The 56,254-nt window shown below is 50.9% G+C and carries 61 protein-coding genes (1 of these 61 cut by a window edge); 42 read left to right on the forward strand and 19 right to left on the reverse strand.

The annotated features are described in order from the left end of the window. Positions 1-349 precede the first annotated feature (349 nt). Together EOE65_RS16365 and EOE65_RS16370 are read right to left on the reverse strand one after the other, a co-directional pair. Entirely contained in the window at positions 350-745 is a 396-nt protein-coding gene (locus tag EOE65_RS16365) for a VOC family protein (protein ID WP_127695723.1), read from the reverse strand. A 13-nt stretch (positions 746-758) separates the two neighbouring features. Further along, positions 759-1,118: a DUF1801 domain-containing protein gene (locus EOE65_RS16370; RefSeq protein ID WP_164847144.1), complete on the reverse strand. Its 360-nt coding sequence runs from the start codon at positions 1,116-1,118 to the stop codon at positions 759-761. A 557-nt stretch (positions 1,119-1,675) separates the two neighbouring features. Between EOE65_RS16370 and EOE65_RS16375 the strand changes: the two genes are divergently transcribed. Genes EOE65_RS16375 through EOE65_RS16405 form a run of 7 tightly spaced genes read left to right on the forward strand, consistent with a single transcriptional unit; the run spans position 1,676 to position 8,120 of the window. Then, on the forward strand, positions 1,676-2,449 hold the full coding sequence (locus EOE65_RS16375) for a DeoR/GlpR family DNA-binding transcription regulator (protein WP_127695727.1): 774 nt from the start codon (positions 1,676-1,678) through the stop codon (positions 2,447-2,449). After that, positions 2,446-3,486 (forward strand): ABC transporter ATP-binding protein, encoded by a 1,041-nt coding sequence (locus EOE65_RS16380; protein ID WP_127695729.1) that lies wholly within the window; start codon positions 2,446-2,448, stop codon positions 3,484-3,486. Before EOE65_RS16375 ends, EOE65_RS16380 begins: the two co-directional genes overlap by 4 nt. Then, positions 3,476-4,762, forward strand: coding sequence for an ABC transporter substrate-binding protein (locus EOE65_RS16385; RefSeq protein WP_127695731.1), 1,287 nt, complete (start codon positions 3,476-3,478; stop codon positions 4,760-4,762). Before EOE65_RS16380 ends, EOE65_RS16385 begins: the two co-directional genes overlap by 11 nt. 53 nt (positions 4,763-4,815) lie before the next feature. Next, entirely contained in the window at positions 4,816-5,676 is an 861-nt protein-coding gene (locus EOE65_RS16390) for a carbohydrate ABC transporter permease (RefSeq protein ID WP_127695733.1), read from the forward strand. Positions 5,677-5,688: 12 nt separating this feature from the next. Next, entirely contained in the window at positions 5,689-6,498 is an 810-nt protein-coding gene (locus EOE65_RS16395; RefSeq protein ID WP_127695735.1) for a carbohydrate ABC transporter permease, read from the forward strand. Continuing rightward, positions 6,499-7,320: an endonuclease/exonuclease/phosphatase family protein gene (locus tag EOE65_RS16400; protein WP_127695737.1), complete on the forward strand. Its 822-nt coding sequence runs from the start codon at positions 6,499-6,501 to the stop codon at positions 7,318-7,320. Between the two features lie 23 nt (positions 7,321-7,343). Further along, the gene (locus EOE65_RS16405) at positions 7,344-8,120 is read left to right on the forward strand and encodes an HAD family hydrolase (protein ID WP_127695739.1); all 777 of its coding nucleotides are present in this window, start codon (positions 7,344-7,346) and stop codon (positions 8,118-8,120) included. Between the two features lie 121 nt (positions 8,121-8,241). Here the strand turns inward: EOE65_RS16405 and hppD are convergent, their stop codons facing one another. Continuing rightward, positions 8,242-9,276: a 4-hydroxyphenylpyruvate dioxygenase gene (gene hppD, locus EOE65_RS16410; protein ID WP_127695741.1), complete on the reverse strand. Its 1,035-nt coding sequence runs from the start codon at positions 9,274-9,276 to the stop codon at positions 8,242-8,244. A gap of 142 nt (positions 9,277-9,418) precedes the next feature. Between hppD and EOE65_RS16415 the strand changes: the two genes are divergently transcribed. After that, the gene (locus EOE65_RS16415; protein WP_206052700.1) at positions 9,419-10,294 is read left to right on the forward strand and encodes a LysR family transcriptional regulator; all 876 of its coding nucleotides are present in this window, start codon (positions 9,419-9,421) and stop codon (positions 10,292-10,294) included. Here EOE65_RS16415 and EOE65_RS16420 read toward each other — a convergent pair. The 4 genes from EOE65_RS16420 to EOE65_RS16435 form a co-directional block, all read right to left on the reverse strand. After that, entirely contained in the window at positions 10,291-10,521 is a 231-nt protein-coding gene (locus tag EOE65_RS16420) for a hypothetical protein (RefSeq protein ID WP_127695743.1), read from the reverse strand. The two genes, EOE65_RS16415 and EOE65_RS16420, sit on opposite strands and share 4 nt — an antisense overlap. Positions 10,522-10,617: 96 nt before the next feature. After that, positions 10,618-11,238, reverse strand: a complete 621-nt coding sequence (locus tag EOE65_RS16425) for a TetR/AcrR family transcriptional regulator (protein WP_127695745.1) — start codon at positions 11,236-11,238, stop codon at positions 10,618-10,620. 85 nt (positions 11,239-11,323) lie between these two features. Beyond that, positions 11,324-12,637 carry a guanine deaminase gene (gene guaD, locus EOE65_RS16430; RefSeq protein WP_127695747.1) on the reverse strand — a complete coding sequence of 438 codons (1,314 nt, stop codon included), beginning with the start codon at positions 12,635-12,637 and terminating at the stop codon, positions 11,324-11,326. A 45-nt stretch (positions 12,638-12,682) separates the two neighbouring features. Further along, positions 12,683-14,134, reverse strand: a complete 1,452-nt coding sequence (locus EOE65_RS16435; RefSeq protein WP_127695750.1) for an aminotransferase-like domain-containing protein — start codon at positions 14,132-14,134, stop codon at positions 12,683-12,685. 175 nt (positions 14,135-14,309) lie between these two features. On the opposite strand from EOE65_RS16435, the gene EOE65_RS16440 reads away from it, so the two are divergent. From EOE65_RS16440 to EOE65_RS16465, 6 genes are all read left to right on the forward strand, one after another. Then, on the forward strand, positions 14,310-14,480 hold the full coding sequence (locus tag EOE65_RS16440; protein ID WP_127695752.1) for a DUF1127 domain-containing protein: 171 nt from the start codon (positions 14,310-14,312) through the stop codon (positions 14,478-14,480). Next, on the forward strand, positions 14,481-15,377 hold the full coding sequence (locus tag EOE65_RS16445; protein ID WP_127695754.1) for a DMT family transporter: 897 nt from the start codon (positions 14,481-14,483) through the stop codon (positions 15,375-15,377). It abuts the gene before it with no gap. Between the two features lie 18 nt (positions 15,378-15,395). Continuing rightward, a complete protein-coding gene (locus EOE65_RS16450) occupies positions 15,396-16,274 on the forward strand; it encodes a PhzF family phenazine biosynthesis protein (RefSeq protein ID WP_127695756.1) in 879 nt (292 codons plus the stop codon). A gap of 55 nt (positions 16,275-16,329) precedes the next feature. Beyond that, positions 16,330-16,932: a CBS domain-containing protein gene (locus EOE65_RS16455; RefSeq protein WP_127695758.1), complete on the forward strand. Its 603-nt coding sequence runs from the start codon at positions 16,330-16,332 to the stop codon at positions 16,930-16,932. Between the two features lie 174 nt (positions 16,933-17,106). Then, complete coding sequence (locus tag EOE65_RS16460) at positions 17,107-18,264, forward strand: type III PLP-dependent enzyme (RefSeq protein ID WP_127695760.1); 1,158 nt, start codon at positions 17,107-17,109, stop codon at positions 18,262-18,264. 266 nt (positions 18,265-18,530) lie between these two features. Beyond that, on the forward strand, positions 18,531-22,106 hold the full coding sequence (locus EOE65_RS16465; RefSeq protein ID WP_127695762.1) for a PAS domain S-box protein: 3,576 nt from the start codon (positions 18,531-18,533) through the stop codon (positions 22,104-22,106). Here EOE65_RS16465 and EOE65_RS16470 read toward each other — a convergent pair. The 7 genes from EOE65_RS16470 to EOE65_RS16500 all read right to left on the reverse strand — a co-directional run bounded on the left by EOE65_RS16470 (position 22,103) and on the right by EOE65_RS16500 (position 29,865). Continuing rightward, positions 22,103-22,744: a TatD family nuclease-associated radical SAM protein gene (locus tag EOE65_RS16470; RefSeq protein WP_127695764.1), complete on the reverse strand. Its 642-nt coding sequence runs from the start codon at positions 22,742-22,744 to the stop codon at positions 22,103-22,105. The genes EOE65_RS16465 and EOE65_RS16470 overlap by 4 nt on opposite strands. A gap of 114 nt (positions 22,745-22,858) precedes the next feature. Next, positions 22,859-23,623, reverse strand: a complete 765-nt coding sequence (gene phnP / locus EOE65_RS16475; RefSeq protein WP_127695766.1) for a phosphonate metabolism protein PhnP — start codon at positions 23,621-23,623, stop codon at positions 22,859-22,861. Beyond that, a complete protein-coding gene (locus EOE65_RS16480; protein ID WP_127695768.1) occupies positions 23,616-24,206 on the reverse strand; it encodes a nucleoside/nucleotide kinase family protein in 591 nt (196 codons plus the stop codon). Before EOE65_RS16480 ends, phnP begins: the two co-directional genes overlap by 8 nt. Positions 24,207-24,424: 218 nt before the next feature. Next, entirely contained in the window at positions 24,425-26,260 is a 1,836-nt protein-coding gene (gene nadN, locus EOE65_RS16485) for an NAD nucleotidase (protein ID WP_206052701.1), read from the reverse strand. 137 nt (positions 26,261-26,397) lie between these two features. After that, positions 26,398-27,873, reverse strand: coding sequence for an alanine/glycine:cation symporter family protein (locus tag EOE65_RS16490; RefSeq protein ID WP_127695770.1), 1,476 nt, complete (start codon positions 27,871-27,873; stop codon positions 26,398-26,400). Between the two features lie 183 nt (positions 27,874-28,056). Then, positions 28,057-28,602, reverse strand: a complete 546-nt coding sequence (locus EOE65_RS16495) for a hydrolase (protein WP_127695772.1) — start codon at positions 28,600-28,602, stop codon at positions 28,057-28,059. 69 nt (positions 28,603-28,671) lie between these two features. Further along, complete coding sequence (locus tag EOE65_RS16500; RefSeq protein WP_127695774.1) at positions 28,672-29,865, reverse strand: multidrug effflux MFS transporter; 1,194 nt, start codon at positions 29,863-29,865, stop codon at positions 28,672-28,674. Between the two features lie 285 nt (positions 29,866-30,150). Here EOE65_RS16500 and paaN point away from each other — a divergent pair, with 285 nt between their 5' ends. From paaN to sppA, 5 genes are all read left to right on the forward strand, one after another. Beyond that, complete coding sequence (paaN, locus tag EOE65_RS16505; RefSeq protein ID WP_127695776.1) at positions 30,151-31,821, forward strand: phenylacetic acid degradation protein PaaN; 1,671 nt, start codon at positions 30,151-30,153, stop codon at positions 31,819-31,821. An 11-nt stretch (positions 31,822-31,832) separates the two neighbouring features. Next, entirely contained in the window at positions 31,833-32,618 is a 786-nt protein-coding gene (locus tag EOE65_RS16510; RefSeq protein WP_127695778.1) for an enoyl-CoA hydratase-related protein, read from the forward strand. Between the two features lie 68 nt (positions 32,619-32,686). After that, positions 32,687-33,433 carry an SDR family oxidoreductase gene (locus EOE65_RS16515; RefSeq protein ID WP_127695780.1) on the forward strand — a complete coding sequence of 249 codons (747 nt, stop codon included), beginning with the start codon at positions 32,687-32,689 and terminating at the stop codon, positions 33,431-33,433. A gap of 58 nt (positions 33,434-33,491) precedes the next feature. Further along, a complete protein-coding gene (locus EOE65_RS16520) occupies positions 33,492-34,154 on the forward strand; it encodes an HAD-IA family hydrolase (protein WP_127695782.1) in 663 nt (220 codons plus the stop codon). Continuing rightward, positions 34,151-35,167 (forward strand): signal peptide peptidase SppA, encoded by a 1,017-nt coding sequence (gene sppA / locus EOE65_RS16525; RefSeq protein WP_240657022.1) that lies wholly within the window; start codon positions 34,151-34,153, stop codon positions 35,165-35,167. The genes EOE65_RS16520 and sppA overlap by 4 nt, the downstream gene beginning before the upstream one ends. Before the next feature lie 48 nt (positions 35,168-35,215). On the opposite strand, the gene EOE65_RS16530 is transcribed toward sppA, so the two are convergent. After that, on the reverse strand, positions 35,216-35,803 hold the full coding sequence (locus EOE65_RS16530) for a Maf family protein (protein ID WP_127695784.1): 588 nt from the start codon (positions 35,801-35,803) through the stop codon (positions 35,216-35,218). Between the two features lie 211 nt (positions 35,804-36,014). Between EOE65_RS16530 and EOE65_RS16535 the strand changes: the two genes are divergently transcribed. The 23 genes from EOE65_RS16535 to EOE65_RS16645 all read left to right on the forward strand — a co-directional run bounded on the left by EOE65_RS16535 (position 36,015) and on the right by EOE65_RS16645 (position 53,724). Next, complete coding sequence (locus EOE65_RS16535) at positions 36,015-36,446, forward strand: YceD family protein (protein WP_240657023.1); 432 nt, start codon at positions 36,015-36,017, stop codon at positions 36,444-36,446. Between the two features lie 18 nt (positions 36,447-36,464). Next, positions 36,465-36,644, forward strand: a complete 180-nt coding sequence (gene rpmF / locus EOE65_RS16540; RefSeq protein ID WP_127695787.1) for a 50S ribosomal protein L32 — start codon at positions 36,465-36,467, stop codon at positions 36,642-36,644. 5 nt (positions 36,645-36,649) lie between these two features. Further along, positions 36,650-37,678 (forward strand): phosphate acyltransferase PlsX, encoded by a 1,029-nt coding sequence (gene plsX / locus EOE65_RS16545; RefSeq protein ID WP_127695789.1) that lies wholly within the window; start codon positions 36,650-36,652, stop codon positions 37,676-37,678. 110 nt (positions 37,679-37,788) lie between these two features. Then, positions 37,789-38,721, forward strand: coding sequence for an ACP S-malonyltransferase (fabD, locus tag EOE65_RS16550; RefSeq protein ID WP_127695791.1), 933 nt, complete (start codon positions 37,789-37,791; stop codon positions 38,719-38,721). A 13-nt stretch (positions 38,722-38,734) separates the two neighbouring features. Next, a complete protein-coding gene (gene fabG / locus EOE65_RS16555; protein WP_127695793.1) occupies positions 38,735-39,478 on the forward strand; it encodes a 3-oxoacyl-ACP reductase FabG in 744 nt (247 codons plus the stop codon). A 170-nt stretch (positions 39,479-39,648) separates the two neighbouring features. Continuing rightward, positions 39,649-39,882, forward strand: a complete 234-nt coding sequence (gene acpP, locus EOE65_RS16560) for an acyl carrier protein (protein ID WP_127695795.1) — start codon at positions 39,649-39,651, stop codon at positions 39,880-39,882. Positions 39,883-39,981: 99 nt separating this feature from the next. Beyond that, a complete protein-coding gene (gene fabF, locus EOE65_RS16565; RefSeq protein ID WP_127695797.1) occupies positions 39,982-41,220 on the forward strand; it encodes a beta-ketoacyl-ACP synthase II in 1,239 nt (412 codons plus the stop codon). Between the two features lie 51 nt (positions 41,221-41,271). Then, positions 41,272-42,108, forward strand: coding sequence for an aminodeoxychorismate lyase (gene pabC / locus EOE65_RS16570; protein WP_127695799.1), 837 nt, complete (start codon positions 41,272-41,274; stop codon positions 42,106-42,108). After that, the gene (gene mltG, locus EOE65_RS16575) at positions 42,109-43,143 is read left to right on the forward strand and encodes an endolytic transglycosylase MltG (protein ID WP_240657024.1); all 1,035 of its coding nucleotides are present in this window, start codon (positions 42,109-42,111) and stop codon (positions 43,141-43,143) included. 2 nt (positions 43,144-43,145) lie between these two features. Continuing rightward, complete coding sequence (gene tmk / locus EOE65_RS16580) at positions 43,146-43,784, forward strand: dTMP kinase (RefSeq protein WP_127695801.1); 639 nt, start codon at positions 43,146-43,148, stop codon at positions 43,782-43,784. Then, a complete protein-coding gene (locus EOE65_RS16585) occupies positions 43,784-44,806 on the forward strand; it encodes a DNA polymerase III subunit delta' (protein WP_127695803.1) in 1,023 nt (340 codons plus the stop codon). Before tmk ends, EOE65_RS16585 begins: the two co-directional genes overlap by 1 nt. 21 nt (positions 44,807-44,827) lie before the next feature. Next, positions 44,828-45,178, forward strand: coding sequence for a PilZ domain-containing protein (locus tag EOE65_RS16590; protein WP_127695806.1), 351 nt, complete (start codon positions 44,828-44,830; stop codon positions 45,176-45,178). A gap of 14 nt (positions 45,179-45,192) precedes the next feature. After that, positions 45,193-45,984, forward strand: a complete 792-nt coding sequence (locus tag EOE65_RS16595) for a TatD family hydrolase (RefSeq protein ID WP_127695808.1) — start codon at positions 45,193-45,195, stop codon at positions 45,982-45,984. 25 nt (positions 45,985-46,009) lie between these two features. Then, on the forward strand, positions 46,010-47,038 hold the full coding sequence (locus EOE65_RS16600; RefSeq protein WP_127695810.1) for an ion channel: 1,029 nt from the start codon (positions 46,010-46,012) through the stop codon (positions 47,036-47,038). 23 nt (positions 47,039-47,061) lie between these two features. Further along, positions 47,062-47,472, forward strand: a complete 411-nt coding sequence (locus tag EOE65_RS16605; RefSeq protein WP_127695812.1) for a DUF350 domain-containing protein — start codon at positions 47,062-47,064, stop codon at positions 47,470-47,472. A 10-nt stretch (positions 47,473-47,482) separates the two neighbouring features. Further along, positions 47,483-48,094: a DUF1190 domain-containing protein gene (locus tag EOE65_RS16610; RefSeq protein WP_164847145.1), complete on the forward strand. Its 612-nt coding sequence runs from the start codon at positions 47,483-47,485 to the stop codon at positions 48,092-48,094. 4 nt (positions 48,095-48,098) lie between these two features. After that, positions 48,099-49,268 (forward strand): glutathionylspermidine synthase family protein, encoded by a 1,170-nt coding sequence (locus EOE65_RS16615; protein ID WP_127695816.1) that lies wholly within the window; start codon positions 48,099-48,101, stop codon positions 49,266-49,268. Between the two features lie 79 nt (positions 49,269-49,347). After that, positions 49,348-51,594: a heavy metal translocating P-type ATPase gene (locus EOE65_RS16620; protein WP_127695818.1), complete on the forward strand. Its 2,247-nt coding sequence runs from the start codon at positions 49,348-49,350 to the stop codon at positions 51,592-51,594. Positions 51,595-51,605: 11 nt separating this feature from the next. Continuing rightward, positions 51,606-51,962, forward strand: coding sequence for a cupredoxin domain-containing protein (locus EOE65_RS16625; protein WP_240657025.1), 357 nt, complete (start codon positions 51,606-51,608; stop codon positions 51,960-51,962). Between the two features lie 20 nt (positions 51,963-51,982). Beyond that, positions 51,983-52,294 (forward strand): hypothetical protein, encoded by a 312-nt coding sequence (locus tag EOE65_RS16630; protein WP_127695822.1) that lies wholly within the window; start codon positions 51,983-51,985, stop codon positions 52,292-52,294. Positions 52,295-52,346: 52 nt separating this feature from the next. Continuing rightward, positions 52,347-52,769, forward strand: coding sequence for a Cu(I)-responsive transcriptional regulator (gene cueR / locus EOE65_RS16635; RefSeq protein ID WP_127695824.1), 423 nt, complete (start codon positions 52,347-52,349; stop codon positions 52,767-52,769). Between the two features lie 4 nt (positions 52,770-52,773). After that, positions 52,774-53,250 carry a DUF411 domain-containing protein gene (locus tag EOE65_RS16640; RefSeq protein ID WP_127695826.1) on the forward strand — a complete coding sequence of 159 codons (477 nt, stop codon included), beginning with the start codon at positions 52,774-52,776 and terminating at the stop codon, positions 53,248-53,250. A 48-nt stretch (positions 53,251-53,298) separates the two neighbouring features. Next, complete coding sequence (locus tag EOE65_RS16645; protein ID WP_127695828.1) at positions 53,299-53,724, forward strand: secondary thiamine-phosphate synthase enzyme YjbQ; 426 nt, start codon at positions 53,299-53,301, stop codon at positions 53,722-53,724. Between the two features lie 59 nt (positions 53,725-53,783). Here EOE65_RS16645 and EOE65_RS16650 read toward each other — a convergent pair whose 3' ends face one another. The 4 genes in view from EOE65_RS16650 to EOE65_RS16665 are tightly spaced (at most 28 nt apart) and all read right to left on the reverse strand, a layout consistent with a single transcriptional unit that may run on beyond the window. Further along, positions 53,784-54,344, reverse strand: coding sequence for a chemotaxis protein CheW (locus EOE65_RS16650; RefSeq protein WP_127695830.1), 561 nt, complete (start codon positions 54,342-54,344; stop codon positions 53,784-53,786). A 27-nt stretch (positions 54,345-54,371) separates the two neighbouring features. Then, positions 54,372-55,148, reverse strand: a complete 777-nt coding sequence (gene hyi, locus EOE65_RS16655) for a hydroxypyruvate isomerase (RefSeq protein ID WP_127695831.1) — start codon at positions 55,146-55,148, stop codon at positions 54,372-54,374. Next, positions 55,141-56,052 (reverse strand): NAD(P)-dependent oxidoreductase, encoded by a 912-nt coding sequence (locus EOE65_RS16660; RefSeq protein WP_127695832.1) that lies wholly within the window; start codon positions 56,050-56,052, stop codon positions 55,141-55,143. The genes hyi and EOE65_RS16660 overlap by 8 nt, the downstream gene beginning before the upstream one ends. Positions 56,053-56,080: 28 nt before the next feature. Further along, positions 56,081-56,254, reverse strand: partial view of a TusE/DsrC/DsvC family sulfur relay protein gene (locus tag EOE65_RS16665; RefSeq protein ID WP_127695833.1) — the 3' portion only. 162 nt of this gene lie beyond the right edge of the window; 174 of the gene's 336 nt are visible here — the last part of the coding sequence; the start codon falls outside the window, past its right edge — the gene reads right to left on this strand; the stop codon is at positions 56,081-56,083.

Raw genomic sequence — 56,254 nt, forward strand, 5'->3', positions numbered from 1 at the left:
AAAATGACGGATTTTAGTTGCTCAGAGCAGCATCATAGTGAGAAAACTGGGGCTAAATGGCTCATTTGAAGTATTGTTGGCGTGCGAGCAAGTCAGACCAAAATTACCTGACTTGTTCGTAGTATCCATAGCAAAGTATGGGAATTTCTGTTTATCGCCCGTACAAGAAGCTTTTCATGGAAGGGACGATCAACGTACATCTCAGAATTGACCTCGCTCATTCGAGGCGTAAAAACTTCCGTAATCTTTCTTCTTTCGCTCATAATATGTCTTAATGTCCTGCTCGGTGAATTCGTGGGCAACTAACGCTGCATTCAGCGGTTTATCCGCTGCAATGCCTTGTTATAGCTTAGTTTTGAATCGGGGTACATAATTCGATTAAGATGCCAGACGGACAACGAATGTAGGAAACAATCTGCCCCCAAGGTTTTGTTTCAGGCGACTTTAACTCAACAGCACCATATTGTATTGCACGCTGATGGAGGCCACTAATATCAGCGGTTACGAGCGCTATTTCTATGCCTAATGGTTTATCAGATTCCGTAGAACTTATATACCCGCCAGAAAAATTTGATAGCCCTAACTCATGAGATGCGAAGGCTAGAGTTGTTTCACCAGTATCCAACTCCCCATAGTCATTTTCGTCAGTGATAAAGCGTCGTTTCATTTCAAATGCTTTTTCAAAGAATGTCAAAGCCATATCGACATCACGTACATAATTGATTGTGTATCCGAATTTTACCATTCGATATTTTCCTTTAGTTATTCACTGCTTGATTTACAAAGTACGCGATATTTTTTTGAGAAATATCGTCACTTTCGTATATCTTTAGGTGGCGCCTCTTTTTACCACTACCTTCCAAAACAGAGTCAGTATCTATAAAGTTAGCCCCATTACTGAATTCGATTGAAATATGTTCTTTGTATGTATAAATGCCACCAACCAATATATTTGACACATTAAAGACCAAACCACCATATTTAATACCTTCAACTAATTCTTCATTAGCCTTTAAGAAGATATCCCTTATTGCCATCACCATATCAAACTGCTCAGAGGATATGGACTGTATATCAGAAAGGAAGTCGTTTACTTTGTCGCTCGTTGAAAAATTCATATTCCTCATACTCCCAATGCTGGAGAGCTATAACAGCCTGATTATGACGCCACAGGGCATCATAATAATTATTTAAATGATGTCATTTTATTTTTCTGACTTTTGGGCTGAATTTTTAAGCCATTGTTTTAAAAGGGCTTAAATCAGCACCGTCAGTTTCAGAAAAAATAGAGTGGCAAGCTTTCGCTTTGCGAGGCTTGAAAAACGGCAGGAAAAATAGGTTGGCTATCCATACAGTGTAAAGGTGTTCTTTCTTATGGCCCAGCTTCCTGCTTTCAAGCAACACAATGGGTGCGTTTACTTGCCACAACACTACTAAAACAGTACTCGCTGATGTACACAATGGCAAGGCTTGAAAGGGGAGCCGTTGGTGCAAAGCCGCTGTGCTGCAACGGCCTTATGGTGCTTGCCTAGATGCCAGTAACGCAAGAGCGTCTGTGCCTTTATCTATGCCTTTCGTATGAAATATTTGTGTCACGCTTTATTCATATTTAAGCAATATTAGTTTCATAAGAAGCTTCGATAATTTCGTTCGAAATCTAATCGGAGTTTCGAACATGCAGCTTTCTACCCGCCAGCAGGCCATTCTTACATTGCTCAGAGAGCAGGGTGGGGTTTTGGCCAGCGGAGACCTTACCGACCACTTTGATGTATCTGTCCAAACCATTCGTAAAGATCTAAACGATCTTAGCGATATGGGGCTGGTAAAGCGTGTCCATGGCGGGATCACGCTGCCGGTACAAACCCATAATCTATCCTTTGCAAACCGTTGCGTTATCAACCTAAGAGCAAAGCAGCGGATTGCCGAGCGTGTGGTTGCGCAGTTGCCAGAAGGGTGCAGCTTGTTTCTGGGCATTGGCACTACACCTCAGCAGGTGGCCGAGGCGATGTTAAACCACCCAGGTGCCACGGTGATTACCAACAACCTAAATGCGGCGCTGGCGTTGTGCCGGAATAGCCGTATTAGCACTTATCTATGTGGTGGCCGGTTGCGCCCATCCGATCAAGATTTAATGGGTGAAGATGCGACCGCCTACTTGCGCCGCTTTCAGGTCAACTTTGGTATTTTTGGTATTGGCGGCTTAAGCGCCGATGGGGCGCTGCTGGATTTCTCCCCGGAAGAATCCCACATCTCCCAAGCGATTCTAGAGAACTGCGAGCAACGCTTTCTGGTGGCGGATGCCAGCAAGTATCTGCGTAGTGCGCCGGTCAAAACAGGCCACCTAAACGATATTGACCGCCTCTTTGTTGATCAGCTATCCGCACCGTTCGAAGACCTATGCCTACGTCACGATATCGATGTGGTGGTATGTGCGGAGGCCGCGCTATGAGCTTTATCCAGATCAACCAGTTAGAGAAACACTGGCAAGGGAAGGCTGCGGTTGATGGCATCAGCTTTACCGCTAGCAAAGGTGAGTTTATCGCGCTGTTAGGCCCGTCTGGGTGTGGTAAGTCCACCACCCTCAAGATGCTTGCTGGGCTAGAAAAGCCCGATGCTGGCCAGATCAAGATAGATGGCCACGATGTTACGCAGGCCGCGCCCGGTAAGCGCCAGCTATCCATGGTGTTTCAGTCTTATGCGCTGTTCCCGCATCTTAGCGTAACCGAGAATATTTTGTTCGGGCTTAAAGCGCGCCGTGTGCCCAAAGATGAGCAGCAGCGCCGCTTGGCCTATGCGCTGGATTGTGTATCGCTAGTGGCGCAGGCAGATAAAAAGCCGGGGCAGCTTTCGGGCGGCCAATGCCAGCGTGTGGCGCTAGCCCGCGCGATTGTGAGCCAAGCGCCGATCTGCTTAATGGATGAGCCGCTATCTAACCTTGATGCCCGTTTGCGCCACGAGATGCGCAGTGAGATTCGCCGCCTGCAACAACAGCTCAATCTCACGGTGATCTACGTCACCCATGACCAGATTGAGGCGATGAGCATGGCTGATCGGATTATTCTGCTCAACAACGGCAAGATCGAACAAATCGGCACACCTAACCAGCTGTATAGCCAACCTGCTAGCCGCTTTGTGGCTGAGTTTATCGGCCAGCCGCCCATGAACCTGTTGGTGGGCGATGAGCACCTTGTTGGTGTGCGGCCCGAGCATATCAGCCTTGCAACTCAAGGGGTGGCTGCCCGTGCTGTGCATACAGAATATCAGGGCGCTGAAACCCGTGTAGAGGCGCGCCTAGAGACGCGCTTCCCCGGCCAAATGGTCAGCTTCACGCTGCCTGGGCATCAGGTGGTTAATGCGGATGAGCACCTAACACTGCAATGGCCTGCGGGCCAAGAGCACTACTTTTCCCACAAAACCGGCCAACGTTTGGCCAATCAAACTCCATTGTTAAATCCACATTCAAAGGATCTTGCACATGTTTACTAAGGGTAAAAAGTGGCTATTAGCTACTGGTTTCATTGCTTCAAGCTTCACGTCGATGGCGCACGCAGCAACCGAACTGACGATGTACTACCCCGTTGCGGTGGGTGGCCCACTCACTAAAGTGGTGGATGGCATGATTGCAGAGTTCGAGAAGAATAACCCCGATATCGATGTAAAGGCGATCTACGCTGGCAACTACAACGATGCGCGGATCAAAGCGTTGGCAGCGCTAAAAAGTGGTAAGCCTGCGCAACTTTCTGTGATGTTCTCTATTGATGTGCATGAGCTGATGGATCTGGATGCGATCATCCCATTTGATGAGGTGGTGGAAACAGAAGCAGACCGTAAGTGGCTACAAAGCTTCTATCCTGCGCTTATGGAGAATGGCCGCGTTGATGATAAAACGTGGGGCGTGCCGTTCCAGCGCTCGACTATCGTGATGTACTACAACAAAGATCTATTCCGCGCCGCTGGCCTAGATCCAGAGCAGCCACCAAAAACGTGGGATGAGCTTGCTGCAATGGGTAAGCAGCTAACGAAAAAAGATGCGTCGGGCAACACTACACAGTGGGGCGCGATGATCCCATCCACAGGCTATCCATACTGGATGTTCGGTGCGCTGACCAAGCAAAACGGCGCGGTTTTGATGAATCAGGCAGGTAACGAAACCTACTTCAATCAGCCGGCGGTGGTTGAAGCACTGCAATTTTGGCAAACGCTCGGTAACGAGCATCAGATTATGCCTAAAGGCGCGATCGAGTGGGGAACACTACGCCAAAACTTCCTCGAGCAGAAAACCGCCATGATGTGGCACTCCACGGGTAACCTGACGGCGGTTAAGAAAAACGCCAACTTTGATTTTGGTGTCGCCATGCTCCCCGCCAAACAATCTTTGGGTAGCCCAACAGGTGGCGGTAACTTCTACCTGTTTAAAGATTCCACTGCGCAAGAGCGCGAAGCGGCACTGAAACTGGTGAAGTTTATGACCTCTCCAGAGCAAGCTGCTAACTGGAGTATCGCCACCGGCTACATGGGCGTTAGCCAAGCCGCTTACGATACCCAAGCGCTGCAAGATTATGTGAAAACGTTCCCACCTGCGGCGGTTGCACGGGATCAGCTAGCGCACGCAACGGCTGAGCTATCCACCCACCAAGCGGGCCGTGTGCGCAAGTTGTTAGATGATGCGATTCAAAGCGCATTAACTGGCAGCGCTAGCGCACAAGAGGCGTTGGATAGCGCTCAGAAAAAAGCTGAGCGTATTCTGAAGCGTTACCGTTAGTTCTAAACCTGTGCAGGGGCTGGGTAACCGGCCCCTGATCGAGTACCTGTTTTATGTCCAGACATTCTGTTCAAGCTTGGCTGCTGTTACTACCCGCACTGTGTTTGCTGATGGCCTTTACCTATTTTCCAACGGTGCAAACGGTGTGGCGCAGTGTGTTTTCGCTGGGCACCCAGCCAAGTGATTTCACGCTCGAAAATTACCAGTTCATGATGGAAGACGATGTGCTGCATCAGGTCATTGTGAACACCGCACTGTACGCGCTGTTTACTGTACCGCTGGCTATCGGGATCGCGCTGGTGATGGCGCTGTGGGTGAATAGCCAGATGAAAGGGCGTGGCTGGCTGCGCTTGGCGTATTTTACCCCCACGGTGCTGCCGATGATCGCTGTGGCCAATATCTGGCTGTTTTTCTACAGCCCCGAGATCGGCTTGTTAAATCAACTGTTGGGCCTGTTTGAGCACCGTGGCTACAACTGGTTGGGCGATCCTGACCTGAGCCTATATTGCTTGATGGTGATTACGGTTTGGAAAGAGGCAGGCTTTTTTATGATCTTCTATCTTGCCGCCCTGCAGAGCCTCAGCCCCGAGCTCTATCAAGCGGCGTCTATTGAGGGGGCAGGGCGCTGGACACAGTTTCGTCGTATCACCTTTCCGCTTCTGATGCCCACCACGCTGTTTATTCTGGTGAACGCAGTACTCAACGCGTTCAAGATGGTGGATCACCTCTTTATCTTGACGAAGGGCGGGCCAAACAACGCCAGCAACTTGCTGCTCTATTACATCTACGAAAACGCCTTCAGCTTTTTTGATACCGCCTATGCAGCCAGCTTAACGCTACTGCTGTTGCTGGCACTGGTTGCGTTAGCACTGTTGCAGTTTGGTGTGTTTGAGCGCCGAACGCACTACCGATAGGAGACGCCAGCGATGAATAAACTGACGCATTCACTGAGCGCAGTGGCAGCATGGAGCCTTGGCCTCATCTGGATCTTGCCACTGCTATACGCCTTTTGGGCGGCCTTTCACCCAGCAGAGTTCGCAACCCGTTTCAGCTTGCTGGCACCACTGACACTGGAACACTTCTATACCGCTTGGGAGCAAGCCCCGTTCGTGCGCTACATGATCAACACGTTGGCGATCACGCTACTTATTTTAAGTTGCCAATTGGTGCTCTGTACCTTGGCCGGTTATGCCTTAGCGCGGTTACCCTTTTTGGGCCGTGGATTGGTGTTTGGTCTGATTCTGCTGCAGCTGATGGTTGTGCCAGAGATCTTGATTGTTGAGAACTACCAAACCCTTGCCAGTATCGGGGCAGTGGATACCTATCTTGGCGTGGCGCTGCCCTATCTTGCCAGTGCGTTTGGCATCTTTCTGCTGCGCCAAACGTTCAAGACTATTCCACAAGAGCTAGAAGATGCAGCGCGGCTTGAGGGCTGCTCCACCCTTGGGGTGATCTGGAAAGTGTATGTGCCGCTCGCCAAGCCGACCTATCTCGCGTTTGCGCTTGTGTCGATTAGTTACCACTGGAACAACTTTCTGTGGCCGTTGGTGATCACCAATACCAGCGCAAGCCGCCCGCTGACGGTGGGTATGGCGATCTTCGGGGCGCCTGAGTCGGGTGTTGATTGGTCGGTAATTTGTGCCGGAACACTCATCGCTGTTGGGCCGCTGCTGATTCTATTCTTGGTGTTTCAGCGCCAGTTTGTGCAGTCGTTTATGCGCGCGGGGATTAAGTAGATGCGAGTGGTTAGCTGGAATATTCAGGCCGCACTGGGGTGTGATGGCCGCAACTCAATGGCGGATATCCTCGCGTTATTGCATGCACAGAATGCGGATGTGATCTGTCTGCAAGAGGTGGCGCGGCACCTGCCAGAGCACGGCAATACCGATCAGCTCGACGCTATTCGCCAATTTTTCGCAGGGTTTACGCCCGTTTGGGCGCCGGGGTTTAGCTGGCAGCACCCTGAGGGGCGCAGCGAATTTGGTAACCTGACGTTAGTGCGCAGCCCGCTGCTGGTGGATGCGCGCACGCACCTGTTACCTGCGCCAGTGAGCAGTGAACACCTGCAGATGCCGCGCACCGCAGCAGAGGTGGTTGTTACCAGTGCTAGCTTGATGCTGCGCATCTTTAATACCCATTTGGCTTTTCATTGTGCGCAGGAGCGGCGCGAGCAACTGGCTTATCTGAGCGCGCAAAAAACACGTGCAGAGCAACAAGCTCTGCGCCGCGCGCCCGCAGGCAGCAAGGGCAGTTATCGACAGCCGCCGTCACCTGCAGGTGTGCTGCTATGTGGCGATCTAAACCTCACCCCCGAAAGTGACGACTATCAGTTTTTGCTCGCACAGGGATGGTTGGATAGCTGGCATATCTGCCACGGTGATCAAACCCATGCACCCACCTGTGGGGTGTTTGATAAACACCAGTGGCCAGAGGGGCCGCACTGCCGAGACTTTGGTTTGTTGAATCACGCGGCGGCGCTTTCTGTAGCGGATATTGGCGCGGAGCAAACCTGCGACGCTTCAGATCATCAGCCGCTTATCCTCGAATTTTATCCCTGATTTTGGACGCTTAAGGACTTTTCATGACTGCTGCAAACATTCAGCCAGTTGCTCAGCTACAAACTCCCATCCGTGTATTATTTACCGATGTGGACGATACGCTAACCTGGCAGGGAACGCTGCCTGTAGATACTTTCATCGCCCTAGATCGCTTGCGCCGTGCAGGTATCAAAGTGATACCGGTGACGGGGGCCTGTGCCGGTTGGTGTGATTGCCTGATCCGTACATGGCCGGTGGATACGGTGATTGGCGAGAACGGCGCCTTTTGGATGACACGTACCCCGCAGGGCAAGATCGAAACCCACTACCGTGAGCCTGAACAGCAAAGAGCACAAAATCAGCTGCGCTTTCAGCACGTGAGTGCTGCATTCCAACGCAATTTTCCGCAGATCCCTGTAACGGGTGATCAAGCCTATCGTTTAACGGATATCGCATTTGATATTGGCCAAGAGGTCAAGATTGAGCGTGAGACGGCGCTGGCAGCAACCCAGTGGTTGAGCGAGCAAGGCCTCCATGCGCGGCTCAGCTCGATTCATATCAACGCATGGTTGGGCAGCTACAGTAAGGCCGATACCGCGCAAGCGTGGTTAGATCTGCAGCCGGATATTGCGCTATCGGAGTGCGCATTTATTGGTGACTCGCCCAATGATGAGTCGATGTTCGCTAAGCTCACGCATACGGTGGGGGTCGCCAATATTGCACCTTTCTTACCTGAGCTATCAGTACCACCACGCTATTTGTGCTCCCAGCCGGGTGGGCACGGCTTTGCGGAGCTGGCTGAGCACTTAGTTGGGCTGTAGGTTGGCCTTTAAGTTGGGCTGTAAGTTTGCACGTTGGGCAGTTTGCATCAACGAAAACAGGGCGCCAGTGGCGCCCTAAGAGGGTCACATCGAGAGATGTGAAGACATAATGGTGCGGGGTTTAGATCACGCCGCGGCGCTCTTGGTCGCGCTCGATCGATTCAAATAGCGCTTGGAAATTGCCCTCGCCAAAGCCAAGGTTCTCTTTGCGTTGAATCAGCTCGATAAAGATAGGGCCGAATAGGTTCTTGGTGAAAATCTGTAGCAGGTAGCCCTTTTCGTCGCCATCAACCAGCACTTGGTGGTCTTTGATACGGGCGTGATCCTCAGTGACATTTGGAACCCGATTAAAGACCTCATCGTAGTAATCATCGTGGATATCTAACGTGTCGATAACACTGCGATCTAAGCGGTCCAGTGAGCCAAGCAGATCATCGGAGCGAAACGCGATGTGCTGTACACCCGGGCCGTTGTACTGATCCAAATACTCATCGATCTGGTTGTTGTTATCGTCTTTGCCTTCGTTGATCGGAATGCAAAAACTGCCATCCGGTGAGCGCAGTGCATAGGATAACAGGGCGGTTTTCTGCCCCTTGATATCAAAGTAGCGCACCTCTTCAAAGCCGAAAACATCTTTGTAGAAGTCGGACCACGTCTGCATCGTGCCTTTGTAGACGTTGTTGGTCAGGTGGTCGATCTCGATAAAGCCAAGGTTTTCGCGAATAACGGGCTCTTGGTGCGCGACAAAATCATCGGCATAGATAGAGCCTTTGTCGCCAAAGGTATCTATGAAATAGATCAAGCTGTTACCAATGCCATAGATGGCAGGGTAGTTGAGATCGGTTGTGGCGGGGTCGGCAGGCTTAGCACCGCGTTTTACCGCTTCTGCTAGTGCTTGCTCGGCATTATCGACCCGCCAGCCCATTGAACAGATCGCTGGCCCATGGGAGCGGGTAAAATCCGCCGCAAAACCTTGCTTCTCGCGGTTGAGCAAAAAGTGGATATTGTTCTGGTTGAAGTAGTCGATCGCCTTGCTGCGATGCTGCTTGAGCTTAGAGAAACCAAAGGCGTAGAAAACCTTCTCCATAAAGTCGCTATCGTTACTGGCAAACTCTGTGAACTCGATACCGCGCAGACCAATGGGGTTATGACTCATAGCGTGCTACTCCTGTGTTGGGTGGAACAGATTCTTGTTGTGATCGCCGAAGGGCGTTAGTCGCTACGTTAAAAGGGTTGAATGTTTAAAGAAAGCGCAATAATTTGCTTAACATGATTAAAAAAATTGATGGAGTTTGTAAGTGGATCTGAATGCGTTACGGGTAATGCAGGCGGTTGTAGAGGCCGGTAGCTTTGCTAAGGCGGCTGAGCAGCTACATAAAACTCAATCTGCCATCAGCTATCAGGTGAGTAAGTTAGAGCAGCAGCTTGGCGGTGCATTGTTTGATCGCAGCCAGTACCGGGCGCAGCTGACGCCGCTGGGTATCCGTATTCTGGAAGAGGGGCAGCGGTTACTGCTGCAAGCGGATAATCTGGACCGTATCGCTGAACAGTTTCGCTTGGGTTGGGAGCCTAATCTGGAAGTAGTGATTGATGGTATGTTGCCGCTGCCGCCGATCTTGCAGGTGTTGAAATCGATGACGGATATGGATATTCCAACCCGTATTCAGCTGCGTACAGAGTTTTTAGGAGGGGTTCAGCAGCGCTTTGAAAGGGCGCAAGCTGATCTGATGTTGGCGCTTGTTCATGAGCCTTCAGAGCAACTAGAGCAGCAGCGGTTAGCGCCAATTAATACCATGCTGATGACCTCTCCGACGCACCCACTGGCGGGGCAATCGCACTGTACGCTCGAAACGCTACGCCAGTATGTTGAGCTGACAGTGCACGATTCGAGCTTTGATCGTGCGCATGGTGGGCGGCAAACCTTTGGTGGCGAGAAGGTCTTTTATCTGAGTGATTTTGCGGCCAAAAAAGCAGCCATCTGTCAGGGGCTTGGTTTTGGCTGGCTGCCGGAGTTTCTGGTGGAGGATGAGTTAGCCGAGGGTAAGCTGGTTGAGGTCTCTTATATTGGTGGGGCCCGGTTAAGCTATACGCCACGCCTAGTCTGGCGTGCCAGCCAACCGCTTGGCAAAGCCGGGCTGCACCTTAAGGCGCAGCTGGCGGCTGCATTTAGCTAGCGCTTGGAAATCTCGCGCATTAAGCCAGAGAGGTCTAAGCCAAGATCATCGGCCATTTTCTCAACATCGGTGCTGCTACGTGGCGGTGCAGCGAGCTTCTGACGCTCGCGGCGTGCGGCCGTCTCAGCAGCCTTTTCTGCAGCACGTTTCTCAAGTGCAGTATGGATTGCCTCTAGCTGCTGCAAGGTGCAGTGGCTCAATAAGGTCTGGATCGGATCTTCGCTCATTGGTCGCTTTTGTTCCCCAATCAAAAAACTTCCCTACATTAAGCGACGTGCTCATGACGCGTCGTGGGTCCCTTTCCAACTAAGCATAGCGCAATTTTACGACGATTCTGGCAAGCTCAGACCACAACCGCGCAGTGTTAGACGGCATATTAGGTCGGCCGCGGTTTGATAATCTTCAGTATCCAGCTGCGCTTTTCCCGTGACGGAGCGTATCTGCCAATCGAAATCAGCGTAGGTTTGAGTCGAGGCCCACAGGGTAAACAGTAGATGGTGGGGATTAACACGATCCATTTTGCCAGCATCCATCCACTCATTGAGTTTTGCGGTACACATCACCGTTTGTGCCATCAGCTTGGCTGCGATATCTGCAGGCAGGTGGGGCGCACCGTGCATGATCTCGTTTGCGAACACCTTGGAGGCGTGGGGGTGCTCTTGGGAGATGCGAATTTTGGTGTGGATATATTCCGCCAGCGCGATAGCCGGATCATCGTGGCGCTCAAACGGGTCAGAGGCCGCCAAAATCGGGTCGATAATCGATTCTAGTACGCAGCGGTAGAGGTTCTGCTTGTTCTGGAAATAGTAATAGATATTGGGCTTTGGCAGGTTAACCTGCTTGGCGATATCGATGATTTTGGTGCCTGCGTAGCCACTTTTTGCAAACTCGATGCAAGCGGCGCGAAGGATAATTTCGTGATTACGTGCGCGGATACGGCTCATGGTGCTGGGGTGTGCTCGATAGTAAATGGGGCAATGCTATGCGGCCTGTTGCCAAGCCGCAAGGCGACGATAGTGGAGCGGTGATTTAAGCGCTGGGTTTACGCCATGCTAAGTCGCCGCTGACGTAGGTCGCCTCGATAGCGCGATCATCACCCAGCATCATCAAGACGAAAAGCTGCTCTTCGATGGTGCTTGCGTTGACCATGCGGGCGGAGATCAGCGGTGTCGCGTTGAGATCCAGCACAATAAAATCAGCTTCGCTGCCAGAGGCTAGGTTGCCGACTTTATCATCAATGTGTAGCGCCCGTGCACCGCCCAGTGTGGCTAAGTAGAGCGATTTCAGCGGTGAAAGTTTGGCATCTTGTAGCTGCATCACTTTGTAGGCTTCGTTAAGGGTTTGCAGCATAGAAAAGCTGGTACCAGCCCCCACATCGGTGCCTAGCCCAACAGCAACATCATGCTGCTCCATCATGGGTAAGTTGAAAAGGCCACTGCCGAGAAAGAGGTTTGAGGTTGGACAAAACGCAATGGCTGACTCGGAATCACGCAATTGGCAGCAATCGGTATCGTTAAGATGGATGCCATGCGCAAAGATGCTACGTTTACCCAGTAAATTATGCTGTTTATAGACATCAAGGTAGCTTTCGCTGGTGGGGAATAGCTCGCTCACCCACGCACACTCTTGCTTGTTCTCGGCAAGGTGGGTGTGGAGATACAAACCCTCGTACTCGCTTAGCAGGCGTGCGGCTTGATCAAGCTGCGCTGGCGTGCTGGTGGGCGCAAAGCGCGGTGTTACGGCGTATGCCAGCCGATCTTTATGGTGCCACTTCTCGATGAGTTGCTTGCTCTGGGTGTAGCTTTGCTCGGGCGTATCTGTCAGGTAATCCGGTGCGTTCCGGTCCATCATCACTTTGCCGCAGATCATCCGCAGCTTGCGCTGCTGCGCCACAGTGAAAAACGCATCCACTGATTCTGGATGCACCGTACCAAAGACCAGCGCAGTGGTGGTTCCGTTGCGCATTAGCTCGTCGAGAAAGAGCGTAGCGACGCGCTTGGCATGGTTTGCATCTGCGAAGGCTTGCTCGGTTGGGAAGGTGTAGTTGTTGAGCCAATCGAGGAGCTGCTCTCCGTAGGAGGCGATCATCTCTGTTTGTGGGTAGTGAATGTGAGTATCAACAAACCCAGCAGTTATCAGATGGTTTGGGTAGTGGGTAACGGGCACATCGGCAGGCAGTGTTTGCAGGAGTTGTTCTGCTTCACCTAGCTGTACGATCTTGCCATCGGAAACGACCAGCAAACCATCTTGAAAATACTCATAGCTATCTTGCTCGCCGCTGCTAGCTGGGTCGTCAAGCATATGGATAATGGCAGCGCGATAGGCATGGCGTGATGCAGTCATAAGGTGGTCGTTTCCTGTCTTGAAAGTCAGTTTAAGAGCGCGGCATTATACCCGCTTCGTTCCGTTAAGGGTGGCTTTTTGCTCTGTGATCAATTGAGCGGCCAGTTCACCCACGCGCTCGACCGCCGCTTCATTCTTGGCGTTGGGTGGATCGGTAAAGTTGAGGCGCATACAGTTTTGATATTTACCAGATGCAGAAAAAAGTACACCGGGGGCGATGCAGATATTTTCCGGGATCAGGTATTCGTTTAGCTCGCTGGTATCGAGCTCTGATGGCAGCTCGACCCACAAAAGAAAGCCGCCATGGGGGTAGCTGATCTTGGTGCCAGCCGGGAAGTACTTCTCGATCCAACCAATCATGACATCGCGGCTCTGCTGATACTGGGCGCGCATCTTACGTACATGGCGCTCATAGCCACCCTGTGCAATAAACTCGGCAATCGCCATTTGCGGTAAAGTGGCGGTGCTGGCAGTGACCACGTACTTCATATGGATCACTTGATTGAGATAGCGCCCCGGTGCGCACCAACCGACGCGCAGCCCCGGCGCGAGTGTTTTCGAGAAGGATGAGCAATAAAGTACACGCCCTTCGGTATCAAAGGATTTCAGTGCAGGGGGACGCGGGGCCTGATAGGCCAAATCACCATAGATATCGTCTTCAATGATGGGCAGGTCATAGCGCTTAGTCATTGCGAGTAGGCGCTTTTTGTTCGCCTCTGGCATTGTGTAGCCTAGCGGGTTGTTGCACGTTGGAGTGATTTGAATCGCTTTGATCGGCCACTGTTCCAAAGCCAGCTCAAGGGCTTCAAGGCTGATGCCCGTTTCAGGATGCGTGGGGATTTCGAGCGCTTTTAAACCCTGCGCCTTCACCGCTTGCATCGAACCATAGAAGCTGGGTGAATCAACCGCAACAATATCACCGGGTTCTGTCACTGCTCGTAAGCTGGTGGAGATCGCCTCTTGGCAGCCCGTGGTGGTGACGATGTCATCAGGGTGCAGCACGCAACCGGCATCCACCATAAGGCGGGCAATCTGCAAACGCAGATTATCGGAGCCTCTTAGGTGTTCATAGTTGAGCGTGGCCAGCGGGTCTTGCCGGTTGAGATCCGCCATGATGCGGCTTAGGGGTTTAAGCGTTGCGGCACCTAGTTCCGGAATAGCGCGCCCGAGCTGGATCATCTCTCTATTTGTGTTGGCGCACAGCAGCTCCAGTACATCCTCCCATTGCGATACTTCCATCGGGCGCTGGGCGGGGCGGCTTAGATCGGGTAGCTGCTGAGGCGACTTGCTCTGTGCTAAGACATAGAAGCCTGACTTGGGCCGAACTTCTGCTCGGCCTTGCTCTTCAAGGAGGCGGTAGGCTTCTTGTGCTGTTGAGATGCTAACACCATGTGCTTGGCTGATGGCTCTGATAGAGGGCAGCTTTTCGCCAACTTGATAGTAGGACTGATCGATCCGTGCCGCGATGGCATCCGCCACTTGTTCATAGAGTTTCATGACAGTTTGTCACCTTGGTTTATCGCTACCAGTACAGTTTATAGCTTAGAAGCCATGACAGTTATCTGTGCTGTTTTATCTGTACTGGTTTTATTTTTTGTTTCTAAATCTGTAATGGTTTCAGGGTAGCGCATAGCATAGACACTGTAAATTCAATCACGTGGAGGGAGTTCACATGTTCGTTATCGGTTTGCTTAATACGGTTTGGCAAAAGTTGCAGCGCATGGCCCGCTGCTATCGCACTCGCAAACAGCTAGCCATGCTTGATGCACGAGCACTAAAAGATATTGGTGTATCGCGCGCGGATGCGTTGGAAGAATCACGTAAGCCATTTTGGAGGTGCTAAATGTGGGCAGGTAGCACCCCGCTAGCGGAAAAACCGGGGCTTTCGGACGATGTAAAAGGCTTGCTTTATGGCACGTTTGCCGTGGTGCTGTTTGGCCTAACGCTGCCAGCATCGCGTTGGAGCGTGACCTATTTTGATCCGGTCAGTGTGGGTTTTGGCCGTTCGGCCATCGCTTCTGTGGTTGCTGCAACATTGCTGTTGCTCTATCGCGCGCAGTGGCCTTCTAGGAGCCAGATTAAGCGCTTGCTGTTGACCTCGTGTGGTGTGGTGTTTGGCTTTCCAGTGCTTTCTGCGATCGCTATGAAAAGCGTTGAAGCGTCCCACGGTGGTGTCGTGATGGGGATTCTGCCCTTGCTAACTGCCATCTGTGCGGCTTGGATTGCAAAGGAGCGCTGTGGTTTGGGGTTTTGGCTCTGTAGTGTGTCAGGAGCGCTGGTCGTAACGCTTTTTATGGCCCGTGATGGTATTGGTGCGCTAGCTGCTGGTGATCTTGTTTTGGTTGCAGCGGTTGTGTTGGCGGCCCTTGGTTATGCGTTAGGCGGCCAGCTTTCACGCGAAATGCCCGGTTGGCAGGTGATCTGCTGGACATTGGTGTTAGCCGCTCCGGTTACGTGGCCCACTTATCTGTTGCTGGGTGTGGAGCCTAATACCCATAGTTGGATAGGGTGGGGGAGTTTTCTCTATTTAGCGCTTGTGAGCCAGCTGTTCGGCTTTTTTCTGTGGAACAAGGGTTTGGCGTTGGGCGGTATTGCTGCGGTTAGCCAAACACAGCTGTTGCAGCCATTTATTACCATAGCGTTTGCTGTCACCTTTATGGGTGAGGTGTTAGATCAATGGACATTGGCCTGTGCGTTAACGGTCGTCGCGTTGGTGTATTGGGGACGGCGTTTTAAATAACCAAAAGGAGTAGCGCAGATGAGAACTTTAACTTACTACACGTTAGATGTGTTTACGCAAACGGCGTTTACCGGTAATCCGCTGGCAGTATTTGTGGATGCACAGGGGTTATCCGACCAACAAATGCAGCAGATTGCGCGTGAAATGAACCTATCTGAAACAGTGTTCATCACGGAAAAAGCAGGGGATGCCGCCTGGTCTGTGCGAATCTTCATGCCTCAAGGTGAGATCCCATTTGCAGGGCATCCCACTGTGGGTACGGCGGTACTGCTGGATTATCTAGAGTGGCTGCCAGAGGGGGCTGACAAGCTTGTGTTAAATGAGCAGGTTGGGCCGGTACCGATAGTGATTGAGCGTGGAGCGGATAGCGTCAAAGCCACGCTGCGCAGTGCGGTAACTCCCACTTATAAAACTAGCCATTTAACTGCTCAATCGGTAAGCGAAATGATGGGGTTAGCGAGTGATGCGGTGGTTGGTGAACCATGGGTTGGTAATAGCGGTGTACCTTATCAGTTGGTGCAATTGAGCAACTCGCAGCAGCTAGAGAGTGTGCAGCTAGATCTTGCTGCATGGCGAGCGCATTTAGGGACTGATGCCGTGCCTGATCTGTGTTTATTCGTAGCGGATAAAGCCAATCAGACAATCCATATGCGCATGTTTTGCCCAGCTTGTGGGGTTTTGGAAGACCCGGCAACGGGCAGTGCGGCAGCGGCACTGGTAGGTAGCTTGGCGCTGCGTAATGGGTGGTTTGGCACTTGGCAGATTGCTCAAGGTGCGGAGATTGGCCGTCCTTCGCTTATTGAAGCTGGCACTGAACGTGTTGGGCAAGAAAGTATTGTTAGCGTTGGTGGGCATGCTGTGGTGGTTGCCCGCGGGGAACTGATGTTGCCAACGTGAACTCTTACGGTTAACTGCTAAGCTAAAAGAAAAACAAAAACGCCGGAGGCTTATTATGTTTCAGGAGTTTCGCCATATCCGTCTGCAAGAGATTACCGATGTCACACACCTATTAACGCCGGCTCAGTTACAAGCTCAAGTGGGTTTGCACAGCCCGGCCGTCGATGTCATGACCGATTTTGAACACACCGAACCTGTTACCGTGTCACAAAACATGCAGGTTGATGACGCGCTAGAGTACATGAAACACCAGCATGTACGTTTGTTGTTTACGCTTGATGAGTCTGGAGATGTGGCGGGTGTTATCAGTGCTCGCGATATTATGGGCCGGCGCGTTATCTCGTGCATGGAGACCAGAGGGCTCGCGCGGGAGGATGTTCAAGTTAAACACATCATGATGCCGCGAGATCAGCTACAAGCCTTAACCCATGAGCAGGTTCAGCATGCCAAGATTGGCGATGTTATGTTGACGCTGAAAGACTCGGGTGGGCAGCACGTGTTGGTTATCGATACCAGCCTTGCGGGTGTGAAACGCATCCGCGGAATCATCTCCGCGAGTGATATTTCAAGGCTTCTAAAGATTGGTTTTGATGTGATGTACGAGGCTAAGTCCTTCGCTGATATCGAGCGCGTGCTGGGGCATGGTGTAGAGGTTTAGCCGCGTTGTGAGGTGGTATCCAAGGCTGTACTGAATTTCATCGGTACAGCCTTTTTTTGTTAATAAAATTCACTTTCTTTAGACTGCACTTTTATCTATACTCCGCCGCCTATCCCTTAGGGGGTATTTACAAAATAAATTACTTATGTATTTGCTTTTGGAGTATCGCTACGAGTGAACTGCCCAGATCATCTGCGCCCTGAGGCGTGGCAACGTATTTTGAACTTTGCTGAGCGCAAAGAAACACCTTTTTTGGTTGTTGACCTAAACACAATCCGCGAGAAATACCTTGAGCTTGTGGATGGTTTCAAATACGCGAGCGTTTATTACGCTGTTAAAGCGAACCCAGCCAACGAGGTGATCTCGCTGTTGGCTGAGCTGGGGTCTAATTTTGATATCGCCTCGATCTATGAGTTGGATCGGGTTTTGAGTCATGGTGTCGATCCGGCGCGCTGTAGCTACGGCAACACCATCAAGAAAAAGCGTGATATTGCGTACTTCTACGAGCGTGGTGTGCGTATGTATGCCACAGACTCAGAGGAAGATATTCGTCAAATTGCTGAGGTCGCGCCGGGTTCACGTATCTATATTCGTATTCTGACCGAGGGCTCTGAAGGCGCTGATTGGCCGCTATCACGTAAGTTTGGCTGCAACCCAGAGATGGCTGTGGAGCTGGCTGTTTTGGCGCGTGATCTTGGCCTTGAACCGTATGGTGTATCGTTCCATGTGGGGTCTCAGCAGCGAGAAATCGATATTTGGGATGGTGCCATCGCGAAGGTAAAAGTGGTTTGGGATCGTCTGTATAACGAATATGACATCAAGCTGAAGATGATCAACTTGGGTGGCGGCTTTCCTGCGCAGTACATTCAAAAAACCAATCCATTCGAGACCTATGTGCAGGAGATCACCCGTTTTCTCTCAGAGGATTTTCCAGATGAAGTACCTGAAATTATCTTAGAGCCTGGCCGCTCACTCGTCGGTGATTCTGGGGTAATGGTATCAGAGGTGGTGCTGGTTTCTCGTAAGTCAGCTACCGCGCTAGAGCGTTGGGTGTACACGGATGTTGGCAAATTCAATGGCTTGATCGAAACGCTGGATGAGTCGATTAAATATCAGATCTGTACCGAGCGTGATGGTGAAGAGGAGGAGGTGGTCATTGCCGGGCCAACCTGCGATAGCATGGATATCATGTACGAAAATCACAAGTACACGTTACCGCTTTCTTTGCAGTCAGGAGATCGGATGTATTGGCTAGCCACGGGGGCCTATACCAGTAGTTATTGCTCAGTAGAATTCAATGGTTTTCCGCCCTTGAAAACCTACTTTGTCTAGCTGAAATCTACCCGCTGAAAGCGCTCATTTGGGCGCTTTTCTGCAGGTAGGGCAGCACGTATTTTGCTGGGTTTAGCTGTCGTGATTTAGGTATGATTTCGCTTGTGTTGATCCAGATTATGCGATGTTAGCCTTTTGTCTTAGCTCGTAGGGGTTGTCGCTTATTTGGTGCTATAGTTGAGTCACATAGCAAGGCTGCAGTTTACAAGCATTAACGCCTTTTGCTTTCTTTGCGGCTTTCCAACTCGACAATTAAAAGAAGAAAAATGAGCATCAGTGAGACGCTTGATTTAGCACGTCTGGAGTCTGGTGATAGAAGGATTATTGGGCGCTACCGTTGTGGCGATAGATGCCTTCTGGATCTCAAATCAAAGGAAACGGACTTCTTAGGCTTTTCGATCGAACAGTGGCAAGCTGCGGATTTTTTTATCAGCAGAGTGCACCCTGAAGACCGCCCGCGCCTGCCCTCTGGCGGTCAGATTCAGCATGAAAGCTACGCCGAATCCTTGCGTTTAAAAGGCGAAGCTGGGCGTTATCATGCAGTTGATTGCTACCTCTTTCGTGCCCATGCTGATGATAAAAACCTGTTGGGTGTTGAGTTGATTGCGCACGGCAAACAGCATTTCTCGCCGGGTGATGCTCGCGATGTTCTTGAGCGGGTTAACTTTACGGTTTATTGGGTTGATGCTAACGGTGTTGTGTTTGACTGCAATCAGGCTGCTTATCGAAATTTAGGAATGCAGCGCGAAGAGCTGATTGGGTTGCCGGTCTCTGCGTTTGATCTCTTTGTAGCGCGCGGTAGTTTTAAGCAGATTATGCACTCCCAACTGCAAGACGATAACCTGTTCCACTTTGAAACCTTGCACAAGCGCAAAGATGGTTCCATGTATGCATTAGAAGTGCATGGGCAGAAGTTGCTCTCAAGCAGTGGTAAAGATGTTTATGTGGGCATTGGGCAAAGTCTTGAGGATCGTAACCGAACCCTGCGTGCGCTAGAGCAGGAGCACCACCGCGCCAACTATTATCTCGATATTGCGGGAGTCATCATTGTCACGCTCGATGATAACGGCTGTGTCACGATGCTCAATCGTTTTGCATGTGAGCTATTTGGGATCGAGCAAGACGCCGCTATCGGGCTTAACTGGTTTGATAGCTTTCTGCCGCCAGAGAGCCGCCAGCCTGCATCTGATGCCTACCAGCGTTTACTTTCCTCGGATAAACAGCCCAAGCAAGAGATTGAGCGCCCTATTATCACCCAGCAAGGTGAGTATCGTTTGATTCGCTGGAACAACCGTATGCTCGAAGATGAGAACGGGGAGCGTATCGGAATTCTTTCATCGGGTACCGATATTACCGCCCAGCGTGCGTCAGAGCAGACGTTATTAGCGGAGAAGAGTCGGCTTCGCACCTTGATTGATTCGATCCCGGATTTGGTTTCGTTCAAAGACAACGAGTCGCGGTATCTCGGCTGTAATAAAGCCTTCGAGATGATGAGTGGCAAAGCTGAATCTGAGTTGGTGGGCACAGATGATTTCACCCTCTTTGGAGATACCGAGAGCGCTAATCGGATGCGTGGTGGCGACGAGGAGGTGCTTGGTAGCCAAAAGCCGTTACGCATCAACGAATGGGTGACCTATGCAGATGGCAGAAAAGTACTCCTAGATACCTTTAAAACGCCAGTCTACGACGGTGACCAACGGATGGTTGGCGTACTGGGCGTGAGCCGCGATATTACTGAGAACACGATGCTCAGCGGGCAGCTATCGTTGGTCAATGCGATGGTAGATATCAGCTTAGATCCGCTTATTTGCACGGTGCCAGATAAGGGTTTTAAGATCGTGTACGCGAACAGTGCCGCCATTAAGCACTTTGACGTGCCCGCAGCACAACTTTACCAAACCAAGCTCGTTGATTGGGATGCAAAATGTTCGCTTGAAGACATCCAGCGGCGTTGGCAGGAGATTCAGCATACACAGCGTATCGCGCGCACAACGCACAGGCTGCGCAGTGGCGAAGAGATTCCCGTTGAGGTTTCATCACGGCCGTTTGTCTATGAAGACACCACTTACATGATCACTGTGTTTAAGGATATTCGTGATCGGATCAGTTATGAAGAGGCGGTGAAGACCGCGGAGCAGCGTTCACGCTTGTTGCTTGAGCACACCAATGAAGGGATCTTTGGCGTCGATGCTAGCGGTGTGATGACCTTTATCAACCCGGCTGCAGCGAAGATGTTGGGCTATCGTGCTTATGAGCTGATCGGCCGCAAAGCAGGTACTCTGATTCATTCAAAGCGTGAGGATGGCTCCGCTATTGATGAGTTTGAGTGCAGTATCATGAAGTCGATCAGAGATGGCCGCAGCTATCGAATTGAGCATGATGTGTTTTGGTGCCGCGATGGCCACTCAATTCCAGTGGAGTATTGGAGTTCGCCAATTCACGACGATGATCGCGTTTCTGGTGCGGTAGTTACCTTTCACGATATTACCCACCGACGTAAAGCCGAGGAGCAGATCCGTTATCTTGCTTTTCATGATGCGTTGACAGGTTTGCCGAATCGGCGTTTGTTCCTTGATCGTTTTGAGCATGAGTTGAGCTTGGATCGGCGTTCTGGTCAGCACTCGGCTCTGCATCTTTTGGATATCGACCACTTCAAAGAGGTGAACGATTCGCTTGGGCATCCTGCAGGTGACCAACTGCTGATTGAGGTCGCAAAGCGGATTCAAGAGAGCCTGCGTGATGGCGATACTTTCGCGCGTTTAGGGGGCGATGAGTTTGCGATACTGCAGAGCAGTGTGACAACGCCTTCGGATATTGCGGTCATGGCTGAGAAGGTGATTCAGTGTTTTGAACAGCCGTTTGACTTTTTAGGGAATAAACTCAAAACCAATACCAGCATCGGTATTGTCCTGTGCGATGAGCATGTGAGTGCAGATGATCTCATTGCACGGGCTGATATCGCGCTGTATCAGGCGAAGGAACGTGGCCGAGGTTGCTACATCTTCTATCAGTCAGAGATGACTGAGCGTGTTCAGCGCGAGGCTGAGCTTGCACATATGCTCAGTAGCGCGCGTTTCTTGCAGCAGCTGCACATGGAATACCAGCCGCAGTTTTGCTGCCACAGCGGTAAGTTGATCGGTTTTGAGGCGCTATTGCGCTGGCAGCATCCTGAGATCGGTGCGATTTCGCCACTCACCTTTATTCCTGTCGCTGAAAAGCGGGGCATGATCGACGATATCGGCTTTTGGGTGGCGCAGCATGTCGCGACACAGATTGCGAGCTGGGATGAGTCCGGTTACCAGTTCGGTGCAGTCTCTTTCAATCTTTCACCCGTGCAGCTGCGCAATCAGGAGGGCGTTCAGGCGCTTCTTGAGTTGCTGACCGATTCGGAGCTACCGCTCGATACCTTTGAGGTGGAGATCACTGAGTCCGCGTGTATGGATGCCGGTAGCGAGGTGCTTGATATGCTCGAGAGTGCCGCGTCGTCGGGACTGCGTTTGGCTATTGATGACTTCGGTACGGGTTACTCTTCCATGGTCGCGTTGAAGCAGTTGAGTGCGTCCCGGCTGAAGATTGATCGTAGCTTTGTGCGTGATATGTTGGATGACCCCAATGATCGGCAGATTGTGAGTGCCACCATCGCGCTTGGCCACTCGTTAGGCCTTGAAGTCGTCGCAGAAGGTGTTGAAACCGCGCAGCAGCTAGAGGTTTTGCGTGAGCTAGGCTGTGATGTTGTGCAGGGGTATTTTTTGGGAATGCCGCTAGGGAGCGAGTTAGTATCGACGTTCCTCGCTCAGGGGCAGTTGATCTATACCGCGTTTCCGAAGCGCGCTAACGCTTAACCAACAACGTCTAGCGCGCGGGAGCGAAACTTTGCTCCACGCTCCGCTGCAATGCGCGCGCACGAGGGTATATCGATTCCCTCTAAGCCCTGGATGGCGGTGACAGTGGTGTCGGGTATCCAACTGGCGGAGCGTTCAATGAATGCTAAGACTGCCGGATAGCTATGAGGTAGGCTCGGCGCGCAGTGCTTTTCGTATAGGTATTCGTTTTGAGCATTTAATGAAACAGACACCGCGTCAATGCAGGTAGAGAGTAGTGGAATAATGTCCTCTTTATGGAAGAGGTTGCCTAAGCCATCTGTATTAAGGCGTGTCTTTCCGCCCGCTGCTTTGACGGCATTTGCAACACTGACAAGCGCTTTTAAGCGTAGTGTTGGCTCGCCGTAACCGCAAAAAACAATCTCTTCATAGGCCGTTGGGTCGCCGATCTTTTCAATAATATCTTCTGGGCTCGGCCGTGATCCTAGTGCTAACTGATAATCGTGTACCTTTGTGGTGCCGTTGTGTTTAGGGCAGAACTTACAGGCAAGTGTGCATCGATCAGTGAGGTTGATGTAAAGGCGGTTATCAATTTGATAGACCAGTATGTCGGCTTGCTGTTGGCAAGCACGCTTGGTTGGGTTAGGGCGCGCTTTCATGGTGAATCCCTGACTGGTTAAACGGCTCCCCTATTATATGAACACCACTTGCGCTCGCGATTTGATGAGCGTCAAACACATACAACAAACGTCTTACATTTATATCATTATTTTCTAATTTAAAGATATGCGCATACCGTCATAAGCCAGTGTAACGTTCGCCGGCAGGGAACCGGGGTTTTCATCAAGCCAGTTCTCTAGCGTGTGGCTGATGTGCGTCAGGAATGTTTGTTTGGGCTGCAATCTTTGCGCAATGCGTAATGCTTCATTGAGGTCATTATGGTTTCTGGGGCGCTCCTTCCGAGGCGGCTCCGCGCAATCCAAGATAAGGATGTCCAAAGGGGTTTGGTTTAAAAAGTCTGCGGTTTCATCTGCGATGCCACTCGTGTCTGTTAAATAGGCGAGGCGAGTCGATTTTGCTTGAATCACATAGCCGAACGTTGGTTTAGAGTGCTGCAGTGGAACGGGGGTTGCGGTGAACAGGTCAAACTCGACACATTCAAACGCAGTCAGCGGCGTCTGAAAGGCTAGGCATCCGGGGTGTTTATAAAGATCATCACAGCCTTTTGGGTCATTGGGGCGGAATACTGGGATAGCATGATCAATGTTGCCCCAGCGTAGGTGAAATAACCCCTGTACGTGATCCATATGAAAGTGTGTCAGGATTATGCGCTGAATATCGCTTGGGGCGAATAACTCGGCAAGGTCTGTTCTACCGGCATCAACTAGGGTGTTACCATTCGGAGTGGTCAGCATGGCGCTGGCGGGTTTGCGCTGCTTAGCTGCGTCTTTTGTTGCGCGCTGACAGGCGTTGCATGTGCAGCCCCATACCGGTATTTGCGCTGCGCCTCCTGTGCCAAGGAAGACAAACTCAAGCATGATCTACGCACACCTCGTGGTGGTTTTTTTCGGTGTTTAAGTGCATGCGAATCAAAGTTTCCAATGCTTGAATGGTTTTGTTGATGTCACGCTCAAGCTTTATGAGGTGGCAGTGGGGGGCTAATGATGTGACGTACGCTTGCGCGCGTATCAAGCGTGCTTCGATCTCACTGGATGATGCTGTGCCTGATTGCAGCATTTGGCTACGCAGCAGGTTGTTATCGGCATGTATTAGAATGGGAACCAGTGTTTTACCAAAGTGAGCTTTGGCGGTTTTTAGGCTTTCGCGAGAGCCTTTCACGAGTACTGATTGCCCAAGCGCAAGCCAAGCTTCAGTTTCGCTACCTAGCCCGTAGCTATTACCATTGGCTTCCCAGCGAAAAATGATTCGCTGCATGGCGCTGCGTCGTTGAAACTCTTCTGATGATAAGCCGATATCGTTACGATCTATGTGGGCTGGAAGTGGGGCGCGGTAGCGGGGAGCGATCATTAATGAGTCATTGGTAATCAGCGTCTTTAGAGCGTTGATTAGTGTATCTTTTTGGCTGCCGGAGGCACCCATTAGGTAAAAAACGTTGGCCATTTACACTCCATTCATTGGCAAACTTTGTGACGTATGTCGTCCGCCGTTTGTGCTGGAGGCTCTCATCCTTGCACGTTCAGTGGCATCTATAAGTGTAGCGGCAGGCTACAAATAAATTATGACAGTTTGAAGAAGCTTGTTCTTAAGATCTTTTTTAGATCTTGGTTTGAAATGAAAAAAGCCCGCTGTTGCGGGCTTTTTTTCAGAGGTTTGGAGGGTTACTGGAGTACGCCGTTTTCATCGTAGTATTTCTGTGTGCTGTACTCGCTCAGTGGCAGCTTACTGATAGAGCCTTCAGCTTCTACGTAGTCGACAAATGATTGTGCGTAGTCGAGGAATGTATCAACGACCTTACCCTCTTCAGCTGAGATTACGCCGAAGGTTAGGTAGCCGTCACGTCCACCGGCAATATAGTTGTTTGTAACGACTTTATAAGACGCGTTAAGGTCGAGCGCTGACCATGTGCTTGTGCCTTTGCGCATCACCTCTAGGTTACTAAAGCGCATACCTTTTGTTTGGGAGCGGTCAACATCCCAGCGCAAGCCAGCGGCATAGGGGTATGCGCCTGTTGAGCCGTCAGGTGAGATAGCGTAATCGAAGGCATCTTCGAGAACCGCTTTAATCTGCGCACCGGTCATCGTGAGTTCAACCAGCGTGTTGGCAAAAGGTAGTAGCGTATACGCATCACCCACCGTGATATCGCCCTGTGGAATGTCGACGCGTACACCGCCACCATTTTGAATTGCGATATCTGAGGTTAGACTCATCGTGCGGAACGCTTTGGCAACGATATTGGAGATATCGCTACCGTTTGACTGGGTGGCTGTAGCATCACATAGCGCGCTTTTGCCTTGGCCTGGGATGCGCTCTAAGCAAAGGTCGTCTGTGCTGGAGCCGATCACCGCTTGCTTGAGTGAGTCAACTTGGTCTGAATAGCCAGCTAGCACGTTGGCAGCGGTTGGATCATCCATCACGACCGATAGCACATCGTTGGCAGCGATAGCGTCCAGCACGGCCTGACGTTCAGTACCCGCAAGCTCTGTGTCGTCGCGTTCAAATGTGTCGGCCAGCAGCAAGTGGGGTGTGCCGCTACAGCTTTTCACTTTGCCGTCTTGCAGGGTGATATCTAGCTCACCAACAACGTTCGAGTACTCCCATGCTTGCACAATACACACCGGTTCGCCGCTTTTATTGGTGAGTTGAGTGGGATAAGGGCCAGTACTGTTAAGGCCGAGCGCAGTGAACTGATCGCCAAGTAGTGTGTGAGAGTCACCGCCGACGATTAGGTCAACACCAGTAAGGCTTTGAGCCAGTTTTAGGTCGTTTTTGTACTGGTAGTGGGTCATCAAGATGATGTTGTCGATACCCATTGCACTTAGTTCGTCGATGTAGCGCTGAGCAGTGCTTGTTTCATCGAGGAACTGGGTGGTTGCATCTGGGCTTGAGGAGTTCTTGGTTTTAGATGCGATATCGATTCCAATAATCCCCACCTTCTGATCACCGAAGGTTTTAATGGTATAAGGTTTGAAGTAATCGGTGGCGCTGCTTTGCGCGAGTGGCGAGACTCCCACTTCTGGGATCACATTCGCGGCCAGTACATCGGTGTTGCAGGCACCGCTATTGAGGTGATCTAGGAAGGCTTTTAAGCCAGCATCGCCATCATCAAATTCATGGTTACCAAGTGCGAAAGCATCAAAGCAGACTTGGTTCATCATGGCGGCGTCCGCTTCGCCTTTGAAAAGCGTATAGTAAAGATCCCCCGTGATGGCATCGCCTGCATGAAGCTTAAGCACGTTGGTGGCGCCTGCTTGTAGGTCGTTCATCTTCTGCACGACCTTCGCAAAACCGCCCATTTTTACATCCGTGCTTGCGCCTGCTATTTCGATATCACCGCTGTTTCCGCGTAAGTGAGAGTGGTGGTCGTTAATGTGCAGAATTTTGAGTGTAAGTTCGCTAGTAGCTTGTGAGTCATTGTTGCTGTCGTTGCAGCCTGCCAGTGCAGTGGTAACCGCAACAGCGAATGCGGCCTTTTTGAACATGGTGAAATGCGGCATGAGTCTAATCCCTAATACGATGTCTTGATAAGGGCTAGACTAATTTAGAAAAGTGACACTTTTGCTGCAAAATGTTGTCATCTGAAGGAAAAAGCCCCGAACTAGGTCGGGGCTTTAGTTGTTAATATGCTATCGCATTACTTTTTCTTTTCCCAGAACTCAGCGTTTTTGATGCCAAGTTTCTGTGGATCGAATGTGTAATCTTTAACGCCTGCTTTACGCTGTGCTTCATAATCTTTCAGGGCTTTTACCGCAGGTTTTGCCATGAAGAAGATGATCAGAATACCAACGATGTTCAACCATGCCATCAAGCCAACACCTACGTCACCCAGACCCCATGCAAGGTCTGCTGTTTTGATCGCGCCGTAGAATGTGGCTGCCAGTAGGCCTGCTTTTAGCAAGAAGTCCAGACCCGGAAGGTTGATGGTGCGCTTTAAGTAAGCCAGGTTGGTTTCAGCGATGTAGTAGTACGCTAAAATCGTTGTGAACGAGAAGAAGAACAATGCCAGTGCGATGAACGGCTCACCTACACCAGGAAGTACTTTTTCTACTGCCGCTTGAGTATACGCTGGGCTATTTGCTGCAATATCCGCTGCGATATTCTGAACTAGGAACGCTTCTCCAGCACCGTGTACGTTGTAAGCACCGGTGATCAGAATCATAAACGCTGTTGCAGAGCATACAAATAGGGTATCGATGTAGACAGAGAACGCCTGTACCAAGCCTTGTTGTGCTGGGTGGTCAACCTCTGCCGCCGCTGCTGCATGAGGACCTGTACCTTGGCCCGCTTCGTTCGAGTAAACGCCGCGTTTTACACCCCAACCAATCGCAGCACCAAAGCCTGCCATCGGAGTGAAGGCATCAGCAAGAATCATGCTGATAACGCCCGGTAGCTGGTCGATGTTAAGCGCGATGATTGAACATGCAATCAAAATGTAGGCTAGCGCCATAAATGGCACGACAACCTGAGTGAACTGCGCAATACGCTTTACGCCACCAAAGATGATGAAACCAAGTACTAGGATAATACCTACGGCCGTTAGAATCTTAGTGAAGCTCAGTGCGCCGAAGCTAGTTTCGATAGTTGCACCTGCGCCAAAGGCGATCTCTGCTGCATTACCGATACTGTTGGACTGTACACCTGGTAGCAGGAAACCACATGCCATGATCGTTGCGATTGCGAAAATCCACGCGAACCACTTCTGGCCCATCGCTTTTTCGAAATAGAACGCTGGGCCACCACGGTATTGGCCTTCATGTTCCTCTTTGTAGATCTGACCAAGTGTTGATTCAACGTATGCCGTAGCAGCACCAAGGAAGGCAACTACCCACATCCAGAAAACCGCACCTGGGCCACCAAAGCCGATTGCCGCAGCAACACCGGCGATGTTACCCGTACCGACACGCCCGGACAGAGAGACAGCCAGTGCTTGGAATGATGAGATACCTTTGTCAGACGCATTGCCTGAGAAAAGTAGGCGCCACATTTCGCCGAACATGCGCACTTGGACAAAGCGCGTAAGAATGGAATAGAACAAGCCAGCGCCCAAGCACAGGTAAATAAGTGCAGGACTCCAGATAATGCCGTTTAAAAAATCGACAACAGATTGCATAAGGGACTCTCCATAAGAGAAGCAGATTTTAGTTAGAATTATCGGCGGAAAGTCTACCTTGTTTGGATTAGTAGATTTTTATTATTTTTATCTAATGTATAGACAAAAGTATGCTACCAAGACTTTGTTTGGTTTATTTTTCTGTTTTTAAAGCTCCATCCAGAGTTTTGGATGAGAATTGGTTTATCTAAGGTAATTTTTGCTGATCTCTCGAAATTGATCAGTGCCGGCTTTTTGGAGCCACTCAAATACAACCATCTCTTTTGACACAATATGAATGCCTAGCTGCCGCATTCTGTCTAGCGCGAGTTGGCGATCGGCCTGAGCGCGTGAACCAACGCAGTCGGCGACAATAAATACTTCTTTACCTATCTCTTTCAGATTTATGGCTGTTTGCAGCACGCAAACGTGAGATTCAGTACCGATGATGACGACTTGCTCTTTACAGTGGGCCTCGAGTGCTAGGTTAGCATCGGGGTCTGCGACGGACGAAAAGTAAATTTTCTCAACGGTTTGCTCTGCGGATATAAGCTCAGCGAGTTCTGGAATTGTACTGCCTATTCCCGATGGATACTGCTCTGTGACCAGTGTGGGAATACTCAACTTTTGTGCGATTTCAACCAACCATCGGCTATTACTGATTAGCAGGTCGGCACCATGAATCGCGGGAGCAAGCTTAGCTTGGATATCAATGATCAAGAGGCTAGAGCGGTCCGGTTGTATCAGCATGTTCTTTCCCTCGATAGCAGATTGGTTTCATCTCTATTTTTTACAGGGCTTTTACCCTGTGGTCGAGCGTTATTGCTGCGTGGTGGCAGGCCTTACGATAAAAATAAAGCTCAGTAGCGCCAGAAAGCCCATTAGCGCGATACTTGTTGCCATGACGGTGGGGGTTCCTGAGTATGTATGTCCTACCACCATACCCACGCCTGCAGCGATCGCCGACTGCGTAAAACCCAGTAGTGCAGATGCAGTACCTGCCATTTTAGCAAAGGGGCTCATGGCACCGGCGGTAGATTGTGGCATCACGATACCGACGGCCGCCATAAATAAGACTTGGCAAAAAATCACCCAATACAAGTTATGTAAACCTAAGAGCGAAGCTCCCATCATGGCGCTGCCTGCAATGGCTGCGAGCAATGTGCCGAGCAGTAGCATCTTATTAATGCCTAGGCGCGGCCCAATACGCTGGCCAATCTGTGTTCCTGACATATAACCCAGTACAACGGCGGTGAAGTAAAAACCGTAGTGATCTTCCGGTACACCAAAGAAATCGATCAATACGAACGAGGAACCTGAGAGGAATGAGAAAAGGCCTGAAAAGGTAAAGCTGCAACACAGTGTATAGCCGAGAAAAACTGGGCTGCTGAATAGTGTTTTGTAGTTGGTAAAGATGGCTTTAGGGTGCAGGCTACTGACATTTTCAGGTGCTAAAGACTCCGAAACCTTCAGGCCAATGAGTAGCGTTGTTATTGCACCGTATACCCCTAAAAATACAAAGATCGCCGCCCAATTGAGTGATAGCAGCATATATCCACCAATAATCGGTGCGATTGCCGGTGCGAGCGCCATAATTGTACCCATCATCGACAGCACCTTGGCGGACTGAGTGGGGCCGTAGATGTCTCTGATCATTGTGCGCCCCAAAACGGGGCCGCCGCAGGCTCCGAGGGCTTGCAAGAAGCGATATGCGATCAACTCTTCAATAGTTGTTGCCATTGCGCAGCCAAAAGACGCCAGCGTAAATAGTACCAGCCCACCGAGCAGAATCGATTTACGGCCAAAGCGATCGGCGAGTGGTCCGTAAACGAGCTGCGCGACCGCAAAGCCGCCAAAAAAAATCGATAACGTAATCTGAACCTGATCAATCGAGGAGTTAAGCTCATCAACAAGACTGGGGAGCGCAGGCAGATACATATCTGTGGAAAGCGGGCCCAACGCAACCACGGATGCGAGGACTAAGATCGTAGCGAGTGAAGTAGGTGCGAACATGAGGTGACTCTTATAGTAATGGCGAGGCTACTTTAACGGAGAATAATTTCAGTCAACAAGTTACAAAATCGCAAAAGATTATTGCGCTTCTTATGTCAGGTTCTTAGCGAGGCTGCATCACTTTTAATGCTGCTAGGTAGGGGGTGCCTTGATGATACGTATAAAGATGCCGCTTCATTTATACTAAAGAGATACACAAAATAGTTTTTGATCAGTATTTATGTATCACAAGCTTTGGTGTATCTTGGCAAGTAACTAAGACCAGAATAATGATAGAGAATCCTCATGAGCACACTGTTTGAAAAACATCAGGACACACTTAAATCCGCCCTAAATGCCATCCAGACGCGTGACTACTGGAGCCCATACTCAGAGAATCCAAGTCCACGCGCTTATGGCGAAACGGCTAACGCTGACGGTGAAGCGGCGTTTAAGGCGCACCTGAACGGCGCGTTCTTTCTTGATATGCCGGGTATTGTTGGCGAGGCGGGTGCTGAGGTTTCTCCTTATGGTATTGATCTCAACGTAAAATACCCGCTAGTTGATCTTGATGTGTTGTTGCCCGAGATGGAAAGCGCACGCCAAGCATGGCGTGATCAAGGTGCAGATGGCCGTGCAGCTGTCTGTCTTGAAATCCTAGAGCGTCTCAACAAGCGTAGCTTTGAGATTGCTTACGCGGTTATGCATACCTCAGGTCAGGGCTTCATGATGGCTTTCCAAGCGGGTGGTCCTCACGCGCAAGATCGCGGCCTAGAAGCAGTAGCTTATGGCTACTCGGCAATGACTCACACACCGGGGGCTGCGACTTGGACTAAACCACAGGGCAAACACGATCCGCTAGTACTTGAGAAGAAGTTCACCACTGTTGGGCGCGGTATCGGCTTGGTAATCGGCTGCTCTACATTCCCAACATGGAACACCTACCCAGGTATGTTTGCTGACCTGATTACTGGAAACCCAGTGATCGTTAAGCCGCACCCAGCGGCAATCTTGCCAGCGGCTATCAGCGTTCAGATTGCTCAAGATGTGCTCAAGGAGCATGGTCTGCCGCCGCATATCGTTTCTTTGGTGATCGACGAGGATGCTGCGAAGCCGGGTACGGCTGAACTTGCTAAACGTGATGAGATCAAATTGATCGACTTCACCGGCAACACAGCATTTGGTGACTGGTTGGAGCAAAACTGCACGCAAGCGCAGGTTTACACTGAAAAAGCGGGTGTAAACACCATCGTTATTGACTCTACTGATGACTATAAAGGTATGTTGCGTAACCTGGCATTCACGCTGAGCTTGTACTCTGGCCAGATGTGTACAACGCCGCAGGATATTTTCGTGCCAAAAGGCGGAATCGAAACGGACGCTGGCCATAAAAGCTTTGATGAAGTTGCGGCGGATCTGGGTATGGCAATTACTAAGTTCCTGTCTGATCCTGAGCGAGCTGCTATGGTCTTGGGTGCGATCCAAGCGGATGCAACAGCCGCGCGTGTAGATGGCAGCAACACGCTGGGCACGGTTGTACGTGAGTCTGATGTTGTTGAACATCCACATTTCCCGAATGCGCGTATGCGCTCCCCATTGCTGATGAGCATTGATGCAGCGGATGAAGCAACATATATGCAAGAGTTGTTCGGCCCAATCAGCTTTGTTGTTAAGGCCGATGATACTAACCACGCAATTGAGCTGGCTCGTCGTGCGGTTAAATCCCACGGTGCTATTACCATGGGCTGCTACTCGAGCAGCGATGCGGTACTCGACCAGATTGAAGATGCAGCATTGGATGCAGGTGTGGCGCTAAGCTGTAACCTGACTGGCGGTATCTTTGTGAACCAAAGCGCGGCATACAGTGATTTCCATGCAACGGGTGCAAACCCTGCGGCTAATGCGTGTTTGTCAGACTTGGCTTACGTTGCAAACCGTTTCCGCGTGGTGCAAAGCCGTCGCCACCCAAAAGGTTAATCGGAGGGGTTATGACGTACGAAACACTTCTGGTTGAGGTTGCTGATGGCGTAGGGGTGATTACCCTTAATCGCCCGAAGGCGATGAACGCTCTAAACCAAACACTGACGCGCGAGCTAGGCGAAGCTGTTGATGCGCTTGAAGCCGATCAGGCTATCGGCTGTATCGTACTAACAGGCGGCGACCAAGTCTTTGCCGCAGGTGCTGATATCAAAGAGATGAAGGACCTCTCCTTCCATGATCTCTACGTCTCGGATTTTCCGCGTATCCAACGTGATTGCTGGCGTGCAATTGATGAGGCGCGCACGCCGGTGGTCGCTGCGGTAGCAGGTTTTGCATTGGGCGGTGGTTGTGAGTTGGCGCTAGCATGTGACTTTATCGTCGCTACGGACAGTGCGAAGTTCGGCCAGCCCGAAATTGGCATCGGTACCATGCCAGGAGCGGGTGGTACTCAGCGTCTGACTAAGGCGGTGGGTAAAGCGAAGGCGATGGATATGTGCTTGACTGGCCGCATGATGGATGCAGAAGAGGCCGAGCGTGCTGGGCTTGTCTCGCAAATTGTATCTGCGGACGCTCTGCTTGATACGGTACGCAAAGTCGCTAAGAAGATTGCTAGCCATTCGCGCCCTGCGGTTATGATGATCAAAGAGTCTGTTGATCTTGCAGTGGATGCCGATCTGCAGGATGGGCTATTGTTCGAGCGCCGCAATTTTGCCGCGACCTTTGCATTCGAAGATTGCAAAGAGGGCATGAATGCATTTGCAGAGAAGCGTAAGCCGGTTTTCAAACACCGCTGATTTCTTTACAGTGTAGAAAGTATACGGGCGCATAGGCGCCCGTTTTATTTGGTACAGAGAGAGTAAACATGCTGCAAGGAAAAACAGCTTGGATCACCGGCGCAAGCTCCGGTATTGGTGAGGCGACGGCACGCCGCCTCGCGAAAGAGGGTGTGAATTTGGTTTTGACGGCGCGGCGCGAAGAGAAGCTAGTGGCGCTCGCGGCAGAGCTTGAGGCGAAATACGGCGTGGCGGTTGCCTTAGAAGTTGCCGATGTCTCTGACCGGCCGGTAATGGAGGTGGTAGGCGAAAAGATCGCTGAGCGTGGCGGTGTTGATATTCTGATCAATAATGCCGGTACGATGCCAATCAGCCCTATTTTATCTGGCCGAGTGGATGAATGGGAGCAGATGATTGACGTGAATATCAAGGGCGTGCTCTATGCTATCAATGCTGTTTACTCAGGGATGGCGGAACGAAAGTCAGGGCACATTGTCAACATCAGCTCAATCGCTGCGCGCCAGACGTACCAGAGTGCGGGCGTTTATGCGGGTACTAAGCATGCTGTGCGGGCAATCTCCGATACGCTGCGTAAAGAGGCGATTCGCTTTGGTGTGCGGGTAACCGATATTCAGCCAGGAGCTGTGGCCACAGAGCTACCCGATAGCATTAACCATCCGAAGATTCGTGATGCCGTTAAGGCGAATATGTACGCTGAGGGCAGTGAGATTTTGCAGCCTGACGATATCGCAAACGCAATTTACTATGCGCTGACACAGCCTGCTTACATCGATGTGAGTGAGCTGCATATTCGCCCCGTGATTCAGGAAGATTGATCAGCCTACTTTGCGTTGTTAGCGGTTTGAATAGCTGTGGTTTTTAAGGAGTGATGAGTTGTACAAGTTATTGATTTTTGATTGGGACGGTACGGTCATCGACTCGACAGCCCGCATTGTGTCAAGTATGCAGGCGGCAGCGCGCGACTTGAGCTTGCCAAGCTTAGAAGATCATGAAGCGCGCGAGATAATCGGTTTAGGGCTACCGGAGGCGATTCGGCAGCTCTTTCCGGGCATCAACGACGACATGATTGAACCAATGCGTGAGCGATATGCGTACTATTATTTAGAAGGTGATAATACGCCAACGGCACTCTTCGCAGGCGTGCAAGTAACTCTAGAGGCGCTGCGCGATAGGGGTTACCGCCTAGCGGTCGCAACCGGGAAAAGCCGTAAGGGGTTGGACCGAGTATTAGCGCAGACAGGATTGGGATCGTTGTTTGAAATTACGCGGTGTGCTGACGAGACAACATCAAAACCAGATCCTCACATGCTCCATGAGATTCTTGCTGAAACAGGGGTTGCTGCAGAGCACGCGCTGATGGTGGGTGATACCGAGTTCGATATGGAGATGGCGCAGCGAGCGAATGTTGGGCGCATTGCTGTTAGTTATGGCGCTCATCATATTGACCGCTTGGGTAAGTATGATCCGGTTTTGGAAGTGCATGCGTTTGCGGAGATTGCACGGTGGCTCGAAACGGTTCAAGGAGTGTGTGAGTGAGTCAGAATCAATGGGGAGAAAGCGTGGAAGAGGAACTTGAGCGTAAGCTAGAAAATGCGGCTAAGAAAGGCTCGGGCAAAGAGTGGAAACTCATTGAGCGGATGCTCAATGGCCTCTTTGTTGAGCAGCGCCGTGCCCGGCGCTGGGGTATCTTTTTCAAACTACTAACGTTTGCTTATCTGTTTATTATTCTCGGTGCTTTTCTGTTCCGTTATGGGTTTGCACCAGAGCAGAGTGATAGTTCGCTGCCTCACGTCGCAGTGGTCGAAGTTGTTGGTCCGATATCTGCTCAAGAGGAAGCCAATGCTGACTCTATCATTTGGTCGCTGCGCAATGCATTTGAGGCCGATGCTGCGAAAGCCGTTATTGTGCGCATCAACAGTCCTGGCGGTAGCCCTGTACAGTCGGGCTATGTTTATGACGAGATAAAGCGCCTTAGGGAGATCTACCCTGAAAAACCGCTGTATGCGGTGATCACGGATATCGGTGCTTCGGGTGCATACTATATTGCAGCCGCTGCTGATGAGATCTACGCAGATAAAGCAAGTTTAGTGGGCTCAATCGGGGTTGTCTCGGGTGGCTTTGGGTTTGTTGATCTGATGGATAAGCTTGGTGTGGAGCGCCGCACGTTCACGGCTGGTGACAACAAAGCGCTGCTGGACCCATTTAGCCCATTGCGAGAGCAGGATAAGGTGTTTTGGCAATCGGTTTTAGATACAACACATCAACAGTTTATCGACCAAGTTAAGAAAGGCCGTGGTGATCGTCTCAAGGATGACCCAGCGCTGTTTAGTGGTTTGGTTTGGACGGGCGAACAAGCTCTCGAAAACGGCCTAATCGACGGCTTGGGCAGTGCAAGCTCTGTGGCACGCGATAAGTTAGATATAGAGAAGCTGCGTGACTATTCGCCGCGTAAGTCAGCGCTGGACGAAGTGGTAGAGCGTTTTGGTGTTATCTTCGCGAAGACGTTAAGTAGCCAAGTTGGTCTAACCGACGGAGTGCAGTTGCGTTAATGTCAGCGTAAAAAAAGGGACCTTAGCTCCCTTTTTTATTGCTTGCGCTTACTTAGTGCTGAGTACATCGATGCCCTGTGTTAGCAGGATCTTTGTGAGCTGAATGAGCGGTAGGCCGATCAAACTATTGGGATCATCCCCTTCTAGCTTCTCGAACAGCGCTATTCCTAAGCCTTCTGACTTGAAGCTGCCAGCGCAGTTGAGCGGCTGCTCTTTGGCCACATAGTTTTCTATCTGTTGCTCGCTTAGGGTGCGAAACTGCACGTTGAAGGGCTCTACTATGGCATCTATCGTTTGGTGTTGTGTGTTAATGACCGCCAAGCCTGTTAGAAACGTGACGCGTTTGCCTGATAGTAGCTTAAGTTGTTCATGCGCTTTCGTGGCAGTCCCTGGTTTGCCGAGAATCACATCATCACAAACGGCAACCTGATCAGAGCCGATAATAATCGCACTATCAAACTGTGTTGCAATGGCTTGTGCTTTTTCAATGGCAAGCCTTTTTACGAGTGCGGCGGGTTGTTCGGCTGGCTTTGGTGACTCATCAATATCGGGGCTTGCATGTTGGTAGGGGAGTTCCAATTTGTCGAGCAGCATACGTCGATATGGGGAGCTAGAGGCTAACACCAGTGTTTGCATCTTTATTGTCCTAAGGGGTTATCTATCATGAAAGAAAGGCGTAGAATACTCGCGCTTTTTTCGGGTTTGCAACCCGTTTTCCTTTGACAGATGGGCCATGTGCCCCTAGAATTGCGCGCTTATGTCGTACGGTAACTTGCCGAAAATAATTGACCCGCGAAAGCTTGCTGAGCGGGAGGTACGAATTGCAGGTCAAGTAAAGGCTGAAAAAATGCCTCGTCTTGCCTCTTATCTGTGCCAAGGTGAAGATGAGATCAGTGTTGATCTGCTCTTTTCGTTGGACGAATTGAGAATTCGTACTATTACAGGTAGTGCTGAAGGTCATGTTCACATGACATGTCAGCGATGCCTAGATCCGGTAGAAGTTGATGTTAAAGCAGAGTTCAATCTAGCGATCGCGTTTAACGAAGAGAGGGCTAAACAGCTACCTCGCTACTATGATCCGTTAATCGTTGAGGAAGAAGATATTGAACTTTTGCCGATAGTCGAAGAGGAACTTATACTGAGTCTGCCGCTTGTTCCATACCATGCGGATTGCAGTGTTCAGACATCCTTTGGCGACGCAGAGGCAATCGACGAGCCCGAACCAGAAAAAACGAACCCGTTCAGCGTATTGGCCCAGTTGAAGGCCGATAAGAAATGATTTAGGAGTTAGCTAACCATGGCAGTTCAGAAAAGTAAAAAGTCTCGTTCACGTCGTGACATGCGTCGTTCTCACGATGCTTTGAGTGGTCCAACTCTGTCCGTAGATGCTACGACTGGTGAAACTCACCGTCGTCACCACGTGACAGCTGATGGCTTCTACCGCGGCCGTCAGGCTGTATCTACTGACAGCGAATAATATTCTTGTCAGATCGCGTCATTCTCTCTGTTGATGCGATGGGCGGGGATTTCGGTCCCCGCATCACCCTCCCTGCATCTCTATCGGCTTTGCGCCGATATCCTTTTCTAACAATTCATCTGATTGGTGATAAGCCTGAGCTCGAAAGACGGCTCAAGAAGCAGCGTCTGCCGCTCTCGGTTGTGTCTCGTTTAGTGCTAGTTCATGCACCTGATGCAGTCCCTATGGATGAAAAGCCTTCCCTTGCTATTCGCAATAGGCAGCAATCTTCGATGGCTATGGCTGTTCGTCTCGTTTCAGAAGGCGAGGTGGATGCGTGTGTCAGTGCGGGTAACACCGGGGCGCTCATGGCTTTTGGGCGGTTGGTGTTAAAAATGCAGCCGGGGATTGATCGTCCGGCAATTATCACGTCCGTTCCAACCCAGTCTGGGCATTGCTACATGCTTGATCTGGGAGCGAATGTTGATTGCACGCCTGAGAATCTGTTGCAGTTCGCTATCATGGGGAGTGTGATGGCAGAAACGGTCGATGGTATCGCTCGCCCAACGGTAGGGTTGCTCAATGTGGGTGAGGAGAGCATCAAGGGAAGTGAGTTGGTGAGGATGGCTAATGAGCTGATTCTTCAGCAGGAAGGGCTCAACTATATCGGTTATATCGAAGGCTCCGATGTTTTCTCAGGTAAGGCTGATGTGGTGGTTTGCGACGGTTTTGTTGGTAATATCGCGCTGAAAAGTTGCGAAGGGTTAACGCGTTTAATTACTAAAAAAGTGCGCCATAGCTTTACTAAGAATATGTATCGTCGCTTTTTGGCGATGTTGGCGCAGCCTGTGCTGCGAGAAATTCAGGCGCAAATGGATCCGTCGAAACGTAATGGTGCCACGATGCTGGGCTTGCAAGGCATTGTTATGAAGAGCCATGGTGGGGCTGACCGTAAAGGTTTCGGTTATGCACTGGATCAAGCTATTTCTGAAGTGCGTCAAAATGTTCCGCAAAAGGTTAGCGATCGCCTTGCGAGCTTTGTAAACACGCATTAAAACATTCTAATTCCCCGTTAATCCTGTAAACTATCCTGCCAAAAAAGGGCGCACCTGCATGAGGGGGCGTCGCAGAATAAATTTGTCTTTCAAGTAGGTTGAATCTCTCTATGTCACAGTCTCTTGCACTTGTATTTCCCGGTCAGGGGTCTCAGCAGGTGGGTATGCTCGCTGAGCTTGCTCAAACTAATCCCATCATTGAAGCAACATTCGCGGAGGCTTCTGAGGTCCTAGGATATGATCTATGGGCGCTTGTTCAGAATGGTCCTGAAGCCGATTTGAATCAAACGGATAAAACTCAGCCTGCGCTGTTGGTATCAGGTGTTGCGCTTTGGCGCTTATGGCAAGAAAAAGGCGGTGCGCAACCTGCGATTATGGCTGGACATAGCCTAGGTGAGTACACCGCTTTGGTGTGTGCAGGTGCGATTCCTTTTGCGCAAGCGGTAACGTTGGTAAAACTGCGCGGTGAGTACATGCAGCAAGCGGTGGCGCCCGGCGCTGGTGCTATGGCGGCAATTCTCGGTTTGGCAGATGAGGCCGTAAAAGCTGCTTGTGAAGAAGCGGCGCAAGGTGACGTAGTGGCACCGGTTAACTTTAACTGCCCAGGCCAAGTGGTCGTGGCTGGTGAAGCGGCGGCTGTGGAACGTGCCATTGATGCGTGTAAGGCCGCTGGAGCGAAACGTGCAGTTCCTCTGCCAGTTAGCGTACCGTCGCACTGTGCATTGATGAAGCCTGCCGCGCAAAAGCTTGCGGAGAAGCTGGCTGAAGTAGATATTACGCTGCCTGCTATCCCGGTGTTGCAGAATGTTAAAGCAGCTCAAGCGCAAAGCGCAGAAGAGCTGAAAGAGAATCTTATTGCTCAGCTTTATAGCCCTGTTCTATGGACGGACAGCGTTGCTGCGATGGTTGAGCAAGGTGTTGAAAGCACTGTAGAGTGCGGCCCAGGTAAAGTGCTCTCCGGGCTGAATAAGAAAGTTCATAAGCCGTTGGCGGTCAAAGCAATTGGTGATGTCGCAGGCCTCGAAGCTGCGCTAGCGCTTTAATAAGGATAATTTTATGAGTATTGAAGGCAAAGTAGCCCTAGTCACGGGTGCAACACGAGGCATCGGTAAAGCGATCGCAGAGGAATTAGGTCGCCAAGGCGCTATTGTTATCGGTTCTGCTACAAGTGATGGCGGTGCTGAATCTATCTCTGCATACCTGCAAGAGAACGGTATCCAAGGGCGCGGTGTAAAGCTCAATGTTGCGGATGCTGAGTCTGTTGAGGCAGTCATTAAGGCAGTGCAAGAGGAGTTTGGTGCGATCACGGTTTTGGTCAATAATGCCGGTATTACGCGCGACAATATCATGATGCGTATGAAGGATGATGAGTGGGATGATGTGCTGAACACGAACCTGACATCCATCTACCGTGTCGTAAAGGCTTGCTTGCGCGGTATGACCAAAGCGCGCTGGGGGCGGATTATCAGTGTTAGTTCGGTTGTTGCCTCTATGGGTAATGCTGGCCAAGCCAACTACGCTGCTGCGAAGTCGGGAATGGAAGGTTTCACGCGTGCGTTGGCGCGTGAGATCGGCTCGCGCAATATTACGGTTAACTGTGTTGCGCCTGGTTTTATCGATACCGATATGACTAAAGACTTGGCTGATGAACACAAAGCTGCGCTTCAGTCACAGATTCCGATGAACCGCCTTGGGCGCCCGGAAGAGATTGCTGCTGTTGTTGGATTCCTTGCAAGCGAAGGCGGAGCCTACGTGACAGGCGAGACAATCCAAGTGAACGGTGGCATGTACATGAGCTAAGTCAGAGTATTTTCTCGAAATATTTGTAATTTTCACCGATTTGTTGATAATTGGCCGACAGCCGATTATCAAAGTAAATTACCTCCTTGCTATGCAAGGGGTAGTTCTAATAAAATCACGATCTCGTGTCGTAAATGGCATGAAGGGTTGATAAATAGATAGGAAGAGTTATGAGCAATATTGAAGAGCGCGTTAAGAAGATCATCGCGGAACAGCTGGGTGTTAAAGAAGAAGAAGTAACTAACGAAGCTTCTTTCGTTGAAGACCTAGGTGCTGACTCTCTGGATACTGTTGAGCTGGTTATGGCTCTGGAAGAAGAGTTCGAAACAGAAATTCCAGACGAAGAAGCTGAAAAGATTACGACTGTTCAGCTAGCAATCGATTACGTAAACGCTCATCAGTAATCGACTCGTCACCGAGATCATATTTTGATTGAAAAGCCGCATCTGCGTTCGTGGAGTGCGGCTTTTCTTTTTCTATAGTTTTTCAACTGGAGTGGCACTATGTCTCGCAAAAGAGTGGTAGTTACCGGTCTAGGTATGCTGACACCGGTAGGTAACACTGTAGAGGGTGCTTGGGAGAGTATTCTCGCTGGAAAAAGTGGGGCTGCACCGATAGAGCACTTTGATGCTTCTCAATTTTCTACACGCTTTTCCGCTTCTGTCAAAGAGTTCGATGTTGCGCAGTACATGAACCCTAAAGATGCTCGCAAAATGGATCTGTTTATTCAGTACGGCATGGCTGCGGCGATGCAAGCGATCCAAGATGCAGAGCTGGAAGTGACAGAGCAAAATGCGCCGCGCATTGGTTGTGCGATTGGCTCGGGTATCGGTGGTCTCACGATGATTGAGGCTACGCATAACACGCTGAACAAAAGCGGCCCACGACGCATTTCACCATTCTTTGTACCCGGCAGTATCACCAACATGATTGCAGGGAATTTGGCCATCCAATATGGGTTTAAAGGGCCGAATATTGCAATCACTACCGCATGTACAACGGGCACACATAATATTGGCTCCGCGATGCGCATGATTCAGTACGGCGATGCTGATGTCATGTTGGCAGGTGGTGCTGAGATGGCAACATCACCGCTAGGTATTGGTGGTTTCGGCGCCGCTCGCGCGCTATCTACACGCAATGATGACCCTGAGAGAGCTAGCCGTCCTTGGGATGCTGATCGCGATGGTTTTGTGCTCGGTGATGGTGCAGGTATCGTTGTGCTGGAAGAGTACGAGCACGCAAAAGCACGTGGCGCGCACATCTATTGCGAGCTAGCTGGCTTTGGCATGAGTGACGATGCTCATCACATGACGGCTCCGCCAGAGAATGGTGAAGGTGCCGCGTCATCTATGGCTAATGCCATCAAAGATGCTCAGCTGAACCCGGAGCAGGTACAGTACGTCAATGCACATGGCACCTCAACGCCCGCGGGCGACCTTGCTGAAACGAATGCAGCGAAAAATGTCTTTGGTGCTTCAGTAGATCAGTTACGTATGAGCTCGACGAAATCGATGGTTGGCCATTTGCTGGGTGCAGCTGGTGCGGTTGAAGCGATCTTCTGTGTTTTGGCGCTACGTGATCAAGTTGCTCCACCGACGATCAATTTGGATAACCCCTCTGAGGGCTGTGATCTAAACTACGTTGCCCACCAAGCGCAAACCTGTACGATCGATGCAGCGGTATCCAACTCGTTTGGATTTGGCGGCACCAACGGTACGCTAGTTTTCCGTCGCATTTAACATGCTTCTTGGGGGCCGCCTTCTGGCGGTTCCCAGCTATCAGACCTGCTCATGAGTAAAATAACGTTAATCAATGGACTTATTGATGCGCATCTCGATCCTGCTGATCGCGGTTTGGCGTATGGTGATGGTTTATTTGAGACGATATTGACGTTAAATGGGCGACCTCTCTATTGGCAAATGCATCTTGAGCGCTTAACCAGCAGTTGTCAGCGCTTAGGCATCAGCACTCATGGCCTTGTTGCAGAGCTTGAACAGGACATCAAAAAACTCAAAGCAGATTTGTCTGAGTTTGGTCAAACCTCTGGTGTGTTGAAGGTAACCGTGACTCGTGGTCAGGGTCAGCGTGGTTATGCATTCGATAGTCATGTTACGCCGACACGCATCGTTGCTTGGTCGCCTTATCAGCGTGATGAGATGAAACCTGCTCAAGGGGTGGAGGTCAGGCTTTGTAACACCGCACTGGGCAAGAACTCTCTATTGGCGGGTATGAAGCACCTTAATCGTCTTGAGCAGGTGTTAGCACGAGCGGAATGGTCTGACCCGCGTATTTCAGAAGGCCTTGTGCTTGATGTTGACGGTAGGTTGGCAGAAGGCACAATGAGTAACCTTTTTTGGGTGGAGCAGGGTGTGCTTTTTACACCGACGTTGGCGCAGTGTGGCGTCCATGGTGTGATGCGAACTCGGATCATGGAGCTTGCTCAGCATGCTCGAATCGAGGTTAAAATGGTGGATTGCCCGCCGAGCGTGCTGAATACAGCTGACGAAATTTTTCTGGCTAATTCAGTGATCGGTATATGGCCGGTTGTAAAATTGGCAGATCAATCCTACCCGGTTGGCCCTGTCACACGGCAGCTTCAAGCGCTTGTAGAAAAGGATGAGATGTAGGTGAAACGCTTTTTTTCTGTACTGTTTTTAATGGCTATTGCTGCTGGTGCGACAGGGTATTGGTTATGGGGAGACCTGCATCGTTACATGTCGAGCTCTGTAGCATTAGAGGCGCCTGTTGAGTCGTTGGTGGTTGAAAAAGGAACATCCTTTAACCGTTTGCTTAATCAGCTAGAAAAAGCATCGCTGATTGATAATCCACTGTACTTTAAGGCGTATGCACGGCTTAACAAGCTAGCGCATCGCGTGAAAGCAGGGGAGTACCAGTTTGCTGCGGATGTTACGCCTGCCGATGTGCTAGACAAAATGGTACGTGGCGAGACCGTGCAGCACTACTTTACTATCATTGAGGGCACGACGTTTCGGCAACTGAGATCAGCTTTGGCAGCGAAAGCGCCCCTATTGAAGACGACGATTGCCGATATGTCTGATCAAGAGGTGCTGAAGGCGATCGGCGCGAAAGAGCAGCACCCTGAAGGCTTATTCCTTGCCGAGACGTATCAAATTAAGCGTAACAGCACTGATCTAGAGTTACTCAAACGTAGCTATCAGCAGTTACAAACGGCTCTCCAAGCTAGCTGGGATTCAAAAGAGAAGTCGCTGCCCTATAAGTCCTCTTACGAAGCGCTGATCATGGCATCCATTGTGGAGAAAGAGACGGCTGTGGCAGCAGAGCGCCCCCAAATTGCTGGTGTTTTTGTGAAGCGTCTGAGAAAAGGGATGCGTCTACAAACAGACCCGACCGTCATTTATGGTATGGGGGAGCGCTACAAAGGGAACATTACACGCAAAGACTTACGTCGGCCTACACCTTATAACACCTACACGATCCCAGCTTTGCCGCCTACGCCCATTGCCATGGTAGGGCGTGAAGCGATTCAGGCTGCGCTTAACCCTGTTGTTGGTAAGTGGCTTTACTTTGTGGCGAAAGGGGATGGAACGCATCAGTTTTCAGCGACGCTGCGTGACCATAACAATGCAGTAAGACAATATCAGCTTAGACGCAAGCGCGAATACCGCTCGACACCGGAGTAACTATGGGCAATGAGACAGGCTTTTTCATAACCGTTGAAGGGACCGAAGGGGTAGGGAAAAGCACCAATATCGCCTTTATTCAGCAACTGCTTGCCGAGCAAGGTAAAGAGCTGCTCGTAACCCGAGAGCCCGGCGGGACGCCATTGGCGGAAGAGATCCGTGCGATGCTGCTATCACAAAGGCAAGAACCTGTTGCTAATGACGCAGAGCTATTGCTCGTATTTGCGGCGCGAGCACAGCATCTTGCGCAAACGATAAAACCCGCGTTGGCACAGGGAAAGTGGGTATTGAGTGATCGCTTTACCGATGCGACATTTGCTTATCAGGGTGCCGGGCGCGGTTTAGATTGGCAGCGTATCGCGCAGCTTGAGCAGTTTGTGCAGGGCGATCTGCGCCCAGACTTGACATTGCTGTTAGACCTTCCGGTTGAAGTGGGGATGGCGCGAGCAAGTGCGCGTAGCGCCCCTGACCGATTTGAAACTGAGAAGCAGGCTTTTTTTGAGCGTGTGCGCGCAGGCTATTTACGCCGTGTTCAAGAGGAGCCAAGCCGGTTCGCAGTGATCGATGCCTCGGCGCCCCTAGCGAATGTTCAGCAACAGATAAAAGATGCGCTTATCACCAAGCTAGGGTTCGTAGGTTAATGGATATCGCGGAGCGTTATCACGCCTTAGATGCGCAAGTTTACCCTTGGTTTGAGGCGCAGTGGCAGCGTGTGGTTAAGCTGCATGATTCTCAGCATTTGCCACATGCGTTGTTGATCAATGGTATGCCGGGGCTTGGGAAGCAAGCGTTCGCAGAGGCGTTAGCTGGTTATGTGATCTGCCATCAACCGCGTGATGGCCGTGCGTGTGGGCAGTGCCGTAGCTGCCAGTTGTTGAATAGCAGTGGGCACCCGGATCTCTATTTCTTAGCACCATCTGATAGTGGCAAAGCGATCAAAGTTGATCAAATTCGCGAACTCTCTGACTTTATGCACAGTACCGCTCAGCAAGGGGGCTACCGCGTTGTGATTCTTAATCCGGCGGAAGCGATGAATACATCAGCGGCGAATGCTTTGCTCAAAACGCTAGAAGAGCCTGGCAACGATGTGTTACTGATTTTGATCACACATCAGCTTGGTCAGGTGATGCCAACCATTAAAAGCCGCTGCCAGCGGGTTGATTGCCATCCGCCTCAGCTTGCGCAAGCAACACAGTGGATGGTTGAGCATCTTGAGCTAAGCGAAGAGGAAGCGGCGCAGCTGCTGGATGTTGTACACGGCGCACCGTTGGCAGCTATCGAGTTTAAAGAAGCTGGGCACCGGGCCTTACGGGGTAAGTTCCTAGTCGCGTTAAAAGAGCTGTTACAAGATAAATCGACCCCGTTTGAGGTAGCCGCCAGCTTCCATAAAGAGGACGTTGAAGCATTACTGAGTTGGTTGCAAGGCCTATTGGCTGATGTATCACGTATCAAGGTGGGCGGCGCAGCAGCACCTATCCGCAATCGGGATGTGCAAAAAATGTTGAATAGTGTTGCTAAATACACCTCGAAGGATAGAATCTTTACATTGGTTGATACTGTTCAGCAGGAGCGTCTTGGCGTAGCACGCCGACAAAACCCCAATAAACAGTTGATGCTAGAACGCATTCTTATAGATTGGCGCGATCTGGTTCGCACCGAGTAGAGAGGGAGTTCGTCAAGTCCAATGTCAGTTGTTCCTCGGATTAGTCACGGTATTTTGTCGTTAAGCGTAGAGACCAAAGAGGATCTCTACAAAGCTTACATGTCCTATATCAGCAACGGCGGTATGTTTATACCAACGACCCGTTCCTATCATTTAGGGGAAGAGGTGTTCATGCTGCTGACACTCATGGATGAGCCTGACAAAATTCCGGTTACCGGTAAAGTGGTATGGGTGACACCCAAAGCCGCGCAAGGGGGCAAAATCCCCGGTATCGGTATTCAGTTGTCGCCAGACGACACAACGCTTGTGCAGAAAATTGAGACCTACTTGGCCGGTGCATTGAACTCAGATCGCAGAACTCATACGCTGTAGGCCGCTTTTTTACTATGTTTGTAGATTCTCATTGTCATCTCGACAAGCTTGACCTCTCGCCTTATAACAACGATTTCAGCGCCATGCTAGCCGCCGCCCACGAACGTAACGTGGGCCGTATGCTGTGTGTTTCTATCGATATCGATCAGTTTGATACGATGTATGAATTGATCAAGGATAACCCTGCGATTGATGCATCACTGGGTGTACACCCGTTACATGTTGAAAGTGAAGCGGGTATTGAGTCGGTGGAAGCGCTCGTAAACCGAGTGCAGACGTTGGATAAGATCGTAGCGATTGGTGAGACGGGCCTAGATTACTACTACTCCACGGATACACAAGAGATTCAGCAGCAGAGCTTTCGGAACCACTTGATCGCTGCTGACCAGCTTCAACTCCCTGTGATCGTACACACACGGGATGCCCGTGACGATACGCTGAGTCTGATCCAAGCCCATGGCGGTGACGCGGGTGGCGTACTCCATTGCTTTACTGAATCTCGCGAGATGGCCCTGCGAGCTTTGGATTTTAACTACATGATCTCATTTTCTGGCATCGTGACATTTCGCAATGCGGCCGAACTTCGTGATGTAGTGAAAGCGATCCCGCTAGATAGAATCCTGATCGAGACCGACTCGCCCTATCTTGCTCCAGTGCCGCACCGTGGCAAGAAAAATGAGCCAAAGTTTGTTGTTGATGTTGCGCAGTGTATCGCAGACCTTAAAGGTGTTCGTCTGGAAGAGTTAGCAAACATCACCACTGAGAACTATTTCAGGCTCTTCTCACACGCGGCACAGAATCGCTAATACCCCATCAGGAGCTTATAAGGCCATGTTATTTCTTCGCATACGGCGCATGATTTTGGCGCTCTATACCCGAGCGAGCATCGCCTTTCTGTTACTCTTTACGCTTTTCTATGTGGTGTCATCGTACTTGATGATGGCCGTAGCGGGAGAGCAGGCGCTGTTAGCGCCCAACACGTTCTTCTATTGGCTCGTCACCACGGCCTCCACGGTGGGCTACGGTGACCTCTCACCCGGTAGTGATTTAGGACGTTTCTTTGCCTACATTTGGGTGATACCAGCCGGTATCAATATTTTTGCACTGCTTGTGACCCGTTTGGGGTTTGCGGTGTGGGAGCGCTTGCTCAGAGGGAAAAAAGGTCTGCGTATGTTGAATGTATCTGATCATATTTTGATTATCGGCTGGAACGATCAACGCACCTTGCGTTTTATCGACATGTTAAGGGCCAAAGGCGCATCGGATGACCGTGCTATTGTGCTCTGCGTGAAAGCGGAGGTAGAGAACCCGCTGCCAGGGCGTATTGAATTTGTTCGGGTAGAATCTTTTATCGATCCAGAGCAGATGAAAAGGGCATGTGTCGCGGCGGCTAACACCATCGTGATCGATACCGACGCCGATGATGTGACGGTTACCACGGCACTGTTTTGTAAATCAGTTAGCCCAGATAGCCACAAAGTGGCCTATCTTCAAGATGAGTCTGCTGCGGGCATTTTACGTGTGCACTGCCCCAATATTGAGATTGTGCCATCGGTATCGGTGGAGATGTTGGCGAAAACCGCCGTTGATCCAGGCTCTAGCGCGTTGCATAAGCAGCTGCTGGATACCACTGAAGGGCAAACCCAGTATCGCGTTGAATATCGAGGTGAGCCGCGTACGATGAAAGCGCTGTTTCACCACTTTAAGGATGACCTCAACGCCACCATTATCGGTGTGATGTCGGCAGACGATAAAGAGATCCAACTCAACCCGCCAGTTGACAGAGAACTGCAGCGTGGGGATTTTCTTTACTATATCGCTGCATCCCGTTTGTCTGAACAGGCATGTTTCGACTTTTAATTCCTGATAAGAGCTAATCCGTTATGAGTGCGTTGTTTTTTCAAGGCTTACTAAACTTTGCGATCTACTTCAGCGTCGCGATCTTGTTACTAATAGTCTTTAAGTTTGTCTACACCTTAATTACGCCTCATGACGAATGGGAGCTGATCAAAAAAGAGCAAAATTTAGCCGCTTCCATCGGTTTAGGTGGCAGTATTGTCGGCTTCGCTATAGCTCTATTCGGGGTGATTAGCCAATCGGTATCACTCTATGACTTCTTTGCATGGTCGCTGGTGGCGTTGCTGGCCCAGTGCCTCGCCTTTGCGGTTGTGCGGTTTCTGTTTATGCCGCGAATCGTGCAGCTTATTCGTGAGAACGAAGTGAGCGCCGGCGTGATTCTAGGTAGCGTTAACATCGCTGTGGGTCTGCTGAATGCAGCGTCAATGACCTACTGAGGTAGTAATGATGGAACGCAGAGTAAAGCGCAGCCAGACAATCGATCTTGGTCGAATGCGAAAGCAGTTTCTTCCGGCTACTAAGCCTTTGTCCGTTGCGATAGCTGCAGCGAGCTTAGCGGGCTGCTCCGACGATCAAGAGGTGTTTGTTGTTAGCTCAGTTTATGACTGTATAAACCAGACAAACTGGGATATGGCCACCTGTGAGGCCGCTTATCAAAAGGCGATGGAAGAGTCCGAGTACAGTGAACCGCGTTTCGCAACCCGCCAAGACTGTGAGGCGGAGTTTGGCTTTAACAGCTGTAACGAGGAGTTTAACGGCTACTCGCCGGATATGGTCGGCTTTTTGGTGGAAGAGGGGATCGACGAGGTCGGTGACCTGATCGCCTACAATACGCTGTATCGCTACAAGGGCCGCCATAAGTCACTTAGAGGCTATGTGTTAGCAGACGGTACGCCGGTGCTGAATCAGCGAGGCCGCTACTTCGTCAACAAGAAAGCCCTGCTGACGCCTAAGATTCGTAAAGCCAATACCAAAACGCTCTCGCGTGGCGGTTTTGGGCGACAGGCGGTGGCAAAGGTAGCCGCAGCGCGTAGCGCGAGCCGCAGCTGGGGCGGTTAAATCCATGTACCGCATTCCCTGTGCCGAGCGGCCTGCTTGGCAGCAAAAGGCCGCTGAGTATGGCTTCTATTTTCATACCATGTACGGCGAACGCTATTGGGATGAGTCTGCTTACTATCAGTTTTCACTGCAGCAGATAGAAGAGGACCTTGAGGCGCCCACAGAAGAGCTGCATCAGATGTGCTTAGACGTTGTTGAGCGTGTCGTCGCGGATGAGCAGTTGCTAACCCAGTTTGCTATTCCTGAAGCTCAGTGGGAGTTTATTCGTCACTCTTGGTTGCAGCGTGATCCCTCTTTGTATTCACGGCTCGACTTTGTATACGATGGAAAACACCCTGCCAAGCTCCTCGAAAATAACGCCGATACTCCAACAAGCCTCTATGAAACTGGCTTCTGGCAATGGCTATGGCTTGAAGAGAGTGTTGATCTGGGGCGCATATCTCGCCGTGCTGACCAGTTTAATAGCCTGCAAGAGAAGCTGGTTGCAAGGTTCCAACACATTTTACGTCAGTCGCCTGAGCAGAAAACGCTGTACTTTGCGTGCTGTAAGGGAACATTAGAAGATCGTGGCACTGTTCAATACCTCGAAGACTGTGCCGTTGAGGCGGGTTGGCGCACGGCATTTATCTTTGTTGAGGATATTGGCCTCAATGAAGCGGGGCGCTTTGTTGATCTCGCAGATCGTGAGATCGAGTATCTTTTTAAGCTTTATCCGTGGGAGTTTATGTTTGCCGAGGCATATGCAGGCCCTTTGAGCGATTCTGGCTGCCAGTTTCTGGAACCACCATGGAAAGCGGTGCTGTCTAACAAGGCCTTGTTGCCGATGCTATGGCGAATGTACCCCGAGCACCCCAACCTGCTGCCTGCCTACTTTGGCCATGAAGCTGAGCGGCTCGATACTTCTGTACGGTGGGTACGGAAGCCGATCTATTCGCGCGAAGGCGCTAACATCCAGATTCTCGAGCAAGGTAACATTCTGCATGAGTCCGATGGAGCGTACGGTCAAGAGGGCTATATCTACCAGCAAGCTCAGATACTGCCGCGCTTCGGTGATGCCTATACCCTTGTGGGGAGCTGGCTAGTCGATGGGCTGGCAGCCGGTATTTCACTGCGAGAGGATAGTGGGCCGATTACACAGGATATGAGCCGCTTTCTGCCGCACATCATTTTGTAACACCGCTTGACCTTACAGCCACAGGAAGGTCTAAGCTCAAGACAATTGTCTAGTTCTAAACGATATCAGGAGAGATATTGTGACCGAAAAAGCATCCGTAAACGAACAGATACTGCTTATTGAAGGGGCGGGCTGCGCCAGTTGCGTAGGTAAAATTGAGAAGGCGCTTAACCATGTGGCAGGCGTTGAGCAGGCCGCGATGAACTTTGCTCAGCGCAGTGTGACAGTTACTGGCGATGTCGCTGCGCAGCATTTAGTCGATGCTGTGGAGGCCGCTGGATACCGTGCCAAGCTTGTTGAGCAGAGCGAAAGTGAGCTGTTTGCTGAAAAGGAGAAAGCGGATCAACTCTACTACCGCCGGCTAATGAAAAACATGGCGATAGCGTTAGCGCTGGGTGTGCCGATGATGGTTTACGGCATGGTCATTGGCGATATGAGTATTGATACAACGCCTAAGCGCGTTGGTTGGTTTATCGCCGGATTGCTGACACTAGCAGTCATGTACACAGCAGGGCGCCACTTTTACCTTAGTGCGTGGAACACGCTACGCCATCACAACGCTAACATGGACACGTTGGTTGCGCTCGGGACCGGCACCGCTTGGCTCTACTCGATGGTTGTTGTACTGATGCCGGATCTGTTTCCTGCGCAAGCGCGGCATGTGTATTTTGAAGCATCAGCGATGATTATTGGCTTGATCAACTTGGGGCTTGCCCTAGAGGTGCGTGCGCGTGGCCGAACCTCTGAAGCGATCAAGCGTTTAATCGGCTTACAAGCGAAGACTGCGCGTATCGTTAAAGGCGATGATGAGATCGATATTCCTGTCGAGCATGTTCAGGTGGGGATGCTGGTGCGTGTGCGTCCCGGTGAGAAGATTCCCGTCGATGGTGTCGTGGTTGAGGGTAAGTCGACTTTGGATGAGTCGATGTTAACGGGTGAGCCGATGCCTGTTGCGAAAACTCCCAGTGATGAGCTTTACACCGGTACGCTCAACAAAAGTGGCACCGTGGTTTTTAAGGCCTCCCGCGTGGGTAAAGATACCGCCCTTGCCCAGATTATTGGGCTGGTGAAGAAGGCGCAAAACGCAAAACCCTCTATCGGGCGCTTGGCGGATACGATCTCTGGGTACTTCGTACCCACTATTATGATGATTGCGGTTTTGAGTGCGCTGGCTTGGTTGAACTTTGGCCCAGAACCTTCAGTGGCGTTTGCCGTGGTGTCGGCGACGACAGTACTGATCATCGCATGTCCTTGCGCTCTTGGCTTGGCAACACCCATGTCCGTTATGGTGGGTGTTGGTAAAGCTGCGGAAGCGGGGGTGCTAATCCGCAATGGTGAAGCGCTGCAAACCTCCTCAAAACTCACCACCATTGTGCTAGATAAAACCGGTACGCTAACACAGGGTCAACCGCGTATAACAGGCATATATCCTGTCGACGATCTCGCTAAAAGTGAAGTGCTGCGTTTAGCCGCCAGTTTAGAGGCGGGCTCAGAGCACCCACTGGCAGATGCGGTGGTAGCCTCTGCGAAAGATGCAGGCTTAAGTCTGTCTAACGTGAGTGACTTCCATGCAGTGCTCGGTCAGGGGGTATCAGGTGTTGTGGAAGGCCATCGCCTGCTGCTTGGTAATAAACGTCTCATGGCTGAAAACCAAGTCGAAACAGAAACTTTGCAACGTGAAGCGGATGACTTGGCAGCACAAGCGCAGACTCCTGTGTTTTTCGCCATTGATGGCAATCTTGTCGCAGTATTTGCGATTGCTGACCCGCTTAAAAGCGATACGCTCGCGGCGTTAGAGCGGCTACGTCGGGATGGTTTAAAGATCGTCATGCTAACCGGCGACAACACCGCAACTGCCGCTGCAATCGCTGAGAAGCTGAGCATTAGTGAGTTCTATGCTGAGGTCCAGCCAAGTGATAAAAGCCAGTATGTGCAGCAGCTCCAAGCTCAGGGTGAGCGCGTTGGAATGGTGGGTGATGGCATTAATGATGCCCCCGCACTTGCACAGGCGGATGTGGGTTTCGCGATAGGGACAGGTACAGATATCGCGATGGAGAGCGCTGACGTTACGCTTATGCGTGGCTCCTTGCACGGCTTAGCGGATGCGATTGAAGTGAGCCGTGCAACGCTGGGTAATATTAAGCAAAATCTTGTGGGGGCGTTTATCTACAATGTAGCAGGTATCCCTATTGCCGCCGGAGTGCTCTATCCGATATCGGGTATCTTATTAAGCCCGGTGGTTGCCGGTGCTGCGATGGCATTTTCGTCACTGACAGTGGTGAGTAATGCCAACCGCTTACGTTTCTTTAAACCTTCAAACCGCTAAGGAGTCAGATGATGTGGCTGGTTAATCTGCTAGGTCTTGGGTTGGTTGCGTTGATTGCTTGGTGGTTCTGGGGGCAGAGGGCGCCTGAAACCGCGATCAGCAAAGAGGAGGCGGTAACCATCAAGGTAGCTGGTGGTGTTTACACCCCTTCGGTTATTCACGCGCGTGTTGGGCAACCGTTGACGCTGAACTTTATTCGCGAAGATCAAGCCCCCTGCGCCGAAGTTGTGATCTTTGAGGGGCTTGATCTCTCCCTCGGTCTGCCTCTGAATGAAACGGTTAGCCAGCGTATTACCCCCCCGGAAGCGGGAACATATCCTTTTTCCTGCCAGATGCAGATGTATCGTGGCCAGTTAATCGTCACATGATGGGCATATAGGTGAGTAAGGTGTCTTGGGGGAGAGTGTTCGCACTATGGGTCTGTTTAGGCTTACTTGTCGCTTTGCCCGCGCCAGCGCACGATCATCATGCCTGTCCATCACAAACTGGCACACCTGCTCATGCTGTGTGTCATCAATGCGATATGGCGGCGTGTGCGGCTGTGTCGGGCTGTGCAGCTCAGCCCGCCAGCGCTGCACTTTGCTACGGTTACTGCCCACAGCCGGAAATGGGTATACCCTCTCATCAACGGCTCTCGAGCCACTATCAGTATCAGCATTCCGAGCGTTTAGATCGTCCTCCGAAGCGGGGTAGCGTTTAATCTGTTTCCATCGTTATAATTTTTATGGCTCAACCATGGATACGACAACGCTATGAATATCTCTGAGGCGGCTCAGGCAACAGGCCTGAGCAGTAAAACGATACGCTTTTACGAGGATAAGGGCATTATTCCCAAGGCACAGCGCCGTGCCAATGGCTATCGCTTCTATACGCAAGCGCAGTTAGAGGCGCTCATCTTTGTGCGCCGTGCTAAAGGGTTGGGGTTCTCTCTTGACGAGTGCAGGGATCTACTGGCACTACAGCATAGCGCAGATCGCACCTCTTCCGAGGTGAAAGCTAAGGTTGATCAGCAGTTGCAACGCATCGAACAGCAGATCAAAGACCTCAGTGATATGCGCCAAGTCTTGTTGAATCTCTATCAAGCGTGTCCCGGTGATATGGGGCGTGAGTGTCCTATTTTGGATGAGCTGAGCCGAACCGATACCGCCTCAGGTAAACGAGGTAGTGAGGAGTAGTTTTATGTTACGTCCGTTTCTTATGCTGCTGAGTGCAGTACTCTTTTCTCTCCATGCTCATGCCGGCGACCCATACTGGTTAAAGGGCAAAACCGGTGATCGTGTGGCCGTTGAGGTGTTCCGCAGTGCTACCTGTGGGTGCTGTAAAGACTGGATCGTCCATCTAAAAGAGCACAACTTTGATGTCACCGATACGGTTGTCGATGATGTTGCGCCAATTAAGCAACGTTTGGGGGTGCCGGTTCAGGGACAGTCGTGCCATACCGCAGTCATTGGGGAGCAAGTCTTTGAAGGGCATGTGCCGGCGCAAGATATTAAACGCGCGCTCAAACAACCCAACCTGCAACTGCTGACGGTCCCTGGTATGGTATCGGGCAGTCCGGGTATGGATATGCCAGATGCTCCGAAACAGCCATTTAGAGTTTACTCACTTGATAAACAGGGCCATGTGGAAGTTTTTAGTGAGTACGAAAACTATTAATTGACCCGCAGCGCCTCAGTTTTGAGGCGCTGGTATGTTGGAGCTGATATGTGGTTGCAACGCGAAGTAACACTTGCCCCGCGTAAGCGGGGTTTTCACCTCATCACCGATGAAATTGCGCGAGCCTTACCCGAGGTTAGCGACCTGAATGTCGGTATATTGCACGTCTTTATTAAACATACCTCCGCTTCATTGACGATCAATGAAAATGCGGACCCGAGTGTGCGCGCTGATTTCGAGAGCTATTTCAGCCGCGTTGCAGCAGAGGATGAGCCATATTACACGCATATTTACGAGGGAAGCGATGACCTGCCTGCTCACCTGAAAAGCAGTTTGCTCGGTAGTAGCGTGTCGATTCCTATCGCTAACGGGCGGTTTAATATGGGGATATGGCAGGGTGTTTATCTAGGCGAGCACCGTAACCATGGTGGGCGGCGCACGTTAGTGCTGACGTTAAATGGCGAATTGAGCTAAGGGCACAGCGTAAAAAAGGAGCTGCCGTTGAACTCGCAGCTCCTGATCGTGGAGGAGCTTTAGTGAAACTCTTCTTCACTAATAGGGGTGATGCTGGCCATCATTTTGCTCAGATCCAACAGAATTGTTAGCACGCCGCTGTGGTAGCAAACGCCTTGCACGTATTTGCGGCTGGAGTCATCACCCGCAACGTTTGGTGCGCGCTCAATATCGTTTTGCGGAATATTGATCACTTCATCAACGCTATCCACCACGAGGCCAATGACTTCCTGCTCGTTAAATTCGACCATGATGATGCGCGTGTCGTCGTCGATATCAACGGTCGGCATGTTGAACAAACGGCGTGTATCAATCACAGTTGCAACATTACCACGCAGGTTGATGATGCCAAGAATATAGTAGTCTGCGCCGGGCACAGGCGTAATGTCGGAGTAGCGCAAGACCTCTTTTACTTGCATGACGTCGATGCCGTAGAGTTCGTTGTTGACCTTAAAGGTGGCCCACTGGTGATAAACGATCTCTTCTTGGTTGGCGCGACGAGCTCGCTCCTTTTTATCTTTGGTGGCCTGCTGCATGCCTTCCAGCATTTTCAGTTGTTCTGACTCTTCTTGTAAGCTCATTTTGCTTGGTCCGCCTTCATTAACTTGCTAACGCCATGATGCGATTTTAGCTAACCCGCTTTGGGTATCTTTTTCAGGGAAATACTCAAACGCGACGTAGCCGGTGTATCCCATAGTGTCGATTGCATCAAATAGGTTGCTGAAGTTGATCTCTCCGGTGCCTGGTTCATGGCGCCCCGGTACATCAGCGACCTGAATATGCCCAACCCTGCTCAAATGAGATCGTAGGGTGTGGATCAGGTTACCCTCCATGATCTGCATATGATAAACGTCATATTGCACGGCGAGGTTAGAGATATTCGCACGCTCGATCAACGCTACCGCTTGCTGCATGGAGCTTAGAAAAAAGCCCGGTACGTCCAACGTATTAATTGGCTCTATTAACAAAGAGATACCGCGCTCTTCCATATAAGAACCAGCATAGCGCAGATTCTCGATAAGTGTATTTTCAGCACGTTTTTTATCGACCTCAGGGGGTAATAATCCGCTCAGGCAGTTCACCTGCGCAACGCCCAGAGCTTTCGCATACTCAGCGCATTGCTCAACGCCGGCACGAAACTCAGCAACTCTGGTGGGGTCGCAGGCGATACCGCGGTCGCCAGCCGACCAATCACCCGCGGGTAAGTTGATCAAAATGAGCTGGAGGGCGTGTTGGTCGAGCTGGGTTTTTAACGTATCGATATCCAGTTCGTAAGGGAACTGAACTTCCACATGTTTAAATCCTGCCTCTTGCGCTAGCTTGAATCGCTCAGCTAGCGGTACCTCGGTGAACAGTGTACTTAGATTGGCTGCAAATTTAGGCATCGGTTTGCTCTTCGTGCGAGTGTGTTTGCACTTTAGCCGGTTGGTTTAGCGCCTCGAGTTGGAGCAGAAGACCGCTGTGGTCCACATGATCGAGCCCTTGGTTAACCAGCGCGAGATATTCGTCATGGGTGCGTTGTGTTAATGGCAGCGTCAATTGATGATCGTGAGCGGTATCTAGAATGGTGCGCAGATCTTTAAGCTGTACACGTGATGTTGCACCTGGGGTAAATTCGCGCTCGATCATACGTTGCCCGTGCAGTTCGAGGATGCGGCTATCAGCAAAGCCGCCCAGCAGGGCTTCTCTGACTGCGGCGGGATCGGCTCCGCCAGCACTCGCGAGCAGTAGCGCTTCGGAAACTGCGCCAATGGTGATGCCAACAATAGCTTGGTTGGCGCATTTAGCGAGCTGCCCCGATCCAGCTGGCCCGATATAGGTGGTTTTTTTACCGAGGACGTTAAAGACAGGTTGGGCTCTCTTTAGTGCGGATTGGCTTCCGCCAACCATAATAGAAAGTGTGGCTTGCTCAGCACCGACTTGGCCCCCAGAAACGGGGGCATCTAAGTAGTCAGCGCCCTGTGTTTGGGCATCAAGAGCGTGCTTTTTTGCGAGTGTTGGCGGTGTTGATCCCATATCAATCAGCAGGGAGCCCGATCGCAACGCGGAGAGCGCCTTCAGGTCATACAGCACATGCTCAACCACTGTGCCGTTTTCCAGCATGAGAATAACGATATCGGCATCTGCCGTAGCTGCTTCTGGAGTCTCCGCCCACTGTGCTCCGCGCTCGCACAACGGCGCTGCTTTGGCAGGAGTACGGTTCCAAACGGTTAACTCAAAGCCTGCATCGAGCAGATGATGGGCCATTGGTAGACCCATGAGTCCGGTACCTATCAAGGTGAGCTTCATTGTTATTGTTCTTCCTTGTCTGGTTAGCTTATAGACAGTTCGTTGGTTTAGGTAAGCCCGCTAAGCGCGCCGCTTGCTTAGCGGGGCTCTCTGGAAAGAGCTTCATCAGATACATGCTTTTGCCCTTATCGGGGCCGAGTTGCTGCCCCACGGCTTTGACGAGTGGACGCATAGCGGGGGAGAGCCCGAACTCTTGGTAGAA

The sequence above is a fragment of the Neptunomonas marina genome (genome assembly GCF_004005935.1).
Taxonomy (GTDB): Bacteria; Pseudomonadota; Gammaproteobacteria; order Pseudomonadales; family Balneatricaceae; genus Neptunomonas; species Neptunomonas marina.

Bases quoted from the DNA above. Each gene is read 5' to 3' on its own strand.
- EOE65_RS16365 (WP_127695723.1), bottom strand. From the start codon at position 745: ATGGTAAAATTCGGATACACAATCAATTATGTACGTGATGTCGATATG.
- EOE65_RS16370 (WP_164847144.1), bottom strand. From the start codon at position 1,118: ATGAATTTTTCAACGAGCGACAAAGTAAACGACTTCCTTTCTGATATA.
- EOE65_RS16375 (WP_127695727.1), top strand. From the start codon at position 1,676: ATGCAGCTTTCTACCCGCCAGCAGGCCATTCTTACATTGCTCAGAGAG.
- EOE65_RS16380 (WP_127695729.1), top strand. From the start codon at position 2,446: ATGAGCTTTATCCAGATCAACCAGTTAGAGAAACACTGGCAAGGGAAG.
- EOE65_RS16385 (WP_127695731.1), top strand. From the start codon at position 3,476: ATGTTTACTAAGGGTAAAAAGTGGCTATTAGCTACTGGTTTCATTGCT.
- EOE65_RS16390 (WP_127695733.1), top strand. From the start codon at position 4,816: ATGTCCAGACATTCTGTTCAAGCTTGGCTGCTGTTACTACCCGCACTG.
- EOE65_RS16395 (WP_127695735.1), top strand. From the start codon at position 5,689: ATGAATAAACTGACGCATTCACTGAGCGCAGTGGCAGCATGGAGCCTT.
- EOE65_RS16400 (WP_127695737.1), top strand. From the start codon at position 6,499: ATGCGAGTGGTTAGCTGGAATATTCAGGCCGCACTGGGGTGTGATGGC.
- EOE65_RS16405 (WP_127695739.1), top strand. From the start codon at position 7,344: ATGACTGCTGCAAACATTCAGCCAGTTGCTCAGCTACAAACTCCCATC.
- hppD (WP_127695741.1), bottom strand. From the start codon at position 9,276: ATGAGTCATAACCCCATTGGTCTGCGCGGTATCGAGTTCACAGAGTTT.
- EOE65_RS16420 (WP_127695743.1), bottom strand. From the start codon at position 10,521: ATGAGCGAAGATCCGATCCAGACCTTATTGAGCCACTGCACCTTGCAG.
- EOE65_RS16425 (WP_127695745.1), bottom strand. From the start codon at position 11,238: ATGAGCCGTATCCGCGCACGTAATCACGAAATTATCCTTCGCGCCGCT.
- guaD (WP_127695747.1), bottom strand. From the start codon at position 12,637: ATGACTGCATCACGCCATGCCTATCGCGCTGCCATTATCCATATGCTT.
- EOE65_RS16435 (WP_127695750.1), bottom strand. From the start codon at position 14,134: ATGAAACTCTATGAACAAGTGGCGGATGCCATCGCGGCACGGATCGAT.
- EOE65_RS16440 (WP_127695752.1), top strand. From the start codon at position 14,310: ATGTTCGTTATCGGTTTGCTTAATACGGTTTGGCAAAAGTTGCAGCGC.
- EOE65_RS16445 (WP_127695754.1), top strand. From the start codon at position 14,481: ATGTGGGCAGGTAGCACCCCGCTAGCGGAAAAACCGGGGCTTTCGGAC.
- EOE65_RS16450 (WP_127695756.1), top strand. From the start codon at position 15,396: ATGAGAACTTTAACTTACTACACGTTAGATGTGTTTACGCAAACGGCG.
- EOE65_RS16455 (WP_127695758.1), top strand. From the start codon at position 16,330: ATGTTTCAGGAGTTTCGCCATATCCGTCTGCAAGAGATTACCGATGTC.
- EOE65_RS16465 (WP_127695762.1), top strand. From the start codon at position 18,531: ATGAGCATCAGTGAGACGCTTGATTTAGCACGTCTGGAGTCTGGTGAT.
- EOE65_RS16470 (WP_127695764.1), bottom strand. From the start codon at position 22,744: ATGAAAGCGCGCCCTAACCCAACCAAGCGTGCTTGCCAACAGCAAGCC.
- phnP (WP_127695766.1), bottom strand. From the start codon at position 23,623: ATGCTTGAGTTTGTCTTCCTTGGCACAGGAGGCGCAGCGCAAATACCG.
- EOE65_RS16480 (WP_127695768.1), bottom strand. From the start codon at position 24,206: ATGGCCAACGTTTTTTACCTAATGGGTGCCTCCGGCAGCCAAAAAGAT.
- nadN (WP_206052701.1), bottom strand. From the start codon at position 26,260: ATGCCGCATTTCACCATGTTCAAAAAGGCCGCATTCGCTGTTGCGGTT.
- EOE65_RS16490 (WP_127695770.1), bottom strand. From the start codon at position 27,873: ATGCAATCTGTTGTCGATTTTTTAAACGGCATTATCTGGAGTCCTGCA.
- EOE65_RS16495 (WP_127695772.1), bottom strand. From the start codon at position 28,602: ATGCTGATACAACCGGACCGCTCTAGCCTCTTGATCATTGATATCCAA.
- EOE65_RS16500 (WP_127695774.1), bottom strand. From the start codon at position 29,865: ATGTTCGCACCTACTTCACTCGCTACGATCTTAGTCCTCGCATCCGTG.
- paaN (WP_127695776.1), top strand. From the start codon at position 30,151: ATGAGCACACTGTTTGAAAAACATCAGGACACACTTAAATCCGCCCTA.
- EOE65_RS16510 (WP_127695778.1), top strand. From the start codon at position 31,833: ATGACGTACGAAACACTTCTGGTTGAGGTTGCTGATGGCGTAGGGGTG.
- EOE65_RS16515 (WP_127695780.1), top strand. From the start codon at position 32,687: ATGCTGCAAGGAAAAACAGCTTGGATCACCGGCGCAAGCTCCGGTATT.
- EOE65_RS16530 (WP_127695784.1), bottom strand. From the start codon at position 35,803: ATGCAAACACTGGTGTTAGCCTCTAGCTCCCCATATCGACGTATGCTG.
- EOE65_RS16535 (WP_240657023.1), top strand. From the start codon at position 36,015: ATGCCTCGTCTTGCCTCTTATCTGTGCCAAGGTGAAGATGAGATCAGT.
- rpmF (WP_127695787.1), top strand. From the start codon at position 36,465: ATGGCAGTTCAGAAAAGTAAAAAGTCTCGTTCACGTCGTGACATGCGT.
- fabD (WP_127695791.1), top strand. From the start codon at position 37,789: ATGTCACAGTCTCTTGCACTTGTATTTCCCGGTCAGGGGTCTCAGCAG.
- fabG (WP_127695793.1), top strand. From the start codon at position 38,735: ATGAGTATTGAAGGCAAAGTAGCCCTAGTCACGGGTGCAACACGAGGC.
- acpP (WP_127695795.1), top strand. From the start codon at position 39,649: ATGAGCAATATTGAAGAGCGCGTTAAGAAGATCATCGCGGAACAGCTG.
- fabF (WP_127695797.1), top strand. From the start codon at position 39,982: ATGTCTCGCAAAAGAGTGGTAGTTACCGGTCTAGGTATGCTGACACCG.
- pabC (WP_127695799.1), top strand. From the start codon at position 41,272: ATGAGTAAAATAACGTTAATCAATGGACTTATTGATGCGCATCTCGAT.
- tmk (WP_127695801.1), top strand. From the start codon at position 43,146: ATGGGCAATGAGACAGGCTTTTTCATAACCGTTGAAGGGACCGAAGGG.
- EOE65_RS16585 (WP_127695803.1), top strand. From the start codon at position 43,784: ATGGATATCGCGGAGCGTTATCACGCCTTAGATGCGCAAGTTTACCCT.
- EOE65_RS16590 (WP_127695806.1), top strand. From the start codon at position 44,828: ATGTCAGTTGTTCCTCGGATTAGTCACGGTATTTTGTCGTTAAGCGTA.
- EOE65_RS16595 (WP_127695808.1), top strand. From the start codon at position 45,193: ATGTTTGTAGATTCTCATTGTCATCTCGACAAGCTTGACCTCTCGCCT.
- EOE65_RS16600 (WP_127695810.1), top strand. From the start codon at position 46,010: ATGTTATTTCTTCGCATACGGCGCATGATTTTGGCGCTCTATACCCGA.
- EOE65_RS16605 (WP_127695812.1), top strand. From the start codon at position 47,062: ATGAGTGCGTTGTTTTTTCAAGGCTTACTAAACTTTGCGATCTACTTC.
- EOE65_RS16610 (WP_164847145.1), top strand. From the start codon at position 47,483: ATGGAACGCAGAGTAAAGCGCAGCCAGACAATCGATCTTGGTCGAATG.
- EOE65_RS16615 (WP_127695816.1), top strand. From the start codon at position 48,099: ATGTACCGCATTCCCTGTGCCGAGCGGCCTGCTTGGCAGCAAAAGGCC.
- EOE65_RS16625 (WP_240657025.1), top strand. From the start codon at position 51,606: ATGTGGCTGGTTAATCTGCTAGGTCTTGGGTTGGTTGCGTTGATTGCT.
- cueR (WP_127695824.1), top strand. From the start codon at position 52,347: ATGAATATCTCTGAGGCGGCTCAGGCAACAGGCCTGAGCAGTAAAACG.
- EOE65_RS16640 (WP_127695826.1), top strand. From the start codon at position 52,774: ATGTTACGTCCGTTTCTTATGCTGCTGAGTGCAGTACTCTTTTCTCTC.
- EOE65_RS16645 (WP_127695828.1), top strand. From the start codon at position 53,299: ATGTGGTTGCAACGCGAAGTAACACTTGCCCCGCGTAAGCGGGGTTTT.
- EOE65_RS16650 (WP_127695830.1), bottom strand. From the start codon at position 54,344: ATGAGCTTACAAGAAGAGTCAGAACAACTGAAAATGCTGGAAGGCATG.
- hyi (WP_127695831.1), bottom strand. From the start codon at position 55,148: ATGCCTAAATTTGCAGCCAATCTAAGTACACTGTTCACCGAGGTACCG.
- EOE65_RS16660 (WP_127695832.1), bottom strand. From the start codon at position 56,052: ATGAAGCTCACCTTGATAGGTACCGGACTCATGGGTCTACCAATGGCC.